This window comes from Isoptericola sp. NPDC057391, from assembly GCF_042668085.1.
Lineage (GTDB): Bacteria > Actinomycetota > Actinomycetes > Actinomycetales > Cellulomonadaceae > Isoptericola.
On record NZ_JBHVBO010000018.1, the window covers coordinates 1 to 45,286 of the forward strand.

Below are 45,286 nucleotides of genomic sequence, written 5' to 3' on the forward strand. Positions count from 1 at the left end.
TCGTCGAGGACGCCGGGCCGCGGGTGGTGCTCAGTCGCGCGCGGGGCGGCTCCCGAAGTCCGGGATCGGCAGGCGCTCGCCGCCCGCCAGCGCGGAGGCGTGCGCCACGATGCCCGGCGCCGTGAACCGCGCGGACAGCCAGGCGTCCACCGGCGCGTGCTCGCCGGTCACCACGGCGCGCACGAAGTCGTCCGCGAGGAAGTGGTGGGAGCCCTCGTGGCCGTTCGGCGCGTCGGCGTAGGCGGCGGGCAGCCGCGTCCGGTCGTGGACGGGCGCGGAGCCGGACGTGAACGCCTCGCGCAGCGCCGGGTCGACGTCGGCGAGGTCGGCCTCGTCGCCCGCGCCGCGGACCGGGACGAAGTCCGCGGAGACGTCCGTCGACGTCTCCTTGTCGTTCCACACGCTCTGGTGGGCGAGCTGCTCGAAGCTGGCCTCCGTGCCGAAGAAGCGGAACCGCGACTCGCGGATGTGCGACGGGTAGCCCACCCGGCGCATCTCGTTCGTGCGCATCGCGCCGCCGTCGGCCAGCTCGAACAGCGCCGTGGCGTTGGAGAAGCTGTTGCCGAACTGGCTGACCTCGCGGTCGAAGACGCCGTCGCCGCGCCGGTCCTCGACGCCGATGCAGCTCACGCTGACGGCGCGGGTGGGCAGCGCGCCGAGCACGCCGCCGATGGCGTGCGTCGGGTAGAGCATGGGCGGGTAGCTCGCGGTCGCCTTCCAGTTCTCGCCGCCGCTGTACTGGTACGCGGCGTAGAAGCCGAGGTCCATGTCGTGCACGTAGTCGCCCTCGGCGTAGAAGACCTGGCCGAGCGCGCCCTCGCGGACCTTCTCGCGGATGAACACCGTGGCCGGGTTGTAGTAGCTCGTCTCGCCCATCATGTAGGTGAGGCCGGTGCGCCGGACGGCGTCGATGATCGCCTCGATGTCGGTGAGCTCGGTGGCCATCGGCACCGCCGAGTACACGTGCTTGCCCGCCTCGAGCGCCGCCAGGACGAGCGGCGCGTGCGTCCACCGCTGGGTGAAGATCGCGACGGCGTCGACGTCCGAGTCGAGCATCTCCTCGAAGCTGTCGACGACGGTGGCGCGGTCGTAGCGGTTCGCCAGCGCCTTGGCGCGCTCGGGGACCAGGTCGGTGATCGTGAGCCGGTCGACGTTCGGGTGCAGGTCCCAGAGCGTCGCGAAGCTGCGCGAGAACTGGCCCGCGCCGACGATGCCGACGCTGATCGAGCCGGCGTCCGCCGCGAGCGGGGCCGTGGGGTCGAGAGGCAGTGCGGACAACGGTTCCTCCTGGGTGACGGGGTCGGGACAGGGGCTGGGACAGTGGGTGGTCAGGCCGGGTCGGTGCGGTCGGTGGGCGGATCGACGAGCATCCACTGGCAGGCGACGACGGCCGCGCCGCGGGCCCACTCGTCGAAGCCGGAGTCGAACGCCACGACCGTCGGCCGGGCGGCGTTGGGGTCGAGGCGCTCGGTGAGCGCGGCGTCGAGCGCCGGGCGGGCGTGCGCGAGCATGCCGAGGCCGTCGCCGGCCAGGATCACGGCGGGCAGGCCGAGCGTGTTCGCGAGCTGGGCGATCAGCACCCCCAGGGCGTGGCCGGCGTCGGCGAAGACGCGCAGCGCGACCGGGTCGCCGTCGTCCGCGAGCGCGAGCGCGGCCTCCAGGTCCAGGTCGGTCCGCCCGCGCGGCACCCCGATGCCGTGGGTGATGGCGGCCGTGGTGAGGAAGGCCGAGGCGCAGCCCCGGTGCCCCCGCTCGCACGCCGGGCCCGAGTCCGCGACCCGCATGTGCCCGATCCGGCCGACCTTGCCCGTCGGTCCGGCGAGCACCCGGTCCTCGATGACGACGCCGAGCCCGACGCCGACGCCGACGGTCAGGACGGCGAGGTCGCTCATGCCGCGGCCGGGGCCGGACCACTGCACCCCGGCGGTGAGTGCCCGGGCGTCCTCGCTGAGGACGGTGGGGATGCCGGTGGCCCGCTGCAGGATCCCCGCGAGCGGCACCTGGTCCCAGCCGAGGAACGGGTTGTGGCGCACGGTGTCGTCGAACCGCGACATCTGGCCCGCCAGGCCGACGCCGAGCGCCTGGATCTCGCCCGGCTCCCGGAGTTCGTTCACCAGTTCAAGGATCTGCCCGACGACGGTGTCCTGCTCGACGTCCGCGAGGTCGCGGTGGCCGGAGGCCTCGACGAGGCCGGCGGCGTCCGTGCGGACCGCGAACACCTCGTCCGACGTGACCTTGACCCCGATGAACCGGTGGCGCGCGGCCTGCAGGACCAGCGGGACGCCCGGGCGCCCGCGGCTCTCCCCCGGCGACGCCGAGTCCTCGGTGATCAGGCCGGCGGCGAGCAGTGGCTGCGTGGTCTTGGTGATGCTCGCGGGCGAGCGCTCCAGGCGCCGCGCGAGCTCGGCCCGGGACAGCGGCCCGGCCAGCAGCAGGGCGCGCACGACCGCTCGGGCGGAGGGCTCCAGGGAGCCGAGGCGGGGGACGTCTGCGCGGCGCTGCACACCCCGAGCGTGGCGCGCTTTCCTTCACCGTGTCAATGAAATCCGGAAAACTCCTGCGCGACCGGGGCGGGGAGCCTGCCTTTCGACGTCGGTCGAAACCCTCGTGGGCTGCCGTCGCCCCGGCGACGCTGGTCGACGTCAGCCACCGACCACCCCGAAGGAGCCGTCATGGCCGCCGTCGTCCCCGCCGACACCATCCGCATCCCGGGCTCGCGCACGCTGCGCTTCGAGGGCCGCCACCACGGCTCCGGCGTGTCGTTCTTCCTCGTCACGAACGACCCGGGTCAGGGCCCCGACCTGCACCGCCACCCCTACACCGAGACGTGGTCGGTGCTGGAGGGCGAGGCCACGATCCGCGTCGGCGACGAGTCCGTCGTCGCCCGCGCGGGCGACACCGCCGTCGTGGGACCCGACGTCTGGCACGGCTTCACCAACACCGGCACCGGCGTCCTGCGCATGATGTGCATCCACGCCTCCGCCATGATGATCCAGGAGAACAAGAGCGAGGAGCACCGCTGATGTCGTTCCAGGCCTATCTCGACACCGTCGAGACGAAGACCGGGCTCACGCCACGCCAGATCGTCGCCGCCGCCGCCGAGCAGGGCTTCGGCCCCGAGAGCAGGACCACGCCCGTCGTCGCCTGGCTCAAGGAGACGTACGGGATCGGCCACGGGCACGCCCAGGCGGTGGCGCACGTGATCGTCAAGGGCGACCGGATCAGCACCAAGCACGTCGGCACGACGGGCACGCACCGCGACGCCGGCGACCGGCTCTGGCTCGACGGGAAGGACTCCCGGCCCGCGGACTGGTGAGGGGCGGGCCGGGCAGGTCAGTCGCCCGGCCACTCCCCCGTCCACCGCTCGAACGCCCGGGCGCCGCCGCGGTCGATGGCCGCCTTCACGACGGCGAAGATCGCGCCCTGCAGCAGCGACGCGAGCAGGATCTCCCGCATCCGGTACTCGGACTGCAGGGGGGTGGGCGCGTCGTCCGGGTGCCCGGGCGCGACCCGCTTGTAGACCTGCTTGAAGACCTGCCCCGCCACGATGCCACCGACGATCGAGCTGACGATCCCCACCGGCCGGTACAGGATCTTCGCGGCCTTGCCGCCCGACCGCTCGGTCCGGGCCACGTCGTTGTCCTCGCTCATGCCCCGACGCTAGGCCGGGCCCGGGTGTCCCGCACGGGCGCCGCCGGTCCGTTCGTTACAGTGCCGAGGTCGGCCCAGTCCCGGCCACCGCACCGCTCGAAGGAGGACGCATGATCCGCACCGTGCGCCCCCTGCTCACGGGCCGTCGCGGGCGCCTCGGCGGGGTGCTGATCGTGCTCGCGCTCGTGGTGGGCGTCGTCCTCATGCACGCCATGAGCGGCTCCGCGACGACGCATGCCGACCACCACGCCCCCGTCGCCGTGGTGGCGCACGACGCCCCCGACGCCCAGGGGGCCGGCGCGCCCGCCGGCTGCGGCGACAGCGGCTGCGGTGGCCACGAGATGGTCACGGCGATGTGCCTCATGATCCTGGCGGTGCTGCTCGCGCTCGCCGGGCCGGGCGCGCGCGCCCTGCTGCGGGCCGAGGGGCCGCGCGCCGTGGCGTGGCTCCCGCTCCCGGCCGCCTCCCGCCCGGCGGCCGGCCCCGACCTGCACGCTCTCGGGATCTCTCGGACGTAGGACCGCCCGGGCCCGTCCCCGACCGGGGACGCCGGCCCGCCGCTGATCCCACCGAGAACCTCGAGAACGGCCCCCTCATGACGCACACCTTCTTCGCGCGCGCCCGCGTGCCCGCGCTCGCCATCGCCGTCGGCCTGACGCTCGCCGCGTGCGGCGCGGACGACGGCGGCGGCCACAACGACCACGGGACGGCGGGCACGGGCGGCACCCCGACGTCGTCCGCGGCCCCGTCCGGCCCCGCCGCCGACGCCGGGTTCAACGCCGCCGACGTGATGTTCGCGCAGATGATGCTCCCCCACCACGAGCAGGCGATCGAGATGTCGGACGCCCTGCTCGCCAAGGACGGCATCAGCCCTGAGCTCGTCGACCTGGCGGAGCAGGTCAAGGCCGCGCAGGGTCCCGAGATCGAGACCCTCACCGGCTGGCTCGACGACTGGGGCGCCGACCCGGAGGCCGGCGACGACATGGGCCACGGGATGGCGGGCATGCTGTCGACCGAGGACCTCCAGGCCCTCGCGGACGCGACCGGGGCCGACGCCGAGCGGCTGTTCCTCGGGCAGATGGTCGCCCACCACGAGGGTGCGGTCGAGATGGCGCAGGCCGAGGTGTCCGGCGGCCGGCACGCCGGCGCCGTCGAGATGGCGCGGTCCGTCGTCGACAGCCAGACGGCCGAGATCCGGCAGATGCGGGACCTCCTGGCGTCCCGGTGACGCCCCGGTGACCCGGGCCAGGGCGGCCCGGGTCACCGCGCGCCGACCAGCTCGTGATCGTTTCGTGACATTCCACCCGCCGGTGCGATAGGTTCTGCCGGGCCGGTGGTTCAGGCAGCAGGAGAGGTCGCATGACAACCCACGTTCACAGGAGCACCGCGCGCCGCGGCGCACCCGCTCCGTCCGACGCCTCGGCGCAGGTCGCGCGATGACGCAGACGCAGCCCGCACCGGCCCCTGCCACCCGCACCTACCCGAGTCGGCGCGACCCCGGCCGCGGCGGGCGCAGCCGTCCCGTCGACGCCCGCAGCCACGTCCCGGAGCCCACCCGCGACGTCGTGCCGCCCCGCGCGTCGGCACCCGCCGTACCCGCCGCCGCGCCCGTGGCTCCCGTGCACGTCCACGCGCCCGCCACCGCCACGCCCGCCGTCGTGCACGCGCACGTGTTCGCCCCCGTCCGCCCGGCCGCGGGCCCCGCGGCCCTCCGCACCGAGACCTCCCGCACCGCGTCGACCCGCACGGAGCGCCGACCCGCACGGAAGTCGGCGCGCAAGCGTGTCCCCGGCCGCCTGGCGGGCCTGGGCGTCGGGCTGACCGTCGCCGTCGCCACCACCACGACGCTCACCGGCATCGCGCCGCAGGCCGCGGCCCCGGAGCCTGACGACCAGCCCACGACCGGCTCGCTCGAGGCCATCACCGCCGCTGCGGCCGCCGCCGTGGACGACCGCGCCGGCGGCGCCTCGCGCAGCGGGGCCCGGGCGGGGGTCGCGCAGGCCTCGGCCGTGAAGCAGACGTCGGGCGGCGCGACCGTCACGGTGTCGGACAAGGCGAAGATGTCGGTCGAGAAGCTCGACCGGGGCGAGATCGAGGCCCCGCCGCCCGTGCTGCCCGGGTGCGAGGGCGTGGCCGCCGGCACCGGCTCCAACGGGCAGATCCCCTCCAGCGAGCTGTGCACGCTGTGGGACGGGCGCACGCAGGTCCGCGCCGACGCGGCCGTCAAGCTCGCCGAGCTCAACGAGGCGTACAAGGCCGCGTGGGGCGAGTCGATGTGCATCACGGACGGCTTCCGCAGCTACGCGCAGCAGGTCGCGACCAAGGCGGCCAAGGGGTACCTCGCGGCCGTGCCCGGCACGTCGAACCATGGCTGGGGCCTGGCGGTCGACATCTGCCCCGAGACGTACTCCGGCTCCCGGTGGGACTGGCTCGCCGCGAACGCCCCGGCCTACGGCTGGGACAACCCCGACTGGGCCCGCCCCGGCGGGTCCAAGTACGAGCCGTGGCACTGGGAGTTCACCGCGGGCGTCACCCAGATGGGCGGCTACTGACCGGGCCGGCGAGCCGGCGCACCGCGTCGAGCACGTCCACCCCGTCGGGCGGCTCGGTGTCGAGGGCGCGGTGGATGCTCATGCCCTCCACGAACGCGTCGAGCACGCGGCAGGTCGCCGGGTCGAAGTGGCGGCCCAGCGCCGCACGGCTGCGGCGCATCCAGTCGTTCGTGAGGTCGCGGAACGCGGGGTCGCGCGCGGCGAGCGTGTAGAGCTCGTGCGACAGCACGAGGTCGCGCTGGGTGGCGAAGACGTCGAGGGTGATGAGCCGGACGACGGCACGGAGCGCGGCGTCGCGGTCCGGCGCCTCGGCCATGCGCCGGTCGAACTGCGCGGACGCCTGGCGGGTGAAGCGCCCGAACGCCTCACGCAACAGCTTGTCCCGCCCCGCGAAGTGGTACGTCATCGAGCCCAGCGGCACGTCCGCGGCCGCGGCCACGCGCCGGTGCGTCGTGCCCGCCACACCGTGGGCGGCGACGACGTCGAGGCAGGCGTCGATGATGCGGTCGCGGCGCTCGGGGTCGTAGCGGCGCGGTCGGGGGCCGTCGGTCATGCCCCCATGATGGCGTCCGGTCCGTAGAGCGCCCGCGCGTTCCCGGCGAGGACGGCCCGCACATCGGGCCCGGACAGCCGCGAGGTGCGGACGTAGTCGAATGCCCGCACGTACTTCGCGCCCTGGAAGTAGGGGTGGTCCGACCCGGCGAGTAGGCGGTCCGCTCCCAGCGTCTCGGCCGCCAGGGCCAGCGACGGCTCGTGGAAGTTGGCGGCGTCGAACCACATGCGCCGCAGGGCGCCGAGCGGCGACGAGGGGAACGCACCCCAGTCCTCGTAGTTGTCCTCGAGCCGCCTGGCCAGGAACGGCAGGTCGCCGGCCAGGTGCGCCACGTGCAGGCGCACGCGCGGGAACCTGCCCGGCACGTCGACCTTGAGCAGGTGCAGGACCGCGATCGCGTCCTCCACCGGCGCACCGTTGACCCAGGTCAGGCCGTGGCCGGTGATGAGGTCGGAACGCGCGCCCGACCCCGTGGCGTGCAGGTTCACCACGGCGCCCCGCTCGTCGAGTGCCGCCCAGACCGGGTCGAACCGTGGGTCGGCCGGCGAGAGCCCGCCCGGCAGCACCGTCGGCAGCGAGAAGCCGACGAAGCCGGACGCGTCGGCGACCCGCGGGATCTCGTCGAGCGCCGCCTCGACGTGCGGCAGCGGCAGCGCCGCGTAGGCGAGGAACCGGCCGGGGTGGGCGGCCACCAGGCGCGCGTACTCGTCGTTGATCCACCGCGCCGCGTCGAGCGAAGGCCCCCGCTCCGGGCCGGCCGGGGCCTGCGGCGTCACGGCGAGCACCTGCAACGCTACGTCGGCGGCGTCCATCCCGCGCAGCCGCTCGGACAGGTCAGCGGCGGTGGAGTCCGCCCGCAGGCCCCGGGCGATCGCGGTCGTGGCCGGGTCCACGCCGATCCGCTCCAGCCGGTCCAGGTAGGCGGCCGGGTAGACGTGGGCGTGCGTGTCGATCGCGGGGCCGAGGGGGCTCGAGGTCGAGGGCGTCACGACACCTCCGGGTGTTCGTCGGGGTCACCCGCGACGCTCCCACCGGACGACGTGCCGCGCACGCGGAGCGGTCCGGACGTCGTTCCCGCCGCCACCGTGGCAGCATCGAGGCGTGCCGCACCCCGAGGATGCCCCGCTCGCGCCCCTGTGGCTGCGCCAGGCCGCGCAGCACGCGTCGTCGGCTGGGTCGCGCTGGCCCTGCTGACGGTGGCGTCGGCCGTGGTCACCTACGCCGTCGTCGTCCTCCTCGGCCACTGACCCGGCGCCGCGCGGGCCCGCGGCCCGGGCGGCGTCAGACGGCGGCGAGCGCCCGGTCGAGGTCGTCGACCTGGACGCGCGTCCCCTCGAGGCCGACCGAGAGGCGGACGAGACCGGGCGGCACGCCGTCCGCCGCGAGCCGTTCGGCGTTGTCCGCCCGCACCGGCGAGCTGACGAGGCTCTCGTAGCCGCCCCAGCTCACCCCGATCCGGAAGACGCGCAGGGCGTCGACGAACCGGGACACGGCCGCGAAGGAGGCGTCACGCAGCTCGAGGCTCAGCAGCCCGGAGAAGCCGGAGAGCTGGCTGCGCACGAGGTCGTGGTCCGGGCCGAGGGTCGCGTACGGGTGGTGCACCGCAGCGACCGCGGGGTGGGCCAGCAGGTGGTCGACCACCCGGAGCGCGTTCTCCTGGTGCTGCTCCATCCGCACCGGCAGGGTGCGCAGACCGCGCAGCACGAGCGACGCCTCCATCGCGGACATCACGGCGCCGAAGAGCTGGTGCCCGCGGTAGAAGACCTCGCGCACCAGCTCGGCCGACCCGACCACGGCGCCGCCGACGACGTCGCTGTGCCCGCCCACGTACTTGGTGAGCGAGTGGATGACGAGGTCGACCCCCAGCTCCAGCGGCTTCTGGAAGAGCGGCGTGGCCCACGTGTTGTCGATCGCGGTGAGGATGCCGCGGCGCCGGGCGACGGCGGTCAGCGAGCGCAGGTCGACGAGCCGCATGAGCATCGTGCCCGGGCTCTCCACGTAGACCAGCGCGGTGTTCTCGCGCAGGTGGCTCGCGACGTCGGCACCGGGCTCGGTCACGACCGAGTGCTCCACGCCGAGACGCCCCAGGTGCCGCGCCAGCTCGAGGGTGGGCCCGTAGACGTTGTTCACGAAGAGCACGTGGTCGCCGCTGCGCAGCAGGCCGCCGAGGACGGCCGCGATCGCACCCATCCCCGAGGCGAAGCACTTGGCCGCCTCGCCGCGCTCCAGGAGGGCGAGCTGCCGCTCGAGGAACGCGACCGTCGGGTTCGTGCCGCGGCTGTAGACGAAGTTCTCGTGCTCGGCCGCCTGCTGCCGCGCGAACTCCGCGAACGTGGGCTTGGTGAACAGGCTCGTCTGGAACACGGGAGGCGCGACCGCCCCCGGCTCGTGGCCGGGCCCGGACCACGCCGCGGCGCAGATCTCCCGGTCGACGTCGGCGACCGTCATCGCTCCCCCGTCACGGCACGGCGGATCCGCTCGATCGGGACCTTCGGCTCGCGGCCGGCGGTGAGCAGGCCGTTGGTCTCCTGCATCGTGTCGGTGAGCTGCGTCCAGCATGATCCGGCGAGGAAGCGGCTCGCGCGGACGGCGTCGTAGAGCGCGGTGATCCGCGCGACCCAGTCGTCGCCGTCCTGGGCGGCGGTGTAGCCCCAGCCGTCGGCGCGCCCGGCGCCGGGCTGATAGTTCACCCCGCCGAACTCCGTGAGCATCACCGGCTGGCCGGAGTCGGCCCAGCCCCCGACGAGCTGCCGGCGCCCGGAGGGCGCGATGCCGCCGACCACCCGCTCGCGCGCGGCGGCGTCGGCGTACCGGCGGGCGAGCACGGCGCCGTCGCCGGCGTAGTCGTGCACCGTGATGATGTCGGTGTTCTGCTGCTCCCAGCCGTCGTTGGAGATCACGGGACGCGACGGGTCGAGCGCGCGCGTGAGGTCGGTGAGCGCGCGCGAGTACGCCTGCTGGGCCGGGTCGTCGGCGACGTGCTGGATCCCCCACGACTCGTTGAACGGCACCCACGTGACGATCGACGGGTGCGAGACGTCGCGGTCGACGGCCTCCATCCACTCGCGCGTCAGCCGCTGCACCGCGGTCGCGGAGAACTCGTAGGCGCCGGGGGTCTCGCCCCACACGAGGATGCCGAGCCGGTCCGCCCAGTACAGGAAGCGCGGGTCCTCGATCTTCTGGTGGACGCGGCAGGCGTTGAAGCCGAGCTCCTTGACCAGCTCGGCCTCCCGACGCAGTGCGTCGGCGGACGGGGCGGCGAGGTGGCTGTCGGGCCAGTAGCCCTGGTTGAGCACGGACCGCACGTCGTACGGGTACCCGTTGAGCAGGAAGCAGCCGTCGCCGAGGCCCACGCTCCGCACGCCGAGGTAGGACGAGACGGCGTCGAGCACCGCGCCGTCCGCGTCGAGCACGGACACGACGGCGTCGACCAGCCGTGGCTGCTCCGGCGACCAGGTCAGCTCGTCCTCGGCCTGGCCGTTGCGCTGCCGGGCGACCGGCACCGTGAGGTCCACCACGGGCGTGCTGCGTACGGCGGTGACCTCGACGGTGCCCAGGTCCTCGTCGCGCTCGTCGAACCGGAGGGCGACGCGGACGCGCGACCCGGGCGCCAGCGGGCCGCGGAACCGCACCGTCAGGTCGACGGCGGCCGGGCCGGCGGGGAGCCAGCGCAGGTGCTCGACGCTGGTGGCGGGGACGGCCTCGAGCCACACGGTCTGCCAGATGCCGGTGGTCCGCCGGTACCAGATCGCGTGCGCGTCCTCGTGCCAGTCCTGCTTGCCGCGCGGCTGGGTGAGGTCGTGCGGGTCGTCCTCGGCGCGCACCACGAGCAGGTGCTCGGCGTCGTCGCCCACGTGGGCCGTGAGGTCGACGGTGAAGGGCGTGTGGCCCCCCTCGTGCTCGCCGACGAGCGCGCCGTCGACCCAGACCGTGGCGCGGTAGTCGACGGCGCCGAGGTGCAGCAGCACCCGCGGCGCGGCCGCGGACCGCCCGGCCGCCTCGAGGTCGGCCTGCCGGATCGTCCGCGCGTACCAGACCACGGGGTGGAAGCCGGGCTCGGCGACGCCCGACGCCGCCGACTCCGGGGGGAACGGCACGGTGATGTCGCGGCTCTCGCCCAGCCCCGCGGCCCAGCCCGCGGCGAGACCCGCGTCCGCGTCGTCGTGGCGGAACTCCCACGTGCCGTCGAGGGTGGCCCACGCGGAGCGCATCAGCTGCGGCCGCGGGTACGTGCCGTCCTGTCGGGAGGCGAGGGGAAGGTGGTCGAGCGCGGTGCCGGCGTCGACGGCGGCGGAAGTCGTGGTCACGGCGCGACTATACAGCGCTGTAAACGCGGGAGGCCACGGGCGCTACGGTGATCCCCGTGAAGAGAGTGACGCTCCAGGACGTCGCGACGCACGCGGGCGTGTCGATGAAGACCGTGTCCAACGTCGTGCGCGACTACCAGCACGTCAGCCCCGCGATGCGCGAGCGGGTCCGCGCCGCGATCGACGAGCTCGGCTACCGGCCCGACGTCCGCGGTCGCAGCCTCGCCACCGGCCGTTCCAGCATGCTGGCCCTCGCCTTCCCCGACCTGCGGTGGCCCTACTTCGCCGAGCTCGCGCACCTCTTCGCCCGCGTCTGCGCCCAGCGCGGGTACCGGCTGCTCCTCGAGGAGACCGGGGGCACGCGCGAGGGCGAGCTGGCGGTGCTGCGCGACCGGGACGCCGGCATCGTCGACGGCATCGTCCTGCACCCCCAGGCGCTCTCCGTCAACGAGCTGGCCGAGCACGGCCAGGACACGCCGATGGTCCTGCTCGGGGAGGCGCCGCAGGCCCCCGGCGTGGACCAGGTGACCATCGACAACGTGGCGGCGGCCGGCGAGGCGGTGGCGCACCTGGTCCGCTCCGGCCGCCGCCGCGTCGGGTTCCTCGGCCACGAGACCGGCGAGCTGTCGCACACGTCCCGGCTGCGCATCGAGGGCTACCGTCGCGGGCTCGAGCAGGCCGGGCTCACGGTCGACGAGGGACTCCTCGTGCCCCGGCCCGCAGGCGACGCGCTCGGCGCCGAGGAGGGACTCGGCGCAGCCCTCGACCGGGGCCTGCGGGTGGACGCGCTGCTGTGCCGCGACGACCACGCCGCCATCGGGGCGCTGCGCGCGCTGCACCTGCGCGGCCTCGACGTCCCCGGCGACGTCGCCATCGTCGGCTGGGACGCCACGGTCCTCACCGCGAGCACCACCCCGAGCATCACGAGCATCGCCCCGGACACGACGGCGCTCGCCGCGCGGACGCTCGACCTCCTGCTCGAGCGGGTCGACGGCACCGACGCGCCCGGCCGGCTCGTCACCGTCGGGCACAGCCTCCTCGTCCGGGAGAGCGCGCCGGACGCGGGCACCGCACCCGGCCCTCGCTGAGTCGTACCCCTCGGCGAGGGCCGGGCAGTCCTGTCACGCGGGGTCGTCCACCACCGTCGCGAGAAGCTCGACGACCGCGCCGCGGACGTCGTCCTGCAGGCCCACGGTGTCGAGCTCCGCGACCCGGTCGACGGTCGCCCGGCCGCTGGTCACGACCTCCCAGGCCGCGAGCTTCTCCGGGTTGCCCGTCTGGGCGCGCTCCAGCACGGCGCGCACGGCCTCGGTCGGGTCGACGCCCACGCGCAGCGGCGCCCCGACGCGCACGACGGCGCCCGCGGCGGACGGCGCCGTGAACGACACGCTCCAGCGGCCGTCCTCGCCGGTCACGGGCACGGGCCGGCCGTCCACCGTCACCTCGGCGTCGGGCCGCCGCGCGAGGAAGGTGACCGTCCATTCCCGGTCGGTCGGCACGACGTCGGCCCTCCCCTGGACGGCGGCGACGCGCAGCTCGCGCACGTCGCGGTCCCAGACGATGGGCGTCGTCGCCGCGGGACCGTCGTCCGGGGCCCCGGCCGGGAGGTCCCGGTCGTCCTCGCCGTCCTCCGCGAGGTCGAGCCGCCCGGCGGCCCCCGGCGCGACGAGCACCTCGAGCGCGACGGGGTTGCGCGTGGCGTCCCGCTCGTCCGGCCCGGCGAGCGGCAGGATGCCGCCGTCGCGCAGCAGCACCGGCACGGACTCGAGCGGCCGGTGCAGCTCGACGTGCCGGTCCCCCCGGTACACCGCGCCGGTGAAGACGTCGGTCCAGCGGCCCTCCGGCAGCCACGCACGGGTGCCGCTCAGCAGCGAGACCCGGCTGCGCGGCGTCACGACCGGCGCCACCAGCACCTCGCTGCCGAAGGCGAACTGGTTCGGCACGGAGTACGCCTCGCGCCGGTACGGCTCGAGGTGGTACATCGGCCGGACCAGCGGCGTCCCCGCGGCTGCCCGGTGGTTCATCGTGTGCAGGTACGGCACCAGGCGGTGGCGCAGGCGCAGCGCCTCCCCCATCGCCTGCCGGTGCTCGGCCGGGAAGAGCCAGGGCTCCTTGCGGATGAACGGGTTGTTCGCCGAATGCAGCCGCATGATCGGGGAGAGCACGCCGAGCTGCACCCAGCGCGTGGCGAGCTCGTCGTCCCGCACGCCGCGGGTGTGGCCGCCCACGTCGTGGCTCCACCAGCAGTACCCGATGTTCGCGGCGGTGGCGGTGAACTCGGGCTGGAACGCGAGCGACTCCCACGACACGACCGTGTCGCCGGAGAACCCGACCGCGTACCGGTGGCTGCCCGGCCCCGCGTACCGCGAGAACGTCATGCCCGGCCCGCCGTGCCGTGCGGCGTCGAGATGGTGGAAGTGGTTGAGCAGCCACAGGGGGTCGACGCCCCGCAGGCCCGACGTCCGCCCCTGCTGCCAGTCGATCCACCAGAAGTCCACGCCCTGCTCCTCGAGCGGGTGGTGCAGCAGCTCGAAGTAGGCGCGCAGGAACGCCGGGTCGGTGAGGTCGAACGGCACCGGCGCCTCGGAGGCCGGGTCGATCCCCACGGCCGCGGCCACCGCCGGGTACGCGTCCTCGAAGGCGCGCACGCCGTCGGCGGGGTGCAGGTTGAGCGTCGTGCGCATGCCCCGCTCGTGGAGCGCCCCGAGGAACGCCGCCGGGTCGGGGAACAGCGTCGGCTCCCACGAGTAGCCGGTCCAGCCGTTCCCGTGCTCCGGCGGCACCGTGCCCACGCGGTGCCAGTCCATGTCGATGACGGCCACGGAGAACGGCACACCCTCGTCGTCGAACCGGTCCATCAGCTCGAGGTACGACTCGGCGGAGTACGGGTGGTACCGGCTCCACCAGTTCCCCAGCGCCCAGCGCGGCAGTCGCGTCGGAGCGCCGGAGACGGCGTAGAGCTCGCGGACCGCGCGGGCGTAGTCGCGGCCGTGCGCGAAGACGTACAGGTCGCGCCGGCCGGCGGCACGGCCGCCCACCCAGCCGTCGTCGGTGAACAGGAACGACTCGGTGTCGTCGACCACGCCGATGCCGTCGGGGGACACGACGCCGGGGTCGAGGGGGATGCGGCCGTCCGCGTCGTCGAGCGTCCGTGCGGTCCCGCCCAGGTCGTGCGTGGGCTCGCCGTAGCGCCAGCGCCCGGAGTCCGTGCCGCGCAGCTCCACGACCAGCCCGTGCGCCGACGGCTCTCGCCCGTCGTAGCGCAGCCACGCGCGCGCCGTCGTGATCTCGACGCCGTCGCCCCAGGGCTGCGTGTCGAACTCGGCCTCGCCGAGGTCGCGACGGACCGCGAACGTGGACGCCCGGTCCTCGAAGCCCCCGTCCGGCGACCACTCGACGCGGAAGAGGCAGTCGGTCAGGACGGTGATGCGCCAGCCGTCGCCCCGCACCTCCTGCCCCGGGCGGGACCGGGGAGCCGCGCCGGGGAGCGGTCGGACGACGGGCAGCGCGGACGTCGTGCCGACGGTGCCGGTCCCTGCGTCGGTCGCTGTGTCGGTCGCCAGGTCGGTCGCGGTGTCTGTCACGGGAGCTCCTCGGTGGTGCGTGCGGGTCAGTCGGTGGTGCGACGCTCAGCTCTTCACGGCGCCCTGGGTGATGCCGCTGATGACCCACCGCTGGGCGAACAGGTACACGACGATCGTGGGCGCCATCGCCATGAGGTACGACGCGAACGCCACGTTGTAGTTGGTGCCGAACTGGCTCTGGAAGATGTTCTGCACGACGGGCAGGACCTGGAGCGTCGGGTCGGACACGATCATCGACGGCAGCATGAAGTCGTTCCACGACGCGAGGAAGGCGAAGATGCCCACCGTCGCGATCATCGGGCCCAGCAGCGGCAGGACGATGCGCCAGAAGACCTGCCACGTCGTCGCGCCGTCGATGCGGGCGCTCTCCTCGAGCTCGACCGGGATGGACCGCAGGTACGCCGAGAACAGCAGCACGCTGAACGCGAGCTGGAACATGGCGTGCAGGATGGCGACGCCCAGGGGGTTGTCGAGGCCCGTCAGCGCGGTGAGCTTGATCTCCGTCAGCGCGATCACGGGGAACGGCAGGAACATCGAGGCGAGCAGGTACACGAACGACCAGCGGAAGAACCGGTGCGACCAGTAGCGCACGATCGCGTACGAGGCGAGCGAGCTGAGCAGCAGGGTCAGGGCGACGGTGAGCGCCGCGACGCCGACCGAGATCCCGAACGACACCGGGAAGCGGGTCAGCTCCCAGGCCTCGGCGAAGCTGGCCGGGTTGAACGGCGCGGGCAGCGCGAAGGCGTTGCCGTCCACGGACTGCTCGCTCGTCTTGAACGCCATCGTGACGGTGACGTAGAGCGGGGCGAGCACGGTCAAGGAGCACACGGCGAGCGCGAGCGTGAGCGGCCAGCTCGTGCGGGAGGCGCGGGGCGGCCGGCGTCGGCCGAGGCCGGGAGCGAGGGCGGTCACAGGCGGATGGTCCTTCCACGGGAGACGACGAGCTGCAGCACCGAGATGAGCACCGTGATCACGAAGAAGACCGTCGCGTTGGCCATCTGGTAGGCGTAGTCGCCGCCCGTGAAGCCGCCGAAGATCGTCATCGCGACGCTGCTCGTCGCGTTGCCCGGCCCGCCGCCGGTGAGGCCGACGATGACGTCGTAGACGCCGAGGTATCCCTTGATCCCCAGGATCGTGTTGATGAGCACGAAGCCGGCGATGAGCGGGAGCGTGATCGAGCGGAACTGCCGCCAGGGCCCGGCGCCGTCGAGCGAGCTCGCCTCGTAGAGGTCACCGGGGATCGAGGTGAGCCCGGCCGTGTACACGAGCAGGGCGCCCGGGATGGTCTGCCACGCGGACACCACGACGATGGCGAGCCACGCCAGGTCGGGGTTGCCGAGGATGCTCTGCGCCAGGGGGTCGAAGCCCGCCGCCGAGGCGAACGCCGGCAGCGTGTTCGAGAACAGGTAGTTGAAGACGTAGGCGACGACGATCCCGGAGACGACCATCGGGATCACGAAGATCGCCCGTAGCCCGGCCGCGAAGCGGATGCGCTTGGACAGGCCGATGGCGAGGACCAGCGCGATGACCTGCGCCACGACCACGGTCACGACGGCGAAGCCGAGGGTGAACCCGTAGGCCTCGCGGATGCCCGGGTCGCCGAGGAGCGCCGTGTAGTTGCGCAGCCCCAGGAAGCTCCAGTCCCCGAACCCGACGTAGTCGGTGAAGCTGTAGAAGATGCCGACCAGCGCGGGGATCACCACGAACACGGTGAACACCAGCAGGGCGGGGACGAGGAACAGGTACGCGATCGGCTCCGGGCGGCCGTGCCGGCGGCGCCGGGACGTCGCGCAGGACGACCCCCGTGACGACGCGCCCGTGGCCGTCGAGGGTGTCGTGGGGGGTGTCGTCGTGGCGGTCATACGGTCGCCTCCCGGCCCGCGAGCCGGCGCCAGTCGGCGTCGAGCTGGTCGAGCATCGCGTCGAAGTTGCCCGACCGGATCGCCTCCTGGAGGTAGTTGCCCAGCGGGATCGAGGTCGGGACGAAGGTGCCGGCGCCCTGGTAGAAGGCCGCGGTGTCGACGTACTGCTGGAGGCCGGCGAGCCGCTCGTCCTGCTGCGGGGGGCCGTCCGTGAGCGTCGAGTACGCGAGGTTGTCGGCGTTGTAGGTGTTGAGGATCTCGGGACGCATGAGGAACTCGACGAGCTCCACGGCCTCCTCGCGGTGCGCGGTGTCGACGGGGATGTACAGGCAGAGGTCGATGTTGACGCGCGCCTGGCGCTCGTCGGGGTCGTCGCTCACCGGCAGCGCGAACGTGCCGACCTCGAGCTTCTCGTCGACGAGGGCGATCTGGCTCAGCGCCCACGGCCCCTGGAGGTACATCGCGGCCTTGCCCTGGCCGAACGCCAGGTTGCCGTCGGCGTACCCCCGCACGGCGTGGTCCGGGTTGAAGAACGACGAGATCGTCTTGGCCCGCTCCATCGGGACGGCGAGGGTCTTCGCGAACGAGACGTCCGAGTCGGGCCCCACGTCGGTGCCGAGCTCCTTCATCCGGCCGAAGAACTCGCCCGTGTCGACGAGGCTGCCGACGGAGTAGTCGAACAGGCCCTGCCACAGTGTCCAGGTGTCCCGGTCGGTCGCGTAGATCGGCGTGACGCCGGCCTTCTGCAGCTCCGTGCAGACGTCGACGAACTCGGTCCACGTGGTCGGCACGGGTAGGTCGTGCTCGGCGAAGATCGCCTTGTTGTAGATGACACCGGCGGCGGCCAGCGAGTAGGGCAGCACGCTGGTGCGCCCGGCGTACGTGGCGTACTGGTCCGTGAGCTCGCTGATGTCCGTCCGCACGGTCGATGCCGACGGGAGCTCGGACAGGTCGCTCATCTGGCCGCGGGAGATGTAGCGGGCCAGCTCGAGGTTGTCGTTGAAGCAGCCGACGTCGCCCGGTTCGCCGCGCACGAACTGCGGGGCGATCGCCGTCGTGGAGTCGTGCACGACGCGGATGCCCGGGTGCTCGCCCTCGAACCGGCGCAGGAGCTGGTCGAAGTAGGCGATGACCTCCTGCTTCTGCTCGTAGAAGGTGATCTGCGTCCGGCCTCCACCACCTCCCGCGGGCGCGGCGCAGGCCGCCAGCGGGAGGGCGGCCAGCACGCCGGCGGCTCCCGCGAGGAACGAGCGCCGGCTCACCGCTCCGGGTGGGCCGGCCATCGACTTCGATCTCACGTGACGTCTCCTTCGACCACGATCGGCGCCGTCTCCGCGACGGGCCGCGAGCGAACATACAGCGCTGTAAATTTGGGGTCAAGGCGGCCGCCGCGGTCGCCGACCGGGAGCCCCCGCCCTAGCCTGGCGAGCGATCCACGGCGTGCACCCGGCGGAGGGCGGCGGACGGTGACCGAGAGCGACAGCGGGGGCACCCGGCCTCGGAGGCCGCGCCTCAGGCTGCCGAGGTGGTCGCTGCGGCGGCGCTCGCTCGAGGCGGAGCCCGTCGTCGACGCCGCGTCGGAGCGGCTGCAGGAGTTCCTGGTGCTGCTCGGCGGCGCGCTGCTCACCGTCGGGACGGCGGCCACGGACATCCAGCACACGCTCAAGCGGGTGGCCGTCGCGCTCGGGTCGCCGCAGACCACGCTGTTCGTCTTCCCGACGCTGATCCTCATCAGGATGCCCGGCGACACCGAGACGCGGTTCGACGTCGCGGAGTCGGCGGGCGGCGAGGTCCGCTTCGACCGCGCGGCGCAGGTCTACGCCGTCGTGGACGACGCCGTCGCGGGCCGGGTCGACGCGTCCGAGGGGGTCGAGCGGCTGCGGGAGACCCGGGACGCGCACCCGCGGTTCCCGGCATGGGTGCGCACGGCCGGGCACGGGCTGGCGGCGGCGGGCCTCGGGCTGGTGCTGCTCGGCGGCAACCCCGTCAGCCTGCTGTACGCGTTCGTGCTCGGCGCGCTGGTGGGCGCGGTCAAGCTCACCGTGCGGCCGGGCACGTACGCCGCGACCCTGCTGCCGGTCGTCACCGCGTTCGTGCTGGCGCTGCTCGTGTTCGGGCTCGCGGACACCGCCGTCGTGAGCGAGCCGCTGCAGGTGCTGGTGCCGCCGCTGGTCACGCTGCTGCCCGGCGCCGCCCTCACCACCGGGGTGCAGGAGCTCGCCGCCGGCGACATGGTGGCCGGGTCCAGCCGCCTCGTCTCCGGCCTGGCGCAGCTGCTGTTCCTCGCGTTCGGGATCCTCGCGGCCCTGGCGATCACCGCCGTGCCGAGCGCCGACGCGCTCGCCTCCTCCCCCACGACGTTCGGCGCGTTCCAGCCGTGGATCGGCGTGCTGCTCTTCTCGCTCGGCATCTTCCTGTACCACTGCGGCCCGCCGCGGTCGCTCTTCTTCCTCACCGTCGTCCTGCTGGTGGCGTACGGCGGCCAGGTCGTCGGCGCGACCGTCACGAGCGGCGTCTACAGCGGGTTCCTCGGTGCCGCGGCGCTGACGCTGTGCGCCTACCTCGTACAGACCGTCCGGGGCGCGCCGCCCGCCGTCGTGTGCTTCCTCCCCGCGTTCTGGCTGCTCGTACCCGGCGCGACCGGGCTGATCGGGCTGACCCAGACCGCCAGCGGGGACGCCGTCAGCTCCACGAGCCTGCCGACCATCGCGGGGTCGATCGTCGCCATCGCGCTCGGCGTGCTCGTCGGCACCGCGCTGTACCGGCAGATCTACACCGTGGCGCCGGCGCGGTGGCGACTGCGCCCGACGTGACGTGCGGCCGGCTCAGAGCAGCAGCAGGTTGAGGGCCACGAGCGCCACCAGCATGGTGACGAGGCGCTCGAAGAGCTGCTGGTCCACGTGCCCGATGACGCGCCGGCCGATCCACGTGCCGACCAGCACGACCGGCGCGAGCACGGCCCACAGCGCCACGGTGTCGGCGCCCACGATGCCGACGCCGACGGCCACCGGCAGCTTGATGACGTTCACCGTGAAGAAGAACCACGCCGTCGTGCCGAGGAACCGCCACTTCTCGTAGCGCGCGGCGAGCAGGTAGAGGCTCATCGGCGGGCCACCCGCGTTCGCGACCATGGTCGTGAAGCCCGCCAGGCCGCCGTAGCCGAGCGTCGCGGCGCGCGTGTCCACGCGCAGGCGGTCGCGCCAGAGGTTGAGCACCAGCAGCGCCAGCAGGATGCCGCCGATCGTGCGGCGCATGACGTCGTCGCTGACCCAGGTGAGGAACGCCGCGTCGAGCGCCACGCCCGCCAGCACCGGCGCGAGCAGCCGCCCGATCACCCGGAAGTCCGCGTGCTTGCGGTAGGCCCAGATCGCGACCAGGTCGCCCGTGATCAGGAGCAGCAGGACCGCCCCGGTGGACTCCTTGGCCGGGACGACGAGCGCCATCAGCGCCGCGGCGATCATGCCGAGGCCGCCCAGCGCCGTCTTCGAGAAGCCGACGAGCAGCGCGACGAGGACGACGACGGCCCACCCGGTCCACGGCAGTCCGGCGATCAGCGGGGCGGGTTCGAGCACCGGGGCAGCGTAGTCGTCGTGGCCGCTGCCGGGGGCCCGGTGTCATCGTGCTCGGTCGTAGACCGCGGCCACCTCCCCCTGGGCGCCCACGACCCGCGATGACAGCGTCCAGGTGGAGCCCGGCAGACCGTCGTCGAACAGCCGCGGTCCGCTGCCCACGACGACCGGGACCACCAGCAGGTAGAGCCGATCGAGCAGGTCCGCGGCCAGCAGCGGCTTGATGACGCTCGCGCTGCTGTTGACCAGGATGTCGCCCTCGCCGGATCCCCGGAGCTCGACGACGACGTCCGGGGTGGGCGCGTCCACCAGACGCGTCCGCGCCCACGGCGCCGTCGTCAGCGTGCGCGAGAGCACCACCTTCTCCGTGTCGACCAGCCACCGGGCGTACTCCCGGTCGCGCGGGTCGGCGGCCTCGTCGTCCGCGACCGACGGCCAGTAGCCCAGGAAGCCCTCGGCGTTGACGCGGCCCAGCACCGCCGTCGTCGCGTCCGCGCACATGCGCGCCATGTGGTCGCGCGCCGTGTCCGTGGCGACGTAGGGCAGGAACGCCCCGAAGTCCCCCGGGCCGCCGGCTCCGTGGTACCGCCCGTCGAGACTGATGCCGAGGTTGGCGGCCACCGTGCGGCCGGTCGAGTGCGTCATGGTCTGCTCCTTGGTGTCCTTGGCAGGTCGACGCCTCCGTCGGGCGCCTTCAGCCCGGGGACGAAGCCCTCACGCGGATCTCGACATCCACGCGGCCGCGCGAGTCAGAGCGTCGTGGTGAGGACGCCGCCGTCGGCGCGCAGGGCGGCGCCGTTCGTGGCCGACGAGACGGAGCCCGCCAGGTAGGCGACGAGGTGCGCGATCTCCGCCGGCTCGATGAACCGCTGCAGGAGCGACGTCCGGTTCGCCGCCGCGATCGCACTCCTCACCTGGTCCGCGGGGACGCCCTGGGCCCGGGCGATACCCTCGACGGCCCGGGCGACGCCGTCGGAGTACGTCGGACCGCCGAGAACCGTGTTGACCGTGACGCCCGTCCCTCGGGTGAGCTTGGCCAGGCCGTTGGCCAGGGCCAGCACCCCGGCCTTCGTCGTCCCGTAGTGGGTCATGTCGGCCGGGACGTCCACGCCGGACTCGCTGCTCACGAAGACGACGCGGCCCCAGCCACGGTTCAGCATGCCGGGCAGCGCATGCCGGGACAGGCGGACGCCGCTCATGACGTTGATGTCGAAGTACCGCTGCCACTCGTCGTCGGAGACCTCCTGGAACGCCTGGACGTCGAAGACCCCCACGTTGTTCACCAGGACGTCCACCTCGCCCAGCGTCCCGATCAGCCCCCTGACCCGGTCGGGGTCCGCGAAGTCCGCCGCGATCCCGGAGACCGCGGCTCCCGGGACGGTCTCCTGCAGCCTGTGGACCGCCGCCGCGACGCCGTCCTCGGTCCGTCCGTTGACGACGACCGCCGCGCCCTCGGCGAGCAGCACCTCGGCCACCGCGAAACCGATGCCCTGCGTCGACCCGCTCACGAACGCCCTCTTGCCTGCCAGCCCCAGGTCCACGTGCCGCCTCCTCCTGTCGCCGCCCGCCCGGATCACTTGCCCAGGCAAGCGCAGCCTAGGTGCGAATGACTTTCCTGAGCAAGTCACCTTCCCTGGTTCATCGTGGAGGTGCCCGTACGCTGACGGTCATGCCGGACCCTGACGCGCACGCCGCCGCCACCGCCGAGCTCACGGGCGAGGAGCTCGAGACCTGGGCCGCCCTGGCGACCGTGCTGGAGTGGCTGCCTCCCGCGCTGGACGCCCAGCTCCATCGCGACGCACAGCTGTCCCACTTCGAGTACGGGGTCTTGTACGCCCTGGCCCACGCGCCGGACGGCACCCTCCGCATGAGCGTCCTGGCCGGTTATGCGAACAGCACGCTCTCCCGGCTGTCCCGTGCGGCCACACGGCTGGAGAAGCAGGGTTGGATGCGGCGCATGCCCGACCCTGCGGACGGGCGGTACACCCTCGCCGTCCTCACCGAGCCCGGCCGGTCGAAGGTCCAGGACGCGACACCCGGCCACGTGCGCCTCGTCCACCGGCTCGTGCTGGACCGCCTGACGGCGGCGCAGGCACGTCAGCTGCGGGAGATCAGCCGGCGGATCGTGCGCGCCGTCCGGGAGGACGGCGGCTGGCAGCCGCGCTGATCCGGCCCGGGACGCCGGCGACACGCTCAGTCGAGCAGGTGACGCAGGTAGCGCTGCGGTGCGTCGAGGAACGCGCGCCAGTGCTGCACCAGCTCGAGGTCGTCCCATGCCGTCGGGCGCAGGCCCCACGGCCCGACCTCCAGGATCGTCGCGCCGGGCAGCGCCGCGAGCACGGGCGAGTGCGTGGCGCAGAGGACCTGGCCACCGCGTCGGGCCACGTCCTCGAGCACGCTCATGAGGCTCAGCGTGGAGGAGAAGCTCAGCGCCGCCTCCGGCTCGTCGAGGCAGTAGAGGCCCGGCCCGTCGAACCGTGACTCGAGGACCGCGAGGAAGGACTCGCCGTGGCTCATCTCGTGGAAGACCGGGTCCCTCGGGCTCGGTTCCTCCTCGAGGAACGTGTACCAGCCGTGCATCGTCTCGGCGCGCAGGAAGAAGCCCCACCGCACCGAGCCGACGCCGCGCTGCAGCCGGATGGCGCGGTGCAGCGGCGACTCCGACTCGCGGGTCGAGTGCCGACCGTACGCGGTGCCGCCCTCGGGAGACAGCCCGTAGGCGACCGCCACCGCCTCCACGAGCGTCGACTTGCCGCTGCCGTTCTCCCCCACCAGGAACGTCACACCCGGCGCGAGCTCCAGCCCGTCGCGCAGCAGCTGCTCGACGGCCGGGACGGTGCGCGGCCACACGCCCGCGGGCAGCGGGTACTCGGCGTCCGGCGCGACCCGGACCACCGGCGGCTGCGAGAAGTCCACGGGGGCATCATGCCCCGGGAGGCATCCGACCAGCAGGCACGGCGGCCACGTCGATCGGGTCGTCACCACCTCGTGCGACCAAGGCGCCTCCGCGCGAGGATCGACGTCAGTGCGCAGCTCGCACTCCACCACCGAAGGAGACATCGTGAGCGGCTCAGAGAACTCCGACCCCACCGCACCGGCGAGTCCCGGCGCTCCCAACAGTCCGGGAGCTCGTCGCCCCGACGAGCTCCCCGACGAGCCCAAGAGCCCGGGCCCGCCGCCCGGCTCGATCCCCGGGGAGCCGGATCATGAAGGGACGCCGACCCCCTCGCCCGACGCCCCCGACGAGCCCAAGAGCCCCGGCCCGCCCCCCGGCTCGATCCCCGGGGAGCCGGACTAGATCCCCCGCACGTCGGGCCGCAGGTCTGCCGCGGGGTCGAGGACTCGCCGCCGCGTCACACCAGCGTGGGCTCGTGCACCATGGTTGGCGTCTTCACCAGGACGACGGGTGTTGACGTGCGGCGCAGATTGCACGGACACGCCGCGATACCTTGCACGATCCCGGGCGCGTCACGGCTGTTGTGCAATCTAGGTTGCATCGTCCCAGGTCAAGCACTGCAGGAGCGCTCGAGTCGACCGCCCGCGAGGTCGGCTACGGGAGCGCATACGTCTTCAGAGACGCGTTCACCCGCGAGTACTGCGTGCGCCCGAGCCGGTGCCAGGCCCGGGCCCGGCTCGGGCGGCCCCGCGGCGTCGTGAACCCTGGGGGACGGCCGTCATTCCACCGAGCCGCGTCCCAGGAGGGCTTTGATCTCGCCGTGCAGGTCGGAGGTCACGGTCACCGGGTAGGACGGGAGCGCCACGCGGACCGTGCTCGCGGGCCGCCGCAGCTTCATCTGCGTCTCCGTACGGCCGGGGTGGCGGCGGAGGATCTCGCGGAGCTCGAGGATCACGGGCTCGGTGGCGGCGGCCTCTGGCATGACGATGACGAAAGGGCGCTCGTCCAGATCCTCGCGGGACACGACGACCTCGGCGGCGTCCGCGTGGACGGTGACGCCGTCGTCCCGGACGCTCACCCGCCCGGTGATGGACACGATGGTGTCGGCCTCCAGCGCGGAGGCGTAGGACTGGCGGGTCCGCCCGGTGAACATCACCGTCACGTCGGCGCCCAGGTCCTCGACCCGGACGAGGGAGTACGGGTTGCCCGACGCCTTCGCCACGCGCTGCTGCACCGCGGTGACCAGCCCTGCGATCGTCACGCGCGCGCCGTCGCGCGGCGGGCTGCTGCCGATGAGGTCGACGATCTGGGTGTCGCGGTGCCGGGCCAGGGTCCGTTCCGTGCCACTGAGGGGATGGTCCGAGACGTACAACCCCAGCATGTCGCGCTCCATCCCCAGCTTCTCGCGGCGGCTCCACTCCGGCAGGTCCGGGACCTCGACGGCCAGGGGATCGGCCCCGTCCTCACCGCCGAGGCCCACGAACAGGTCCATCTGCCCCCGCGCCTCCTGCCGCTTCACGCCGACGACGGCGTCGACGGCCTCCTTGTGCACCACCGTCATCGCTTGCCGCGTGTGCCCGAAGGAGTCGAACGCCCCGGCCTTGATCAGGGACTCGACCGTGCGCTTGGTGGCGACCTCTGCGGGGACCTTCCGCAGGAAGTCGTGCAGGCTCGAGTAGACCCCCTGACGGCGCGCCTCGACGATGCCTGCCACCACGGAGCTCCCCACGTTCCGGACGGCCTCGAGGCCGAAGCGGATGTCGTTCCCCACCGCGGCGAAGTATCGCGTCGACTCGTTGACGTCCGGGGGGAGCACCGTGATCCCCATCCGCCGCGTCTCGCCGAGGTAGAGCGCCATCTTGTCCTTCGACTCGCCGACGCTCGTGAGCAGGGCGGCCATGTACTCCGCCGGGTAGTGCGCCTTGAGGTAGGCGGTCCAGTAGCTGAGCAGGCCGTACGCGGCGGAGTGCGCCTTGTTGAAGGCGTAGTCGGAGAACGGCAGCAGGATGTCCCAGAGGGTCTGGACGGCGTCCTGGCTGTACCCGTTGGCGCGCATGCCCGCCGAGAAGCTCTCGAACTGCTTGTCGAGCTCGGCCTTCTTCTTCTTGCCCATCGCCCGCCGCAGCAGGTCGGCCTGCCCGAGCGAGAACCCGGCGAGGACCTGCGCGATCGTCATCACCTGCTCCTGGTAGACGATCAGGCCGTAGGTCTTGCCGAGCACGTCGGCCAGCGGCTCGGCGAGCTCCGGGTGGATGGGGACGATCTCCTGCTGTCCCGTCTTGCGCAGCGCGTAGTTGATGTGCGAGTTCGCCCCCATCGGACCGGGCCGGTACAGGGCCCCGACGGCGGTGATGTCATCGAAGTGGTCGGGCTGCGCCAGGCGCAGCAGCGACCGCATGGCGTCGCCGTCGAACTGGATGACCCCGAGGGTGTCGCCGCGGCGCATGAGCTCGAACACCGCGGGGTCGTCCAGGGGCAGGTCCTCCAGCACGACCTCCTCCCCGCGGTTGGCGCGCACGTTCTCGACCGCGTCGCTGATGATCGTGAGGTTCCGCAGCCCCAGGAAGTCCATCTTGATCAGGCCGAGCGCCTCGCAGGTCGGGTAGTCGAACTGCGTGACGATCTGCCCGTCCTGCTCGCGCTTCATCAGCGGGATGACGTCGACCAGCGGCGCGCTCGACATGATGACGCCGGCGGCGTGCACACCCCACTGGCGCTTAAGGTTCTCCAGCCCCGTGGCCGTCGTGTACACCGCCCGGGCGTCGCCGTCGGACTCGATGAGGCGGCGGACGTCGGCCGCCTCGGCGTACCGCGGGTCGTCCTTGTCGAAGATACCGGCGAGCGAGATGTCCTTGCCCGAGACCGTCGGGGGCATCGCCTTGGTGATCGCCTCGCCGGTGCTGAACGGATACCCCAGCACCCGCGAGGCGTCCTTCAGGGCCTGCTTGGCCTTGATCGTGCCGTAGGTGACGATCTGCGCCACGCGGTCGTCGCCGTACTTGTCCGTGACGTACCGGATCACCTCGCCACGACGCCGGTCGTCGAAGTCGACGTCGAAGTCCGGCATGGAGACGCGGTCCGGGTTGAGGAAGCGCTCGAAGATCAGATCGTGCACGAGCGGGTCGAGGCCCGTGATCGTCAGCGCGTACGCGACCATGGACCCGGCGCCGGAGCCGCGGCCAGGCCCCACACGGATGCCCTGACGCTTCGCCCACTGGATGAAGTCGGCCACCACCAGGAAGTAGCCGGCGAACCCCATCTGGAGGATGACCCGCATCTCGTGGTCCGCACGCTCGCGGACCTCCGGGGTGATCCCGGCCGGATAGCGGGCGGCGAGCCCTCGCTCGACCTCCTTGACCAGCCAACTCTCCTCGTCCTCGCCGTCGGGCACAGGGAAGCGCGGCATGTAGTTCGCCGTGGTGTCGAACTCCACGCTGCAACGCTCGGCGATGAGCAGCGTGTTGTCGCAGGCGTCCGGGTGGTCGCGGAAGATCTCCCGCATCTGGCCGGCGGACTTCAGGTAAAACTCGTCGGCATCGAACCGGAAGCGCTTCGGGTCGTCAAGGGTGGCACCGGACTGGACGCACAGCAGCGCGGCGTGGCTCTCGGCGTCCTCCGCCCGGACGTAGTGCAGGTCGTTCGTCGCGACGAGCGGCAGGTTCAGGTGCCGGGCGAGCCGCAGCAAGTCGGACGTCACGCGGCGCTCGATCCCCAGCCCGTGGTCCATGAGCTCGCAGAAGTAGTTCTCCCGCCCGAAGATGTCGCGGAAGTCCGCGGCGGCCTGCACCGCCTCCTCGTACTGGCCCAGCCGGAGCCTGGTCTGCACCTCACCGCTGGGGCAGCCCGTCGTGGCAATGAGCCCGCTCCCGTGGGTGCTCAATAGCTCACGGTCCATGCGCGGCTTGAAGTAGTGGCCCTCGATGGAGGCGAGGGACGACAGCCGGAAGAGGTTGTGCATCCCCGCCGTGGTCTCGGCCAGCAAGGTCATGTGCGTGTAGGCGCCGGCGCCGGACACGTCGTCGCGGGAGCCGTCGCCCCACCGCACCCGCGTGCGGTCGTGCCGGGCCGTCCCGGGGGTCACGTACGCCTCGGTCCCGATGATCGGCGTGATCCCGGCGTCCTTCGCCGTCCGCCAGAAGTCGAACGCACCGAACACGTTGCCGTGGTCCGTGATCGCGACGGCAGGCATCCCCTGCTCCGCGGCGGCCGCCACGAGCGGCCCGATGTGCGCCGCACCGTCCAACATCGAGTACTCACTGTGGACGTGCAGGTGGACGAACGAGTCCGACGACATCACGACCCTCCCGAACAACGGATGGTTGGAAAGGTTCATGCAAGCGGACGGACGTCTCCGTACTCAAACAATCACGGAGCCCACGTGCCACAACCAATGGTTGTTCGGTACGCTCCCGGCATGGACGGGACCCTCGTGCGCACGTTCCTGGCGGTGGCCGAGTCGGGCCAGTTCCAGGAGGCCGCCGCACAGCTGGGCCTCACCCAGCAGGCCGTGTCGAAGCGGATCGCCACCCTCGAGCGGGATCTGGGGGTCCGGCTCTTCGTCCGCACGCCCTGGGGCGCACGGCCGACGCTGGACGGGCAGGCGTTCCTGCCCCATGCGCGGGATCTCGTCAGTGCCGAGGAGCGGGCGGTCGCATCGGTGCGCCCCGGGTCGCGCGCCCTGCGGGTCGACGTGCTGCACCGCCGGATCGCCCCGTCCGTCCTGCTGCGCGAATTCCACCGCGCCCACCCCGACGTGGACCTCGACGTCGTCACCCTGTCCGACCGGAACGCCCGGTCCGCGGTCGACGCCATCCTCGCGGGCGAGATCGATGCCACGTTCCGCGCGATGCCCCGCCGCGCCGCGGGACCGGACCAGGACGTCGAGACCGCCAGGGTGCTCGACTCCCGGCTCGAGGTCCTCGTCGGCCCCCGCCACGCCCTCGCCGGGGCCCGCGAGCTGACGCCCCGCGACCTCGCCGGGCACCGCATCTGGATTCCGGGGATCGTCCCCGACACCGAGTGGAGCCACTACTACGACGCCTTCTCGGCCGCGTTCGGCCTCAGCATCGACGCCGTCGGGCCGCACTTCGGCGACGACGCGCTCCTCGAGGAGATCGCCGGGTCGAGGAACGTCGCCACGCTCGTGGGCGACCGCGACCGGTACCTCTGGCCCGCACGGTTCGACCTGCGCCGCATCCCGCTGCGCGAGCCGACGCCCGTCTACCCCTACTCCCTCGTCTGGCGCCGGGAGAACCCCCATCCGGCGATCTCCAGGGTGCGGCGGTACTTCCGCTCGCTCGACCGCGGCAACGGCTCCCCGACGTGGATGCCCGGGGCGGCGACCCGCGACGGTCGCGACGGCACGCGCTGATCACCGGGCGCGCGGCTTCCTCGCGCTGGACCGACCGGCCGGTCATGTTACATAGCCGGAGGTTCGTGCAATCTAGGTTGCATCTCGACACGAAATGACGGGACAGTCACGACTGCATGTCGACGAACCGCGAGTAGTGGCCCTGGAACGCGACGGTGATGGTGTCGGTCGGGCCGTTACGGTGCTTGGCGACGATCAGGTCGGCTTCGCCGGCGCGCGGTGACTCCTTCTCGTACGCGTCCTCGCGGTGCAGCAGGATCACCATGTCGGCGTCCTGCTCGATCGAGCCGGATTCACGCAAATCAGACATAGCGGGCTTCTTGTCCTGCCGCTGCTCGGGACCTCGGTTCAGCTGCGAGAGCGCGATGACGGGGACGCCGATCTCCTTGGCCAGGAGCTTGAGTGCACGGGAGAACTCGGAGACCTCCTGCTGTCGTGACTCGACCTTCTTGCCGGAGGTCATGAGCTGCAGGTAGTCGATGACGACGAGCTTGAGGTCGTGCTTCTGCTTAAGCCGTCGGCACTTGGCGCGGATCTCGGTGAGCGACATGTTCGGCGAGTCGTCGATGAACATCGGCGCCTCGGACACGCGACCCATGACCTTGGCGACCTTCTGCCAGTCGTCCTCACCCATGGAACCGTTGCGCAGCTTCTGCAGGTGGACGCGCGCCTCCGCGGACAACAGACGCATCGTGATCTCGTTGCGGCTCATCTCGAGCGAGAAGACGACGGACGACTGCTGGTGCTTGATCGACGCCGCGCGAGCGATGTCGATCGCCAGAGTTGAGTTGTGCGTTGGGATCATGGCCCGGCTCGCGAGGTACAGATGTGACGGGTGCTCGATCTCCACGCAGCGCACAGGCACCGAGTCGATACGCCGCACCTCGACGACAAACCGCGACTTGAGCTTGGCCGTGGAAGGCCGACGGCGCTCCTTGTGCGCAAGGCGCTTGCGCTCGAGTCCAAAGACCTCGTCGTCGGTGGTGAAGGTGATCGTGTAGGCGACCGACGAACCGGCGCTCCTACCGCGAACCGCCTTCTCCCACCAGCCGGTGCGGTAGCCGAGGCTGTGCACCAGCTCGCGGAACCCTTCGGCAAGCCTCCGGCTTGTCACGGTGAACTGCGCACTTCCGGTCCGGTTCACGGTGCCGTCAGTGTCGAGCAGCCCGGCCAGCAGCTCGCGCCGCTGCGACTCGCTGGCACGGAGGTACGCGTCGGGGATGTGCTTGTCACCCAGCACCCCGAGCGTCCGCAGAATCCCAGGAATGCTGCCGTGACGCTCGTGGCACTCCATGCACCGGCGACGACCTGAACTCGGCCCACCACAGTCCGGGCAGGTCGGCGCAGCAGATCGCGGCGACACCGCGGACGACCTACCCCCGCAGGAACGTCCGCACGTCTTGACATGGGCGAGCTTGGGGACGAACTCGGTGCCGCAGACGACGCAGCGTCGCGGAGAGACCGGGCCGTCACTGGGCAGCTGCAGCTGATACAGCTTGGCTGCACCGGGAACCGAGGTCCGCTCGCCGACGACGTAGCCGAGCCCTTCGATCCGCATCGGGATCTCGGGATCTGCTGACGTGAAGCGTGCCGACGACGAATGACCGTCACCGAGCCACACCCCGAGGACGTACGGGTGGAGCGGGAGGTCTGCGTCGGGAAGATCGAGAGCCCTTGCCGTCACGATCGAGTGGTTCGCCCGATGATCGGCCGTCGTGCAGTGCAACGATCCCGCGATCTCCTCCGTCGTCCGGATCTCGGACTCAGGCGCCTGTCCGTGACGCACCTTCCGCCGCTGGGCACGGGTGCTCGTCGACCACTCGTGCTGGGCGTCGGCGACGATGGTGGTGCCGTCGTCGAAGACGACCTCGTAGCACGGCCGTCCGGTCATGACCTCGGTGGCTCGGACGACGCGCGTGGGCGTTCCGTCCGCCGCGATGAGCTCGTCGCCCACAGCGACGTCGCCCATCGTCGTCCACCCCGACGGCGTGGGCAGCGGGGTGTCGAGGGCCAGGGCCTTGCCCATCGCAGGCCGAGCGGCGATGACGATCATCTGCCCGGGGTGCAGGCCGTTGGTCAGCCGGTCGAGGTCGGCGAAGCCGGTGGGGACGCCGACCATCCCCTCGCCGCGGTTCCCGGCGGCCTCGATCTCGTCCATGGTGCCGCCGATGATCTCGGCGAGCGGGAGGTAGTCCTCGGAGGTCTTGCGCTCGGTGACGGCGTAGATCTCGGCCTGCGCGGTATTGACGATGCCCTCGACGTCGCCGCCGTCGGTGGCGTAGCCGAGCTGCACGATCTTGGTGCCGGCCTCGACGAGGCGGCGCAGCACGGCGCGCTCCTGCACGATGCGGGCGTAGTAGCCGGCGTTGGCGGCGGTGGGGACGCCGGCCATGAGGTCGTGGATGTACGGGGCGCCGCCCACGCGGGCGAGCTCGCCGCGCTTGGTGAGCTCGGCGACGACCGTGATGGCGTCGGCGGGCTCGCCGCGGCCGTACAGGTCGATGATGGCGTCGTAGATCGCCTCGTGGGCGGGGCGGTAGAAGTCGTTGCCGCGGATCTGCTCGACGACGTCGGCGATGGCGTCCTTGGAGAGCAGCATGCCGCCGAGCACGCTCATCTCGGCGGCGACGTCCTGAGGAGGTGTGCGGTCGAAGGTGGCGCCGGGCGCCCCCTGATATCCCGCCTCGAGCTCCTCGATCGACATGCTCACCCCGTTCCCCCGCCGTCGCCGGCGTCCGGTCCGTCACCGGACATCGGCTCCCGCTGTCAGGTCCACGTTCTACCGTGGCCCTCTGACACCGCGGACGACGCTAGGCGCGCCCGCGACCGTGCGCAATCGACGGTGTGGACACAGGTGTGGACGGTCCTGTGGATATGCGCCTCAGGCTGTGCACGGGCGGTGGACAGGCATGTGCACAACTGGGGATATCGGCTGTGTACAACTTTTCGCAGGCTTCTGACCTGCGGCGACGTTACCCTCAGGCTGTGGAGGAGAAGAAAGTTGGGTGAGGTGCACCGCACCCCGGATCCAGACGGCGGACACCACGACGCCACCCCTCCTTCACCGACGCCGCCGGAGGGTCACCCGTCCACGGACGCCGCCCACAAGGTTGTCCACAGGGGTGGGCACAGGGGCGACCGACGCCGCATCGACCGCGACATCCTCGCCCTCGCGCTGCCGGCGCTGGGCGCCCTCGTCGCCGAGCCGCTGTTCGTGCTCGTCGACAGCGCCGTCGTCGGCCACCTGGGTACCGCGCAGCTCGCCGGCCTGTCCGTCGCGTCCACCCTGCTCGTCACGCTCGTCGGGCTGTGCGTCTTCCTCGCCTACGCCACCACGGCCGCGGTCGCCCGCCTCGTCGGCGCGGGCCGCACCCGCGACGCGCTGCAGTCCGGCGTCGACGGCATGTGGCTCGCCCTCGGCCTCGGCGTCCTGCTGGCGGCGGTGCTCGCCGTCGGGGCGCACTGGGCCGTCGGGGCGATGGGCGCCGGCGCGGACATCGCGGGCTACGCCGCCACCTACCTGCGCTGGTCGGTGATCGGCCTCCCCGGGATGCTCGTCGTCCTGGCCTCCACGGGCGTCCTGCGCGGGCTCCAGGACACGCGCACTCCCCTGTGGGTGGCGTCGACCGGCGCCGTCGTCAACGCGATCCTGTCCGTCGTCCTGGTGTACGGCGCCGGCCTGGGGATCGCGGGCTCGGCCATCGGCACCGCCGCCACCCAGCTCGGCATGGGGGCGGTCCTCACGGTCGTCGTGGTGCGCGGCGCGCGCCGCCACCACGCGTCGCTGCGGCCGCACCATGCGGGCATCTGGGCCAACGCCCGGGCGGGTGCGCCGCTGTTCGTCCGGACGGCGTCGCTGCGCCTCGCCATCCTCCTCACCGTCGCGGTCGCGACCAGCCTGGGCGCGACGGCGCTGGCCGGCTACCAGGTCGTCAACAGCCTGTGGGGACTCGCCGCGTTCGCCCTCGACGCGCTCGCCATCGCCGGGCAGGCGCTGGTGGGCCACGGCCTCGGGGCGGGCGACGTCGGACGGGTGCGCGCCGTCCTGCGCCGCTCGCTGCAGTGGGGCGTCGGCGCGGGCGTCGTCATCGGCGTCGTGTTCGCCGTCTCGGGGTGGTGGGTCGCGCCGCTGTTCACGACCGACCACGACGTGCGCGTCGCGATCACCGCGGGTCTCGTCGTCACGGGCGTGCTCATGCCGATGGCGGGCTGGGTGTTCGTGCTCGACGGCGTCCTCATCGGCGCCGGCGACGGCCGCTTCCTCGCCTGGGCGGGCATGCTCACGCTGGCGGTCTACGTGCCCTTCGCCCTCGCGGTCCGCGCGTGGGCGCCCGACGGCGCGATCGGGCTGGCGTGGCTGTGGGGCGCGTTCGCGGGCGTCTTCATGCTCGCCCGCGCCCTGACGACCGGGCTGCGCGCCCGCGGCGACCGCTGGATGGTCACGGGCGCGTGACGGCGCCGGGCCACGCGGTGAACGGGACGTGACGCCGGTCGGTCAGTCCCCGGGCACCACCAGCCGGTACCCGATGCCGCGCACCGACGAGACGCGCAGCTCGGGCAGCACGCGCAGCCGCTTGCGCAGCCGCTTCACCGCCGACACCACCGGGTCCGGGTCGCCCAGGTAGCCGGTGCGCCACACCGTGCTGGTGAGCTCGGCGAACGACCACACCCGGTGCGGCGCGGACGCGAGCGCCACCAGCAGGTCGAACTCCCGCATCGACAGGTGCACGGGCGCGCCGCGCACCGTGACCTCCCGCGCCGCGAGGTCCACCTCGAGCGCGCCGAGCACGATCCGCCGCGTCGGCTGGTCCCCCGCTACCGGACCGGGATCCGCGTCCTCTCCCGACGGCGCGTCGGGCGCGCGGGCGTGCACCTCGAGCGTGTGCGGCGCCTCGTCGTCGGGCAGCACCGCGGGCGGGGGCGGGCCGAGGAGCGTCCGCGCGCCGTCCGTGTCGGCGGTGGCGATCACGGCGGCCCGCCCACGCAGCAGGCGGGCCACCTCGCCCACCCGTTGCAGCGGCAGCCCGATGCAGAGCACGTACCCGCCGACCGGCTCGACCACGTTCTTGGGGGGCATCTGCCGTCCTCCGTCCGACGCGCACTCCGGGAAGGGACGCGGACATCGTTTACCCAGGTGCCTATCAGAGTTCAGGCGGAACCGCCCGCCGACGCTCAGCGCTCGTCTCCGCGAGACCCGACCCGGACCTGCCCCCGGGTTGACCGGAAACTGGCCGCCGGCCGTCCTTGTCCACCGCAGGAACGCCGGATGGGCTGGAGGGCGGGCCCCGACCGGGCGCCCGTCACGACGCCCCCGCACCCGGGGGCACCCTCACCTGGAGGAACCGTGCACCCATCGATCCGCAGGAGGAGGGGATGGGCCGCGACGAGCGCGACCCTCGCCCTCCTCGCCACGTCCGCCGTGGCGGCAGCGCCGGCGCTGGCGCAGGCCACCGCGCCGACCACCCTCCGGTCCGACGTCCCCGACGACCCCGCGGACAAGCTGTCCGCCGCGGTGCAGGACCAGCTCACCGACCAGAAGTCCGCCGACTTCTGGATCAGGATGGACGAGTCGGCGGACCTCGCGGCCGCCGAGCAGATCGCGGACTGGGACGAGCGTGGCCAGTACGTGTACGACACGCTCACGTCCCTCGCGAAGAAGTCCCAGGCGGACGTGATCGACACGCTCGACGCCGCGGGCGCCAGCTACACCAGCTACTGGATCAACAACTCGATCTACGTCGACGGCGGCACGCTCGCGCTGGCGCAGGACGTCGCGCAGTCGGACGACGTCACCGGCATCTACGAGACGTTCGCGATGGAGGAGACCGATCCGGTCGAGACCAAGCCCGCGAACACCAAGGTCACGACCGCCGTGGAGTGGGGCATCGACGCCATCAACGCCCCGGAGGTCTGGGACCTCGGCGTCACCGGCCAGGGGATCACCGTCGCGAGCTTCGACACCGGTGTCGACGTGACGCACCCCGCGCTGCGGTCGAAGTACCGTGGCATCCAGCCCGACGGCTCGCTCGACAACGACTACAACTGGTTCGACATCCCGAACGCCTGCGGCGGCGACCCGTGCGCCAGCAGCGGGTCGCACGGCACCCACACCACCGGCACCATGGTGGGCTCCGACGGGGCCGACCAGGTGGGCGTGGCGCCCGGCGCCACCTGGATCGCGGCCAACTGCATCGACCTCGGCGAGTGCGACTGGGACGACTACCTGGCGGACGCCCAGTGGTTCCTCGCGCCGACGCGCGCGGACGGCAGCGACCCCGACCCGAGCAAGCGCCCGCACATCATCAACAACTCCTGGGGCATCCCCGCCGGCGTCGACCTGCCCGAGGACTGGATGAGCGCCGAGACCCAGGCCTGGAACGCCGCCGGCATCTTCGGCGCCTGGGCCGCCGGCAACGAGGGCCCGGCCTGCTCCTCCGGCCGCTACCCCGGCGAGTTCTCCCACACCTACGCCGCGGGCGCGTTCGACGCCGACGGCGACATCGCCAGCTTCTCGGCCCGCGGCCCGGGCCGGGACGACGCCGTGAAGCCGGACATCGCCGCGCCCGGCGTCGACGTGCGGTCCTCGGTGCCCGGCGGCTACGGCACCTCGAGCGGCACCTCGATGGCCACCCCGCACCTCGCGGGCGCCGTCGCCCTCCTGTGGAGCGCCGCTCCGGCCCTGCGGGGCGACGTCGAGGGCACCGCGGCCCTGCTGGACCGGACGGCGGTCGACGTCGAGGACACGACGTGCGGCGGCACCGCCGACGACAACAACGTCTGGGGCGAGGGCAAGCTCGACGCCCTGGCCCTGGTCGACGCCGCGCCCACCGCCGACACGGGCGACGTCACCGGCACGGTCACCGACGGCGACGGCGATCCCGTCGCCGGCGCCGAGGTCGCGTTCGACGGCACCCACGACCGCACCGTGACGACCGGCGAGGACGGCACCTTCTCGGCCCGCCTCGCCGCGGGCGACTACGCCGTGACCGCGAGCGCCTTCGGGTTCGTCGACCACGCCACGGACGTCACCGTCACCGCCGACGAGACCGTCACGCTGCCGATCACGCTCGAGCGGGCGCCCACCCGCACCGTCTCCGGCACCGTGACGGAGCGGGACGGTTCCCCCACGGCGGGGGCCGTCGTCGCGCTCTCCGCGCCCCTGGACGACGTCACGACCGACGCCGACGGGCGGTACGCCATCGCCGGGGTGCCGGACGGCACCTACACCCTGAGCGTCACGGCCGGGAACTGCGCGGAGCCGTACAGCACGGAGCTGGTCGTGGACGGCGACGAGACGGCCGACGCCGTGATCGACCGCACCGTCGACGCCTACGGCTACTCCTGCACCACCGGCACCGCCGGCGTCGCCACCGGTGACACGCTGCTGGAGCTGACCGGGGACGACAAGGCCGCCGCGGTGGAGCTGCCGTTCAGCTTCCCGTTCTACGGCGCGGACTACGGCACCGCGTACGTGTCCACGAACGGGTTCCTGAACTTCCTCGGTGCGTCGACCAGCCTCTCCAACGTGGCCCTCCCGGCCGCGGGGGCGCCGAACGCCGCGGTCTACCCGTTCTGGGACGACCTCAACGTCGACGCCGAGTCGGCCGTGTACACCGCGTCCACCACGGTGGACGGCGTCGACGCGTTCGTCGTCGAGTGGCGCAACGTGCGCAAGTACCGGCCGGACACGGACCGGGTGAACGTCTCGGCCACCCTGCTCGCCGACGGCCGGGTCACCCTCGGGTACGGCGCCGTCACCGACAGCGCCACCGCCCGCGGGGAGTCCGCCACGATCGGCATCGAGGACGCGGACGGCGCGGTCGCGTCCCAGTACTCGTACAACGCGCCGGTGGTGAGCGAGGGCCTGTCCATCACCTACGACCTCGTCGACATGGGCACCGTGCAGGGCGTCGTGCGCGACGGGAACACCCGCGAGCCGATCGAGGGCGCCACCGTGACGATCACGTCGAAGGACGACGGCGACGAGACGGTCGTGACCACCGGGGCCGACGGCGCCTACGCCGCCCGGCTCCCCCTCGAGCGGTACGGCCTCACCTACGCGAAGGACGAGTACGCGGGCGCGGCCCGCAACGCCCGCCTCACGGAGGACGGCCAGGTCCTGACCCGCAACGTCGCCCTGGGCGCGGGGCGGCTGGAGGTGAACAAGGAGGGCGTGTCCGCCACGCTCGCCATGGGCGGCACCGTCAGCCGCGCCTTCCGGCTGACGAACACCGGCACCGAGCCGGTGGACGTCTCGCTCGGCGCGGGGTCGGGCGGCTTCGAGATGCTCGCGACGTCGGCGACCGGCGGCGGCGTGATCAGCCACGTCACCGACGCCGCCACGGTGCCCGGGTCGACCTCGCCGGGCACGCCCCGGCTGGGCGCGGACAAGAAGGGGGACGGTCTCACGACGTCCGGCGCGGACGCCGCCACGGTCTCCCCCGACCTGTCGGCCGTCGTCGCGCTCGACGAGACGACGCTGACCCACTCGGCGTCGCAGGACATCGTCTCGGGCAACTCCCTCGCCTGCAGCAACCCGAGCGGCACCCAGGACAACGCGTACCTGCGCACGTTCACGCTCAGCGACTTCGGGATCGGCGGGTCGTTCGACGTGTCCGCCGTGTCGTTCGGGGTGGAGGCGGCGGGCGTCGCCCAGCCGCTGACCGTCAACCTCTACACGCTCGAGGGCGACCTGGGGTACGCGAACATGACGCCGGTCGGCAGCGCCGAGGCGACCGTGGAGGCGGGCGCGGACGGCACGATGGTCACGGTGCCCGTCACGGGCGAGGTGCCCCAGGGCGGCACGCTCGTGGTCGAGGTGGACGTCCCGGCCGGCGGGCGGTTCTTCATCGGGTCCAACGACGCCGGCCAGACGGCGCCGAGCTACCTGCGGTCCGAGGCGTGCGACCTCCCGGAACCGGCCGACACGGCCGACATCGGCGCGCCCGGCATGCACGTGGTCATGAACGTGTCGGGCGAGGCGTCCGGCGGGGGCGTCGAGTGGCTGGACGTCCAGCCGCCCGAGCTCACCCTCGCGCCCGGGGCCTCCGTGCAGGCGGCCGTGACCCTCGACGCCGCCGTCGAGCAGCCGGGCACGTACACGGCCGCGATCACCGTGGGCGAGAACACCCCGTACGCCGCGCCGCAGGTCGGCGCGACGATGACGGTCAGGGCGCCGGCCGGCTGGGGCAAGATCACCGGCACGATCACCGGCGACGGCACGCCGCTCGACGGCGCGGTCGTGCACCTCGACGGCAAGGCGTCGGACACGACGCTCGTCACCGGCGCCGACGGGCGGTACGCGTACTGGATGCCCAAGGCCAACGGCCCGCTCCGGCTCGTCGTGGCGGCGAACGGGTTCGTCCCGACCGTCCGCACCGCCCAGATCGTCGCCGGGCAGACCACGGTCTACGACGTCGACCTGAAACCGCTGCCGTGACGGCCCGACCCTGACGGGAGGAACGACGGCCCGTCGTTTCCACGGGGCCACCCGTGGCACACGCACGGCGCTCGGCCGGGACGTCCCGGCCGAGCGCCGTGCGCCGTGCGCTGCCCGCCGTCACGTCCCTCGGCGACGACGACCTACCAGACGAGCCGATCGAGATGGTTGCGGCCCGAGAGCAGGAGGACGATGCGCCCGTGCGCCACGTCGCGGACGTCGGGCCGGGGGTGGTGCGCGTACAGCGCGAGCTCGACCCACAGGTCGTAGAAGTTCAGCCGTTCGCGCAGCTGTTCGCGCGCGAACAGCTCGGGGTACGCGCCGTGCAGCCATCCGGGGACCTCGGCGAGCGACGCCTCGTCGAGCCCTTGCGCGTCGGGCGTGGGTGGGAACTCCCGCGCCCGTGCGCACCAACGCAGGAGGGTGTCGAGCTCGGCGTCCGCCGGCTGTGCCAACGCCTCGGCGAAGTCGATCAGACCCGCGACGCGTCCTTGATCGACGATGACGTTGGCGCCGTGGAGATCTCCATGGACCAGAACGGGCTCGTCGCCGGCGAACAGCTCCCGCCGCTCCTGGATCCACGCGGCGACGTCCGCGAGCAGGCGCGGGTCCCGCCCGTGCGAACCCCAGGCGGCCTCGACCAGCCGGAGCGCGGCGCTCCACACGGGCGGGTGGAACGCCGGCCACGGCTGGCCGGAGAGCGCGCCGGACAGCCAGGGCGGCAGCAGATCGGGCGGGACGGGCACGCTGTGCAGAGCGCGGAGCGCGGCGCCCAGACTCTCGATGATCGACCGGCGCGTGTGCGAGTCCGCCGCCGGCCACGCGTCGTCCAGGGTCCGGCCCGGCAGGCGTTCGGAGACGTACCACGGGCCGTCCGGGCCGTCGCCGTGGGCGAGGCGCCGGGCGTGCGGCACCTCGCTCCCGGCCAGCAGGTCGACCACCCTCGCCTCATGGCGGTAGGCGTCGCGGAACCGTCCGTCGGTGTTCAGTCGTACGACGTGGTCGTCACCGACCCATGCACGGCTCACCCAGCCCGCCCTCGGCACGTACCGCCCGGTCGCCGGCAGGCCAGCGGCTGCCAGCGTCCTCAGCAGCGCGGGGTCGGTGGCCGGCTCGCCGACCAGGGGTGTGGATGGAATGGCGACTCCTCCGATCGGCCGCTCGGCGACGGTCCTCGGGAACCAGCATCGGACATCGTCAGGCGTACTGCGGGTCGTCCGGGTCGTCCCGATCGGCCCAGCTGCCGACGACGGGGAACTCGGCGACGCGCAGGCGCGCGAGACCGTAGGGCACGAGGGTCACGTCGTCGCCCGCGCCGCGCTCCAGCAGCGGGCTCGGCGGCGGCGGCGGCGCGTCGACGCCGTGCACCCGCCACTCGGTGGCACGGGCGCCGGGCGCGTGCACCTTGACCGGCGACCCCTCCCCGGGCCGTGGCCCCGTCAGCCCCCAGGGCACGTCACGGACCGCGGTGCGCTCGACCTCCCACGACGCCGCCTGCGCGACGTCGGCGAGCGCCTTGTTCCAGGACGTGCGGCGGTGGATCTCCCACTCGCCGAGGCCGGGCGCACCGGGCACCTCGACCCAGTTCTCGCCGAGCGGGTGCACCATCGACAGCGGGCCGAGGAACACGGCCGCCGCCTGGCGGGCCCGCCGCACGACCCGCGGGACCATGGGCAGCACGAGGCGCACGTCCGAGCCGCCGGCCCACGACCGTCGCAGGGTCACGTACCCGTCGACGGGCTCGGAGTCGACGGGCTCCCCGTCCACCGTGAGCTCGTACGACGCCGCCCAGCCCGGGATGCGCAGCTGGACGTCGAACGGCTCGGCGCGCTCCGTGGCGACGGCGACCTCGATCGTCTCCTCGAACGGGTAGGCCGTCCGCACGGACAGCTCCACGCGGTCGCCGCCGACGTCGGTGCGCACCACCGCGGGAGCGTAGGCGACGGCGCGCAGCCCCCCGTCGTCGGCCCGCATCCACAGGTTGCGGACGAACTTGGGCCAGCCCTGGTGGAAGTTCGCCGTGCAGCACCCGAAGTGCGGCTCGAGCCCGAAGAGGTTCGCGTCGTCGGACGAGAACGACCAGTCGCGGCGCGCCACCGACACCTCGAGCTGCGTGGCCTGCTGGTGGTACTGGTGCGCCAGCATGCGCGGGTCGCACGACGCGGGCAGCAGGTTGAAGGCCAGCGACTCCAGCCGGTCGCCGTGCGCGCCCTCCCCGAACGTGGCGGCGAGCACCCCGCACGTGAACATCATCTCGACGACCTGGCAGGTCTCGATGCCGGCCGCGGCCTCCGGACCGCCCAGCCACTCGTCCCCGGAGAACCATCCGTGCGCCTGCCCGTGCCAGCGGTCGAGGTTCGCGAAGGAACGCTCCGTGGCGGCCCGGTGCGCGTCGTCCCCGTCGCGCACCCAGTCGACGGCCCCCTTCTTGAGGCCCATGGCGACGTTCGGCCCGTGGACGCGGTGCGAGAACACGCGCGCCGCGCCGGTGATGAGCTCACCGCCGAGGTAGTCGTCCCACCGGATCGTCTGGGCGTCGATGACGTCCACGAGGTCGAGCAGCCATTCCTCCCCCGTGCGGTGGTGCAGCCACCACACCGACAGGGCGTTGTCCGCGCCTCGCGCCCGCCCCCAGGAGCGCAGCGGGCGGCGCGGGAGGTGCTCCAGCTGGTGACGGAAGTACCGCTGGAGGAACGGCACGACACGCTCGTCCCCCGTCGCGTCCGCGTGCTGCGTGAGCACCTTCAGGGCGACCATGCGTGGCCACCAGTCGTCGTTCGTCGTCGGGCCGAAGAACCCGTCCTCCCGCTGCGAGGCGAGGATCGCCTCGACCCAGGGCTGCGCCTGTGCGAGGAGCGCCTCGTCCTCGAGCACGTGCGCCAGCGGCACGAGCCCGTCGAGGTAGTAGGGCCCGCGCTCCCAGTCCTCGCCGTCGACGCCCCCGCGCCAGGCGTTGGTCGGGCCGACGTCGGGCCAGATCTTCTCGAGCTGGCCCGTGAGGCCGTCGGCCTGGAGCCGGAGCTGGTCGCGCAGCCAGCCGCGCGGCGTGATGGCGCCGAGCGGCAGCTCACGCGCGGCGGGCGCCCTGAGGGCCGGGCCGACGGTCGTGCCAGGAGTGTTCACGGTGGTGCCTTTCACTTGATCGAACCCCCGATGAGGCCCTTGGTGTAGTAGCGCTGGAGCGCGAGGAAGAGGACGACCACCGGCACCGTGGCCACGCAGGCCGTGGCCGTCAGGAGGCCGGGGTCCACGATCTGCACGCCGGGGATCTTGAAGGACGTCGTGATGTTCGTGAGCGCGAGGGGAAGGGTGTACTTGTCCTCGCTCGACAGGAAGACCACCGAGCTGAGCAGGTCGTTCCAGCCCGCCATGAACCCGAACAGGCAGACGGTCACGACGCCGGGCCAGGCGAGCGGCACCATGACGGAGCGCAACATCCGGCCGAGCCCGGCGCCGTCCAGCTGTGCCGCCTCCTCCAGCTCCGCGGGGATGCCGTCGAGCGTGTTGCGCATCACGAACACGGAGAACGGCAGCTGGAGCGTGACGAGGACGAGGACGACGCCCGTGAGCGAGTCCAGCAGGCCGAGCTTGCCGAGCACGATCGACAGCGGGGTGAGCAGGCCCTGGTACGGCACCACCATCGGGCCGAGCAGGACGACGAAGACCAGCGCGGCGAGCGGGAACCTCAGACGCGAGAGCGCGTATCCCGCGAGCGTCGCGACGACGCCGGTGAGCAGGGCGACGCTGATCGCCACGACGAACGAGTTCCGCACGTACGTGGTGATCCCGACGGAGGGGTCGAAGATGCGCGCGTAGTTCACCGCGGTGAGGTCGAGGAGCGACCCCCACCCGATCCCGTCGGCGTCGGCGGAAGCCGGCAGGAACGAGCGCAGCGCGATGTACAGGACGGGGGCGAGCGAGGCGAGCGCCAGGAGAGTTCCCCCGACCACGTACGCGGCCGACGAGAGCGAGCGGTGCCCGCCGCGCGCCCGCGGGCGTCGTGGGCCGGGGGAGGTCGCGACAGCGCCGGGCGCGGTCCGGGTGAGCGTGGTCATGGCTTCGCCTCCCCGCCGCCCGCCCGCAGGGCGCGCAGCTGGAACACGGCGAGCACGAGGATGACCGCCGTGAGGATCATCGACAGCGCCGCCCCGTAGCCGAGGTTGTACCGCACGAACGACTGCGCGTACGTGTACATCACGGCGGTGGTGGTGGCACCGCTCGGGCCACCCTTGGTGAGCACGAAGAACTGGTCGAAGACGAGCAGCGTGCCGGACACCGCGAGGATGAGGCAGAGCGCGAACTGCCGGCGGATGAGCGGGAACGTCACCGACACCTCCCGACGCCACCACCCCGCGCCGTCGATCTTCGCCGCGTCGTACACCTCGCCCGGGACGGCCTGCATGCCGGCCATGAGCAGGATCATCGCGACGCCCATGCCCTTCCACACGGTGAGGACGACGATCGCCCAGAACGCCCGTGTGGGGTCGGTGAACCACGCGGTCTGCCCGTCGGACAGGCCCACGGAGCGCAGGAGCACGTTGATCACCCCCGTGCCCGGCATGAGCATGACCGACGCCATGTAGGCGGCCGCGGTGAACCCGATGACCACCGGCACGAAGAAGGCGGTGCGCACGAACGACACCACCCTCCCCTCGCCGCGCACCATGACGGCCGCCGCGTACGAGACCAGCAGCGACGCCGGCACGAGGACGAGCGTGAACAGGACGGAGAACACGAGGGCGCGGGCGAAGGTGTCGTCGCCGAACGCCCGGACGTAGTTCGCCAGGCCGGCCGGACGGACCTCGCCGAGCAGCGGCCAGTCGGCGAACGACATGGCCACGAGCAGCACCAAGGGGATGACGAAGAAGACGAGGGACAGCAGGAGCGCCGGGGAGACGAGCAGGATCCCGAGGGCTGCCCTCCGGCCCGCGGCGCGACGGCGTCCGAACCCGGGCGGCGCGGCCTCGCCTGTGAGGGGTGCGTGAGCGGCGACCATGCGCCTCAGCCCACCTGGTTGTAGGCGTCGGCGATCAGCTGGTCCGCCTGGTCGGTCGCCTTCTCGAGCGCTGCCTGCGGGTCCGCGCCCTGGAAGATCGCCGCCTGCGAGTTCTGGGCCCACGGCCCGTTGGGGTCGTTGATCGTCGCGAAGTACGCGATGGACTTCGGCAGCCTGCCGACGGCGAGCGACCCGACCCGGTGCGACGCCCACTCGTCCTCGGCGAGCTCGTCGGCGAGCTTGAGGTCAGGGGCGATCCAGCCCGCGTCGCCGTTGATCGTCGCCGCCTCACGGTCGGTGACGAGCCACTCGAGCAGCGTCCACGCCTCGTCCGGGTGCTCCGACCCGAGCGGGATGGCGGCCTGGTTGCCGCCCAGGAACGACGCGAGCTCGCCGTCGCTGCCGGGGATGCCCGCCGCGGACCCGAACTCGTCCTCCTTGCCGGCGAACACGTTGGCGCCGGTGAACATGATGCCGACCTTGCCCGCGAGGGCGTTCTGGCTACCGACGTTTCCCGGGTCCTGGTTGGGCTCGTCGGTCGGCTGCATCAGCCCCGACTCCCACATGTCCTGGTACCAGGACACCATGTCGACCATCTCCGGGTCGTCGAAGGTGCTCGTCTGGTCCGGCCCGGCCTCGGTGAAGACGTCGCCGCCGTCGGCCCACCCGCTGGGGAACCCGGTGAACGCCTGCCCGACGCCACCGATGGTCGAGAAGCCCGTGATGTCGTCGCCGAGCCCCTGGATCTTCTCGGCGTACTCCTTGACCTGGGCGAGGTCCTTCGGCGGGGTGTCGGGGTCGAGCCCCGCCTCGGCGAAGAGCTTCTTGTTCCAGAACATCTGCGACCCCGTCAGAGCCACCGGCAGGGAGTAGACGGTGTCGTCGAGCGTGCCGACGTCGAGCCCCGCCTCCGCGACGTCGGAGAGGTTGGGCAGGGCGTTCACCTTGTCCGTGATGTCGAGGAGCTGCCCCTGCGTCGCCAGCAGCGGCGCGTTGATGATGTCGAAGTCGATGAGGTCCGGCACCGAGCCGGCCCGGATGGAGTTGGCGAACTTCGTCAGGTACTGGTCGTTGTTGACCAGCGTGACGTCGACCTTGATGTCGGGGTGGGCCTTCTCGAACGCAGCCACCTGCTTGTCGAGGGAGTTGTCGCCGTCGCGCGCCCAGACGTCCAGCGTGACGGGCCCACCGTCTCCGGCCGCGTCGTCGGAGCCGCACGCGGTGAGCGTCGTGGCGGCGGCCAGGGCAGTGACCGCGACGAGGACGAGCCTGTGTCGCCGGGCTGAGGACTTCATCGTCGATCTCCTTCGTCGGGACCGCTCGGCAACTGTGCCGCGCGTTTGCCGCAAACTATTCCGTGAGTTTCCGCTCTGTCAAGGGCGGACGGGGGCGAACCTGCCCTATGATGCGGAAACCTTGCCGTCCCATCGACGGCGGATCGGAGGAAGGACGTGGTCATGGCGCACGGACGCGTGACGCTCGCGCAGGTCGCCGAGTCCACCGGCGTCTCGATCGGCACGGTGTCGAAGGCGCTCAACGGGCGCGGCCAGCTGAGCGACGAGACGCGACGACGCGTGCTCGACGCCGCCGCGGAGCTCGGGTTCGAGCCGGGGCACGACGCGCGCGCCCAGGCCTCCGGGCGGTCGTTCATCGTCGGCGTGCTGTCGACCGACTCCTACGGCCGGTTCACCATCCCGATCCTCACGGGGGCGGAGGACACGTTCGGGGCCGGCGAGATCTCCATGCTCCTCGCGGAGTCCCGCGGCGACCCCATCCGCGAGCGGCACTACGTGCAGACCCTGCGCAGCCGGAACGTCGACGGCATCATCGTCGCCGGCCGGACCAGCGACACCCGGGGCTCGATCACGTCGCTGCTCGGCGTCCCCGCCGTCTACGCCCTCTCCCCCTCGGACGATCCGGACGACGTCTCGGTGGTGCCGGACGACGCGGGAGGCGCGGCCCGCGCGATCGAGCACCTCGTCGGGACGGGCCGGCGCCGGATCGCCGTGATCGTCGGACCGCGGCGGCACACGGCGAGCAACCACCGGGTGGACGGGGCGACGCGCGCGCTTCGCGAGCTCGGCGCCGAGCTCGCCGGCGGCGAGGTGCTCTACGGGGAGTGGACGGAGCGGTGGGGCTACGAGGCGGCCCGGCGGCTGCTGGAGACGACCACCCTCGACGGCGTGTTCTGCGCCAACGACCAGATCGCTCGCGGTGTGCTGGAGTGCCTCCGGGAGAGCGGCGTGACCGCCCCGGACGCCGTCGGCGTCGTCGGCGTCGACAACTGGGACGTCATCGTCGAGGCCGCCCGACCCAGCATCACCTCGGTCGACCTCAACCTGCGCGCGGTCGGCCGCCGCGCCGCGGAGCTGCTCGTCCGCAAGATCGGCGGCGAGGACGTGCCGGGCGGCGTCGAGCTCGTCGACTGCATCCTCGTGCCCCGGCTCTCGACCTGAGCGGCCGGGCGCGCGTCGCCCCGGGTACGACGACGGCCCCTGCCCGCGTG

General features: G+C 72.8%; 35 protein-coding genes. 12 read left to right on the top strand and 23 right to left on the bottom strand.

Annotated elements, in window-relative coordinates:
• Positions 1 to 30 precede the first annotated feature (30 nt).
• Both ACFUVW_RS04495 and ACFUVW_RS04500 read right to left on the bottom strand, forming a co-directional pair.
• Complete coding sequence (locus ACFUVW_RS04495; protein ID WP_430570155.1) at positions 31 to 1,278, bottom strand: Gfo/Idh/MocA family protein; 1,248 nt, start codon at positions 1,276 to 1,278, stop codon at positions 31 to 33.
• A gap of 50 nt (positions 1,279 to 1,328) precedes the next feature.
• Positions 1,329 to 2,504: an ROK family protein gene (locus ACFUVW_RS04500; protein ID WP_430570156.1), complete on the bottom strand. Its 1,176-nt coding sequence runs from the start codon at positions 2,502 to 2,504 to the stop codon at positions 1,329 to 1,331.
• 168 nt (positions 2,505 to 2,672) lie between these two features.
• Here ACFUVW_RS04500 and ACFUVW_RS04505 point away from each other — a divergent pair, with 168 nt between their 5' ends.
• Together ACFUVW_RS04505 and ACFUVW_RS04510 are read left to right on the top strand one after the other, a co-directional pair.
• Positions 2,673 to 3,023 (top strand): cupin domain-containing protein, encoded by a 351-nt coding sequence (locus ACFUVW_RS04505; protein ID WP_430570157.1) that lies wholly within the window; start codon positions 2,673 to 2,675, stop codon positions 3,021 to 3,023.
• Positions 3,023 to 3,316 (top strand): DUF4287 domain-containing protein, encoded by a 294-nt coding sequence (locus tag ACFUVW_RS04510; RefSeq protein WP_430570158.1) that lies wholly within the window; start codon positions 3,023 to 3,025, stop codon positions 3,314 to 3,316. Before ACFUVW_RS04505 ends, ACFUVW_RS04510 begins: the two co-directional genes overlap by 1 nt.
• A 17-nt stretch (positions 3,317 to 3,333) precedes the next feature.
• Here ACFUVW_RS04510 and ACFUVW_RS04515 read toward each other — a convergent pair whose 3' ends face one another.
• Positions 3,334 to 3,651, bottom strand: coding sequence for a DUF4235 domain-containing protein (locus ACFUVW_RS04515; protein WP_430570159.1), 318 nt, complete (start codon positions 3,649 to 3,651; stop codon positions 3,334 to 3,336).
• A gap of 110 nt (positions 3,652 to 3,761) precedes the next feature.
• On the opposite strand from ACFUVW_RS04515, the gene ACFUVW_RS04520 reads away from it, so the two are divergent.
• From ACFUVW_RS04520 to ACFUVW_RS04530, 3 genes are all read left to right on the top strand, one after another.
• Positions 3,762 to 4,169, top strand: a complete 408-nt coding sequence (locus ACFUVW_RS04520; protein WP_430570160.1) for a DUF6153 family protein — start codon at positions 3,762 to 3,764, stop codon at positions 4,167 to 4,169.
• A gap of 77 nt (positions 4,170 to 4,246) precedes the next feature.
• Positions 4,247 to 4,879, top strand: coding sequence for a DUF305 domain-containing protein (locus ACFUVW_RS04525; protein ID WP_430570161.1), 633 nt, complete (start codon positions 4,247 to 4,249; stop codon positions 4,877 to 4,879).
• Between the two features lie 208 nt (positions 4,880 to 5,087).
• Positions 5,088 to 6,203: a M15 family metallopeptidase gene (locus ACFUVW_RS04530; RefSeq protein ID WP_430570162.1), complete on the top strand. Its 1,116-nt coding sequence runs from the start codon at positions 5,088 to 5,090 to the stop codon at positions 6,201 to 6,203.
• Here ACFUVW_RS04530 and ACFUVW_RS04535 read toward each other — a convergent pair.
• From ACFUVW_RS04535 to ACFUVW_RS04550, 4 genes are all read right to left on the bottom strand, one after another.
• Positions 6,181 to 6,756, bottom strand: coding sequence for a TetR/AcrR family transcriptional regulator (locus tag ACFUVW_RS04535; protein WP_430570163.1), 576 nt, complete (start codon positions 6,754 to 6,756; stop codon positions 6,181 to 6,183). The two genes, ACFUVW_RS04530 and ACFUVW_RS04535, sit on opposite strands and share 23 nt — an antisense overlap.
• Entirely contained in the window at positions 6,753 to 7,745 is a 993-nt protein-coding gene (locus ACFUVW_RS04540) for an amidohydrolase family protein (RefSeq protein ID WP_430570164.1), read from the bottom strand. Before ACFUVW_RS04540 ends, ACFUVW_RS04535 begins: the two co-directional genes overlap by 4 nt.
• Before the next feature lie 292 nt (positions 7,746 to 8,037).
• A complete protein-coding gene (locus ACFUVW_RS04545) occupies positions 8,038 to 9,204 on the bottom strand; it encodes a trans-sulfuration enzyme family protein (protein WP_430570165.1) in 1,167 nt (388 codons plus the stop codon).
• The gene (locus ACFUVW_RS04550; RefSeq protein WP_430570166.1) at positions 9,201 to 11,063 is read right to left on the bottom strand and encodes a glycoside hydrolase family 2 protein; all 1,863 of its coding nucleotides are present in this window, start codon (positions 11,061 to 11,063) and stop codon (positions 9,201 to 9,203) included. Before ACFUVW_RS04550 ends, ACFUVW_RS04545 begins: the two co-directional genes overlap by 4 nt.
• 56 nt (positions 11,064 to 11,119) lie before the next feature.
• Here ACFUVW_RS04550 and ACFUVW_RS04555 point away from each other — a divergent pair, with 56 nt between their 5' ends.
• On the top strand, positions 11,120 to 12,151 hold the full coding sequence (locus ACFUVW_RS04555; RefSeq protein WP_430570167.1) for a LacI family DNA-binding transcriptional regulator: 1,032 nt from the start codon (positions 11,120 to 11,122) through the stop codon (positions 12,149 to 12,151).
• Positions 12,152 to 12,184: 33 nt separating this feature from the next.
• Here the strand turns inward: ACFUVW_RS04555 and ACFUVW_RS04560 are convergent, their stop codons facing one another.
• Genes ACFUVW_RS04560 through ACFUVW_RS04575 form a run of 4 tightly spaced genes read right to left on the bottom strand, consistent with a single transcriptional unit; the run spans position 12,185 to position 17,807 of the window.
• Positions 12,185 to 14,647, bottom strand: coding sequence for a TIM-barrel domain-containing protein (locus tag ACFUVW_RS04560; RefSeq protein ID WP_430570168.1), 2,463 nt, complete (start codon positions 14,645 to 14,647; stop codon positions 12,185 to 12,187).
• 45 nt (positions 14,648 to 14,692) lie between these two features.
• Positions 14,693 to 15,559: a carbohydrate ABC transporter permease gene (locus ACFUVW_RS04565; RefSeq protein ID WP_430570169.1), complete on the bottom strand. Its 867-nt coding sequence runs from the start codon at positions 15,557 to 15,559 to the stop codon at positions 14,693 to 14,695.
• A complete protein-coding gene (locus tag ACFUVW_RS04570; protein ID WP_430570170.1) occupies positions 15,556 to 16,509 on the bottom strand; it encodes a carbohydrate ABC transporter permease in 954 nt (317 codons plus the stop codon). Before ACFUVW_RS04570 ends, ACFUVW_RS04565 begins: the two co-directional genes overlap by 4 nt.
• On the bottom strand, positions 16,506 to 17,807 hold the full coding sequence (locus tag ACFUVW_RS04575) for an ABC transporter substrate-binding protein (protein WP_430570171.1): 1,302 nt from the start codon (positions 17,805 to 17,807) through the stop codon (positions 16,506 to 16,508). Before ACFUVW_RS04575 ends, ACFUVW_RS04570 begins: the two co-directional genes overlap by 4 nt.
• A gap of 168 nt (positions 17,808 to 17,975) precedes the next feature.
• Between ACFUVW_RS04575 and ACFUVW_RS04580 the strand changes: the two genes are divergently transcribed.
• Entirely contained in the window at positions 17,976 to 19,322 is a 1,347-nt protein-coding gene (locus ACFUVW_RS04580; protein ID WP_430570172.1) for a threonine/serine exporter ThrE family protein, read from the top strand.
• Positions 19,323 to 19,334: 12 nt separating this feature from the next.
• Here the strand turns inward: ACFUVW_RS04580 and ACFUVW_RS04585 are convergent, their stop codons facing one another.
• The 3 genes from ACFUVW_RS04585 to ACFUVW_RS04595 form a co-directional block, all read right to left on the bottom strand.
• A complete protein-coding gene (locus tag ACFUVW_RS04585) occupies positions 19,335 to 20,081 on the bottom strand; it encodes a sulfite exporter TauE/SafE family protein (RefSeq protein ID WP_430570173.1) in 747 nt (248 codons plus the stop codon).
• Between the two features lie 42 nt (positions 20,082 to 20,123).
• Entirely contained in the window at positions 20,124 to 20,723 is a 600-nt protein-coding gene (locus tag ACFUVW_RS04590) for a dihydrofolate reductase family protein (protein WP_430570174.1), read from the bottom strand.
• 104 nt (positions 20,724 to 20,827) lie between these two features.
• On the bottom strand, positions 20,828 to 21,619 hold the full coding sequence (locus ACFUVW_RS04595) for an SDR family NAD(P)-dependent oxidoreductase (RefSeq protein ID WP_430570175.1): 792 nt from the start codon (positions 21,617 to 21,619) through the stop codon (positions 20,828 to 20,830).
• Between the two features lie 128 nt (positions 21,620 to 21,747).
• Here ACFUVW_RS04595 and ACFUVW_RS04600 point away from each other — a divergent pair, with 128 nt between their 5' ends.
• Complete coding sequence (locus ACFUVW_RS04600) at positions 21,748 to 22,245, top strand: MarR family winged helix-turn-helix transcriptional regulator (RefSeq protein WP_430570176.1); 498 nt, start codon at positions 21,748 to 21,750, stop codon at positions 22,243 to 22,245.
• 26 nt (positions 22,246 to 22,271) lie between these two features.
• Here ACFUVW_RS04600 and ACFUVW_RS04605 read toward each other — a convergent pair whose 3' ends face one another.
• A complete protein-coding gene (locus tag ACFUVW_RS04605; RefSeq protein WP_430570177.1) occupies positions 22,272 to 22,994 on the bottom strand; it encodes an AAA family ATPase in 723 nt (240 codons plus the stop codon).
• Positions 22,995 to 23,752: 758 nt separating this feature from the next.
• Entirely contained in the window at positions 23,753 to 27,268 is a 3,516-nt protein-coding gene (gene dnaE, locus ACFUVW_RS04610) for a DNA polymerase III subunit alpha (RefSeq protein WP_430570178.1), read from the bottom strand.
• A gap of 120 nt (positions 27,269 to 27,388) precedes the next feature.
• Between dnaE and ACFUVW_RS04615 the strand changes: the two genes are divergently transcribed.
• Positions 27,389 to 28,345, top strand: a complete 957-nt coding sequence (locus ACFUVW_RS04615) for a LysR family transcriptional regulator (protein WP_430570179.1) — start codon at positions 27,389 to 27,391, stop codon at positions 28,343 to 28,345.
• Positions 28,346 to 28,451: 106 nt separating this feature from the next.
• Here the strand turns inward: ACFUVW_RS04615 and dnaB are convergent, their stop codons facing one another.
• The gene (gene dnaB / locus ACFUVW_RS04620) at positions 28,452 to 31,049 is read right to left on the bottom strand and encodes a replicative DNA helicase (RefSeq protein ID WP_430570180.1); all 2,598 of its coding nucleotides are present in this window, start codon (positions 31,047 to 31,049) and stop codon (positions 28,452 to 28,454) included.
• A 444-nt stretch (positions 31,050 to 31,493) separates the two neighbouring features.
• Here dnaB and ACFUVW_RS04625 point away from each other — a divergent pair, with 444 nt between their 5' ends.
• Positions 31,494 to 32,798 carry an MATE family efflux transporter gene (locus ACFUVW_RS04625; protein ID WP_430570189.1) on the top strand — a complete coding sequence of 435 codons (1,305 nt, stop codon included), beginning with the start codon at positions 31,494 to 31,496 and terminating at the stop codon, positions 32,796 to 32,798.
• Between the two features lie 42 nt (positions 32,799 to 32,840).
• Here ACFUVW_RS04625 and ACFUVW_RS04630 read toward each other — a convergent pair whose 3' ends face one another.
• Positions 32,841 to 33,422 carry a winged helix-turn-helix domain-containing protein gene (locus tag ACFUVW_RS04630; RefSeq protein ID WP_430570181.1) on the bottom strand — a complete coding sequence of 194 codons (582 nt, stop codon included), beginning with the start codon at positions 33,420 to 33,422 and terminating at the stop codon, positions 32,841 to 32,843.
• A gap of 267 nt (positions 33,423 to 33,689) precedes the next feature.
• On the opposite strand from ACFUVW_RS04630, the gene ACFUVW_RS04635 reads away from it, so the two are divergent.
• Positions 33,690 to 37,784, top strand: a complete 4,095-nt coding sequence (locus ACFUVW_RS04635) for a carboxypeptidase regulatory-like domain-containing protein (protein WP_430570182.1) — start codon at positions 33,690 to 33,692, stop codon at positions 37,782 to 37,784.
• A 143-nt stretch (positions 37,785 to 37,927) separates the two neighbouring features.
• On the opposite strand, the gene ACFUVW_RS04640 is transcribed toward ACFUVW_RS04635, so the two are convergent.
• The 5 genes from ACFUVW_RS04640 to ACFUVW_RS04660 all read right to left on the bottom strand — a co-directional run bounded on the left by ACFUVW_RS04640 (position 37,928) and on the right by ACFUVW_RS04660 (position 44,075).
• Positions 37,928 to 38,812 (bottom strand): phosphotransferase family protein, encoded by an 885-nt coding sequence (locus tag ACFUVW_RS04640; RefSeq protein WP_430570183.1) that lies wholly within the window; start codon positions 38,810 to 38,812, stop codon positions 37,928 to 37,930.
• Positions 38,813 to 38,981: 169 nt separating this feature from the next.
• Entirely contained in the window at positions 38,982 to 40,907 is a 1,926-nt protein-coding gene (locus ACFUVW_RS04645) for a beta-L-arabinofuranosidase domain-containing protein (RefSeq protein ID WP_430570184.1), read from the bottom strand.
• An 11-nt stretch (positions 40,908 to 40,918) separates the two neighbouring features.
• Positions 40,919 to 41,839, bottom strand: a complete 921-nt coding sequence (locus tag ACFUVW_RS04650) for a carbohydrate ABC transporter permease (RefSeq protein WP_430570185.1) — start codon at positions 41,837 to 41,839, stop codon at positions 40,919 to 40,921.
• Complete coding sequence (locus ACFUVW_RS04655; RefSeq protein WP_430570186.1) at positions 41,836 to 42,780, bottom strand: carbohydrate ABC transporter permease; 945 nt, start codon at positions 42,778 to 42,780, stop codon at positions 41,836 to 41,838. Before ACFUVW_RS04655 ends, ACFUVW_RS04650 begins: the two co-directional genes overlap by 4 nt.
• Before the next feature lie 5 nt (positions 42,781 to 42,785).
• The gene (locus tag ACFUVW_RS04660; RefSeq protein ID WP_430570187.1) at positions 42,786 to 44,075 is read right to left on the bottom strand and encodes an ABC transporter substrate-binding protein; all 1,290 of its coding nucleotides are present in this window, start codon (positions 44,073 to 44,075) and stop codon (positions 42,786 to 42,788) included.
• Between the two features lie 162 nt (positions 44,076 to 44,237).
• Between ACFUVW_RS04660 and ACFUVW_RS04665 the strand changes: the two genes are divergently transcribed.
• Entirely contained in the window at positions 44,238 to 45,236 is a 999-nt protein-coding gene (locus ACFUVW_RS04665; protein ID WP_430570188.1) for a LacI family DNA-binding transcriptional regulator, read from the top strand.
• The last annotated feature ends 50 nt before the right edge of the window (positions 45,237 to 45,286 follow it).

Excerpts from the sequence above, each read along its gene's own strand:
- ACFUVW_RS04505 (WP_430570157.1), top strand. The coding sequence starts at position 2,673 with ATGGCCGCCGTCGTCCCCGCCGACACCATCCGCATCCCGGGCTCGCGC.
- ACFUVW_RS04510 (WP_430570158.1), top strand. The coding sequence starts at position 3,023 with ATGTCGTTCCAGGCCTATCTCGACACCGTCGAGACGAAGACCGGGCTC.
- ACFUVW_RS04515 (WP_430570159.1), bottom strand. The coding sequence starts at position 3,651 with ATGAGCGAGGACAACGACGTGGCCCGGACCGAGCGGTCGGGCGGCAAG.
- ACFUVW_RS04520 (WP_430570160.1), top strand. The coding sequence starts at position 3,762 with ATGATCCGCACCGTGCGCCCCCTGCTCACGGGCCGTCGCGGGCGCCTC.
- ACFUVW_RS04525 (WP_430570161.1), top strand. The coding sequence starts at position 4,247 with ATGACGCACACCTTCTTCGCGCGCGCCCGCGTGCCCGCGCTCGCCATC.
- ACFUVW_RS04530 (WP_430570162.1), top strand. The coding sequence starts at position 5,088 with ATGACGCAGACGCAGCCCGCACCGGCCCCTGCCACCCGCACCTACCCG.
- ACFUVW_RS04535 (WP_430570163.1), bottom strand. The coding sequence starts at position 6,756 with ATGACCGACGGCCCCCGACCGCGCCGCTACGACCCCGAGCGCCGCGAC.
- ACFUVW_RS04545 (WP_430570165.1), bottom strand. The coding sequence starts at position 9,204 with ATGACGGTCGCCGACGTCGACCGGGAGATCTGCGCCGCGGCGTGGTCC.
- ACFUVW_RS04570 (WP_430570170.1), bottom strand. The coding sequence starts at position 16,509 with ATGACCGCCACGACGACACCCCCCACGACACCCTCGACGGCCACGGGC.
- ACFUVW_RS04590 (WP_430570174.1), bottom strand. The coding sequence starts at position 20,723 with ATGACGCACTCGACCGGCCGCACGGTGGCCGCCAACCTCGGCATCAGT.
- ACFUVW_RS04600 (WP_430570176.1), top strand. The coding sequence starts at position 21,748 with ATGCCGGACCCTGACGCGCACGCCGCCGCCACCGCCGAGCTCACGGGC.
- dnaE (WP_430570178.1), bottom strand. The coding sequence starts at position 27,268 with ATGTCGTCGGACTCGTTCGTCCACCTGCACGTCCACAGTGAGTACTCG.
- ACFUVW_RS04615 (WP_430570179.1), top strand. The coding sequence starts at position 27,389 with ATGGACGGGACCCTCGTGCGCACGTTCCTGGCGGTGGCCGAGTCGGGC.
- dnaB (WP_430570180.1), bottom strand. The coding sequence starts at position 31,049 with ATGTCGATCGAGGAGCTCGAGGCGGGATATCAGGGGGCGCCCGGCGCC.
- ACFUVW_RS04630 (WP_430570181.1), bottom strand. The coding sequence starts at position 33,422 with ATGCCCCCCAAGAACGTGGTCGAGCCGGTCGGCGGGTACGTGCTCTGC.
- ACFUVW_RS04650 (WP_430570185.1), bottom strand. The coding sequence starts at position 41,839 with ATGACCACGCTCACCCGGACCGCGCCCGGCGCTGTCGCGACCTCCCCC.
- ACFUVW_RS04655 (WP_430570186.1), bottom strand. The coding sequence starts at position 42,780 with ATGGTCGCCGCTCACGCACCCCTCACAGGCGAGGCCGCGCCGCCCGGG.
- ACFUVW_RS04660 (WP_430570187.1), bottom strand. The coding sequence starts at position 44,075 with ATGAAGTCCTCAGCCCGGCGACACAGGCTCGTCCTCGTCGCGGTCACT.
- ACFUVW_RS04665 (WP_430570188.1), top strand. The coding sequence starts at position 44,238 with ATGGCGCACGGACGCGTGACGCTCGCGCAGGTCGCCGAGTCCACCGGC.